Source organism: Weissella kandleri (assembly GCF_045504165.1).
GTDB classification, from domain to species: Bacteria; Bacillota; Bacilli; order Lactobacillales; family Lactobacillaceae; genus Weissella; species Weissella kandleri_A.
Genome location: NZ_JBJJNY010000002.1, coordinates 1 through 55,124, shown reverse-complemented (window position 1 = coordinate 55,124; position 55,124 = coordinate 1). Strand labels below are relative to the sequence as shown.

76 protein-coding genes and 2 tRNA genes (1 of these 78 running past the window's edge) are annotated in these 55,124 nt (G+C 35.2%); 11 read left to right on the top strand and 67 right to left on the bottom strand.

All coding sequences use genetic code 11. The features are described from left to right. Window positions 1-306 carry the start of a peptidoglycan bridge formation glycyltransferase FemA/FemB family protein gene (locus ACJQWY_RS01520; RefSeq protein ID WP_407075995.1) on the bottom strand. The gene continues 930 nt to the left of window position 1, outside the view, so only the first 306 of its 1,236 coding nucleotides appear in the window; it begins with the start codon at window positions 304-306; the stop codon falls past the left edge of the window. Window positions 307-515: 209 nt separating this feature from the next. Here ACJQWY_RS01520 and ACJQWY_RS01515 point away from each other — a divergent pair. After that, window positions 516-599: transfer RNA gene (locus ACJQWY_RS01515), tRNA-Leu, on the top strand. Window positions 600-799: 200 nt separating this feature from the next. On the opposite strand, the gene ACJQWY_RS01510 is transcribed toward ACJQWY_RS01515, so the two are convergent. Then, complete coding sequence (locus ACJQWY_RS01510) at window positions 800-1,099, bottom strand: DUF2316 family protein (RefSeq protein ID WP_407075994.1); 300 nt, start codon at window positions 1,097-1,099, stop codon at window positions 800-802. A 136-nt stretch (window positions 1,100-1,235) separates the two neighbouring features. On the opposite strand from ACJQWY_RS01510, the gene ACJQWY_RS01505 reads away from it, so the two are divergent. Further along, window positions 1,236-1,523, top strand: a complete 288-nt coding sequence (locus ACJQWY_RS01505) for a transposase (RefSeq protein ID WP_407076112.1) — start codon at window positions 1,236-1,238, stop codon at window positions 1,521-1,523. Between the two features lie 78 nt (window positions 1,524-1,601). Here ACJQWY_RS01505 and ACJQWY_RS01500 read toward each other — a convergent pair whose 3' ends face one another. The 14 genes from ACJQWY_RS01500 to trmB all read right to left on the bottom strand — a co-directional run bounded on the left by ACJQWY_RS01500 (window position 1,602) and on the right by trmB (window position 15,353). Next, a complete protein-coding gene (locus ACJQWY_RS01500) occupies window positions 1,602-2,870 on the bottom strand; it encodes a peptidoglycan bridge formation glycyltransferase FemA/FemB family protein (RefSeq protein WP_407075993.1) in 1,269 nt (422 codons plus the stop codon). A gap of 20 nt (window positions 2,871-2,890) precedes the next feature. Further along, window positions 2,891-4,234, bottom strand: a complete 1,344-nt coding sequence (locus tag ACJQWY_RS01495; RefSeq protein ID WP_407075992.1) for a DnaD domain protein — start codon at window positions 4,232-4,234, stop codon at window positions 2,891-2,893. Window positions 4,235-4,250: 16 nt separating this feature from the next. Next, window positions 4,251-4,853 (bottom strand): dephospho-CoA kinase, encoded by a 603-nt coding sequence (gene coaE, locus ACJQWY_RS01490; protein ID WP_407075991.1) that lies wholly within the window; start codon window positions 4,851-4,853, stop codon window positions 4,251-4,253. A gap of 12 nt (window positions 4,854-4,865) precedes the next feature. Continuing rightward, complete coding sequence (gene mutM, locus ACJQWY_RS01485) at window positions 4,866-5,690, bottom strand: bifunctional DNA-formamidopyrimidine glycosylase/DNA-(apurinic or apyrimidinic site) lyase (RefSeq protein WP_407075990.1); 825 nt, start codon at window positions 5,688-5,690, stop codon at window positions 4,866-4,868. A 147-nt stretch (window positions 5,691-5,837) separates the two neighbouring features. Continuing rightward, window positions 5,838-6,713: a tyrosine-type recombinase/integrase gene (locus ACJQWY_RS01480; RefSeq protein ID WP_407075989.1), complete on the bottom strand. Its 876-nt coding sequence runs from the start codon at window positions 6,711-6,713 to the stop codon at window positions 5,838-5,840. Between the two features lie 346 nt (window positions 6,714-7,059). Next, on the bottom strand, window positions 7,060-7,500 hold the full coding sequence (locus ACJQWY_RS01475; RefSeq protein ID WP_407075988.1) for a hypothetical protein: 441 nt from the start codon (window positions 7,498-7,500) through the stop codon (window positions 7,060-7,062). Between the two features lie 427 nt (window positions 7,501-7,927). Next, window positions 7,928-8,332, bottom strand: a complete 405-nt coding sequence (locus ACJQWY_RS01470) for a hypothetical protein (RefSeq protein ID WP_407075987.1) — start codon at window positions 8,330-8,332, stop codon at window positions 7,928-7,930. Window positions 8,333-8,353: 21 nt separating this feature from the next. Further along, window positions 8,354-8,656: a hypothetical protein gene (locus ACJQWY_RS01465; protein ID WP_407075986.1), complete on the bottom strand. Its 303-nt coding sequence runs from the start codon at window positions 8,654-8,656 to the stop codon at window positions 8,354-8,356. Window positions 8,657-8,923: 267 nt separating this feature from the next. After that, complete coding sequence (locus ACJQWY_RS01460) at window positions 8,924-9,490, bottom strand: cadmium resistance transporter (protein ID WP_407075985.1); 567 nt, start codon at window positions 9,488-9,490, stop codon at window positions 8,924-8,926. Between the two features lie 1,071 nt (window positions 9,491-10,561). Then, window positions 10,562-10,804: a GlsB/YeaQ/YmgE family stress response membrane protein gene (locus ACJQWY_RS01455; protein ID WP_407075984.1), complete on the bottom strand. Its 243-nt coding sequence runs from the start codon at window positions 10,802-10,804 to the stop codon at window positions 10,562-10,564. A gap of 24 nt (window positions 10,805-10,828) precedes the next feature. Next, entirely contained in the window at window positions 10,829-11,035 is a 207-nt protein-coding gene (locus ACJQWY_RS01450) for a CsbD family protein (protein ID WP_407075983.1), read from the bottom strand. Window positions 11,036-11,383: 348 nt separating this feature from the next. Next, window positions 11,384-12,259, bottom strand: coding sequence for an aldose 1-epimerase family protein (locus tag ACJQWY_RS01445; protein ID WP_407075982.1), 876 nt, complete (start codon window positions 12,257-12,259; stop codon window positions 11,384-11,386). Window positions 12,260-12,389: 130 nt separating this feature from the next. Further along, window positions 12,390-14,510, bottom strand: a complete 2,121-nt coding sequence (gene topA / locus ACJQWY_RS01440) for a type I DNA topoisomerase (RefSeq protein WP_407075981.1) — start codon at window positions 14,508-14,510, stop codon at window positions 12,390-12,392. 183 nt (window positions 14,511-14,693) lie between these two features. Beyond that, entirely contained in the window at window positions 14,694-15,353 is a 660-nt protein-coding gene (gene trmB, locus ACJQWY_RS01435; RefSeq protein WP_407075980.1) for a tRNA (guanosine(46)-N7)-methyltransferase TrmB, read from the bottom strand. Between the two features lie 287 nt (window positions 15,354-15,640). Between trmB and ACJQWY_RS01430 the strand changes: the two genes are divergently transcribed. Further along, window positions 15,641-16,066, top strand: a complete 426-nt coding sequence (locus tag ACJQWY_RS01430; protein WP_407075979.1) for an HIT family protein — start codon at window positions 15,641-15,643, stop codon at window positions 16,064-16,066. Window positions 16,067-16,069: 3 nt separating this feature from the next. Next, window positions 16,070-16,315, top strand: a complete 246-nt coding sequence (locus ACJQWY_RS01425) for a hypothetical protein (protein WP_407075978.1) — start codon at window positions 16,070-16,072, stop codon at window positions 16,313-16,315. A 208-nt stretch (window positions 16,316-16,523) separates the two neighbouring features. Here ACJQWY_RS01425 and ACJQWY_RS01420 read toward each other — a convergent pair whose 3' ends face one another. Then, window positions 16,524-18,293 carry a hypothetical protein gene (locus ACJQWY_RS01420; protein WP_407075977.1) on the bottom strand — a complete coding sequence of 590 codons (1,770 nt, stop codon included), beginning with the start codon at window positions 18,291-18,293 and terminating at the stop codon, window positions 16,524-16,526. A gap of 146 nt (window positions 18,294-18,439) precedes the next feature. On the opposite strand from ACJQWY_RS01420, the gene ACJQWY_RS01415 reads away from it, so the two are divergent. Next, window positions 18,440-18,528: transfer RNA gene (locus ACJQWY_RS01415), tRNA-Ser, on the top strand. Window positions 18,529-18,783: 255 nt separating this feature from the next. Here ACJQWY_RS01415 and ACJQWY_RS01410 read toward each other — a convergent pair. From ACJQWY_RS01410 to ACJQWY_RS01295, 24 genes are all read right to left on the bottom strand, one after another. Continuing rightward, window positions 18,784-18,927, bottom strand: coding sequence for a hypothetical protein (locus ACJQWY_RS01410; RefSeq protein ID WP_407075976.1), 144 nt, complete (start codon window positions 18,925-18,927; stop codon window positions 18,784-18,786). Continuing rightward, a complete protein-coding gene (locus ACJQWY_RS01405; protein WP_407075975.1) occupies window positions 18,920-19,663 on the bottom strand; it encodes a type II toxin-antitoxin system death-on-curing family toxin in 744 nt (247 codons plus the stop codon). Before ACJQWY_RS01405 ends, ACJQWY_RS01410 begins: the two co-directional genes overlap by 8 nt. A gap of 75 nt (window positions 19,664-19,738) precedes the next feature. After that, window positions 19,739-20,329 (bottom strand): hypothetical protein, encoded by a 591-nt coding sequence (locus ACJQWY_RS01400; protein WP_407075974.1) that lies wholly within the window; start codon window positions 20,327-20,329, stop codon window positions 19,739-19,741. Window positions 20,330-20,504: 175 nt separating this feature from the next. Beyond that, window positions 20,505-21,344 carry a peptidoglycan amidohydrolase family protein gene (locus ACJQWY_RS01395; protein WP_407075973.1) on the bottom strand — a complete coding sequence of 280 codons (840 nt, stop codon included), beginning with the start codon at window positions 21,342-21,344 and terminating at the stop codon, window positions 20,505-20,507. Between the two features lie 15 nt (window positions 21,345-21,359). Beyond that, complete coding sequence (locus ACJQWY_RS01390) at window positions 21,360-21,623, bottom strand: hypothetical protein (RefSeq protein ID WP_407075972.1); 264 nt, start codon at window positions 21,621-21,623, stop codon at window positions 21,360-21,362. A gap of 352 nt (window positions 21,624-21,975) precedes the next feature. Next, the gene (locus ACJQWY_RS01385) at window positions 21,976-23,457 is read right to left on the bottom strand and encodes a BppU family phage baseplate upper protein (protein WP_407075971.1); all 1,482 of its coding nucleotides are present in this window, start codon (window positions 23,455-23,457) and stop codon (window positions 21,976-21,978) included. Beyond that, on the bottom strand, window positions 23,432-25,735 hold the full coding sequence (locus ACJQWY_RS01380; protein ID WP_407075970.1) for a phage tail spike protein: 2,304 nt from the start codon (window positions 25,733-25,735) through the stop codon (window positions 23,432-23,434). Before ACJQWY_RS01380 ends, ACJQWY_RS01385 begins: the two co-directional genes overlap by 26 nt. Next, complete coding sequence (locus tag ACJQWY_RS01375) at window positions 25,732-26,466, bottom strand: hypothetical protein (RefSeq protein WP_407075969.1); 735 nt, start codon at window positions 26,464-26,466, stop codon at window positions 25,732-25,734. The genes ACJQWY_RS01380 and ACJQWY_RS01375 overlap by 4 nt, the downstream gene beginning before the upstream one ends. A 1-nt stretch (window position 26,467) precedes the next feature. Then, window positions 26,468-29,554, bottom strand: a complete 3,087-nt coding sequence (locus tag ACJQWY_RS01370) for a phage tail tape measure protein (RefSeq protein ID WP_407075968.1) — start codon at window positions 29,552-29,554, stop codon at window positions 26,468-26,470. 60 nt (window positions 29,555-29,614) lie between these two features. Continuing rightward, a complete protein-coding gene (locus ACJQWY_RS01365) occupies window positions 29,615-29,935 on the bottom strand; it encodes a hypothetical protein (RefSeq protein WP_407075967.1) in 321 nt (106 codons plus the stop codon). Window positions 29,936-29,960: 25 nt separating this feature from the next. After that, window positions 29,961-30,146, bottom strand: coding sequence for a hypothetical protein (locus ACJQWY_RS01360; RefSeq protein ID WP_407075966.1), 186 nt, complete (start codon window positions 30,144-30,146; stop codon window positions 29,961-29,963). Window positions 30,147-30,169: 23 nt separating this feature from the next. Further along, on the bottom strand, window positions 30,170-30,532 hold the full coding sequence (locus ACJQWY_RS01355; RefSeq protein ID WP_407075965.1) for a hypothetical protein: 363 nt from the start codon (window positions 30,530-30,532) through the stop codon (window positions 30,170-30,172). A 52-nt stretch (window positions 30,533-30,584) separates the two neighbouring features. Continuing rightward, window positions 30,585-31,214 carry a major tail protein gene (locus ACJQWY_RS01350; RefSeq protein WP_407075964.1) on the bottom strand — a complete coding sequence of 210 codons (630 nt, stop codon included), beginning with the start codon at window positions 31,212-31,214 and terminating at the stop codon, window positions 30,585-30,587. Between the two features lie 2 nt (window positions 31,215-31,216). Next, complete coding sequence (locus ACJQWY_RS01345; protein ID WP_407075963.1) at window positions 31,217-31,546, bottom strand: hypothetical protein; 330 nt, start codon at window positions 31,544-31,546, stop codon at window positions 31,217-31,219. Between the two features lie 2 nt (window positions 31,547-31,548). Then, a complete protein-coding gene (locus ACJQWY_RS01340) occupies window positions 31,549-31,908 on the bottom strand; it encodes an HK97 gp10 family phage protein (protein ID WP_407075962.1) in 360 nt (119 codons plus the stop codon). Then, window positions 31,895-32,206, bottom strand: coding sequence for a phage head closure protein (locus ACJQWY_RS01335; protein WP_407075961.1), 312 nt, complete (start codon window positions 32,204-32,206; stop codon window positions 31,895-31,897). The genes ACJQWY_RS01340 and ACJQWY_RS01335 overlap by 14 nt, the downstream gene beginning before the upstream one ends. Continuing rightward, on the bottom strand, window positions 32,196-32,507 hold the full coding sequence (locus ACJQWY_RS01330; protein ID WP_407075960.1) for a phage head-tail connector protein: 312 nt from the start codon (window positions 32,505-32,507) through the stop codon (window positions 32,196-32,198). The genes ACJQWY_RS01335 and ACJQWY_RS01330 overlap by 11 nt, the downstream gene beginning before the upstream one ends. 10 nt (window positions 32,508-32,517) lie before the next feature. Next, a complete protein-coding gene (locus ACJQWY_RS01325; RefSeq protein ID WP_407075959.1) occupies window positions 32,518-33,849 on the bottom strand; it encodes a phage major capsid protein in 1,332 nt (443 codons plus the stop codon). Beyond that, on the bottom strand, window positions 33,839-34,429 hold the full coding sequence (locus ACJQWY_RS01320; protein ID WP_407075958.1) for an HK97 family phage prohead protease: 591 nt from the start codon (window positions 34,427-34,429) through the stop codon (window positions 33,839-33,841). The genes ACJQWY_RS01325 and ACJQWY_RS01320 overlap by 11 nt, the downstream gene beginning before the upstream one ends. After that, window positions 34,395-35,552, bottom strand: coding sequence for a phage portal protein (locus tag ACJQWY_RS01315; protein WP_407075957.1), 1,158 nt, complete (start codon window positions 35,550-35,552; stop codon window positions 34,395-34,397). Before ACJQWY_RS01315 ends, ACJQWY_RS01320 begins: the two co-directional genes overlap by 35 nt. A gap of 149 nt (window positions 35,553-35,701) precedes the next feature. Beyond that, window positions 35,702-37,405 (bottom strand): terminase large subunit, encoded by a 1,704-nt coding sequence (locus ACJQWY_RS01310; protein WP_407075956.1) that lies wholly within the window; start codon window positions 37,403-37,405, stop codon window positions 35,702-35,704. A gap of 2 nt (window positions 37,406-37,407) precedes the next feature. Further along, complete coding sequence (locus ACJQWY_RS01305) at window positions 37,408-37,902, bottom strand: phage terminase small subunit P27 family (RefSeq protein WP_407075955.1); 495 nt, start codon at window positions 37,900-37,902, stop codon at window positions 37,408-37,410. 118 nt (window positions 37,903-38,020) lie between these two features. Next, the gene (locus tag ACJQWY_RS01300) at window positions 38,021-38,491 is read right to left on the bottom strand and encodes an HNH endonuclease (protein WP_407075954.1); all 471 of its coding nucleotides are present in this window, start codon (window positions 38,489-38,491) and stop codon (window positions 38,021-38,023) included. Window positions 38,492-38,547: 56 nt separating this feature from the next. Next, on the bottom strand, window positions 38,548-39,321 hold the full coding sequence (locus ACJQWY_RS01295; protein WP_407075953.1) for a hypothetical protein: 774 nt from the start codon (window positions 39,319-39,321) through the stop codon (window positions 38,548-38,550). A gap of 220 nt (window positions 39,322-39,541) precedes the next feature. Between ACJQWY_RS01295 and ACJQWY_RS01290 the strand changes: the two genes are divergently transcribed. Then, complete coding sequence (locus ACJQWY_RS01290; protein ID WP_407075952.1) at window positions 39,542-40,252, top strand: hypothetical protein; 711 nt, start codon at window positions 39,542-39,544, stop codon at window positions 40,250-40,252. Window positions 40,253-40,257: 5 nt separating this feature from the next. On the opposite strand, the gene ACJQWY_RS01285 is transcribed toward ACJQWY_RS01290, so the two are convergent. The 25 genes from ACJQWY_RS01285 to ACJQWY_RS01165 form a co-directional block, all read right to left on the bottom strand. Then, complete coding sequence (locus tag ACJQWY_RS01285; RefSeq protein WP_407075951.1) at window positions 40,258-41,073, bottom strand: hypothetical protein; 816 nt, start codon at window positions 41,071-41,073, stop codon at window positions 40,258-40,260. An 84-nt stretch (window positions 41,074-41,157) separates the two neighbouring features. Further along, window positions 41,158-41,340 carry a hypothetical protein gene (locus tag ACJQWY_RS01280; RefSeq protein ID WP_407075950.1) on the bottom strand — a complete coding sequence of 61 codons (183 nt, stop codon included), beginning with the start codon at window positions 41,338-41,340 and terminating at the stop codon, window positions 41,158-41,160. A 170-nt stretch (window positions 41,341-41,510) separates the two neighbouring features. After that, window positions 41,511-41,633: a hypothetical protein gene (locus ACJQWY_RS01275; RefSeq protein WP_407075949.1), complete on the bottom strand. Its 123-nt coding sequence runs from the start codon at window positions 41,631-41,633 to the stop codon at window positions 41,511-41,513. A 74-nt stretch (window positions 41,634-41,707) separates the two neighbouring features. Continuing rightward, the gene (locus tag ACJQWY_RS01270) at window positions 41,708-42,172 is read right to left on the bottom strand and encodes an ArpU family phage packaging/lysis transcriptional regulator (RefSeq protein WP_407075948.1); all 465 of its coding nucleotides are present in this window, start codon (window positions 42,170-42,172) and stop codon (window positions 41,708-41,710) included. 90 nt (window positions 42,173-42,262) lie between these two features. Then, complete coding sequence (locus ACJQWY_RS01265; protein ID WP_407075947.1) at window positions 42,263-42,493, bottom strand: hypothetical protein; 231 nt, start codon at window positions 42,491-42,493, stop codon at window positions 42,263-42,265. 1 nt (window position 42,494) lies between these two features. Continuing rightward, on the bottom strand, window positions 42,495-42,656 hold the full coding sequence (locus tag ACJQWY_RS01260) for a hypothetical protein (protein WP_407075946.1): 162 nt from the start codon (window positions 42,654-42,656) through the stop codon (window positions 42,495-42,497). 3 nt (window positions 42,657-42,659) lie between these two features. Next, a complete protein-coding gene (locus ACJQWY_RS01255) occupies window positions 42,660-42,830 on the bottom strand; it encodes a hypothetical protein (protein WP_407075945.1) in 171 nt (56 codons plus the stop codon). After that, window positions 42,827-43,015: a hypothetical protein gene (locus ACJQWY_RS01250; RefSeq protein ID WP_407075944.1), complete on the bottom strand. Its 189-nt coding sequence runs from the start codon at window positions 43,013-43,015 to the stop codon at window positions 42,827-42,829. Before ACJQWY_RS01250 ends, ACJQWY_RS01255 begins: the two co-directional genes overlap by 4 nt. A gap of 2 nt (window positions 43,016-43,017) precedes the next feature. Next, complete coding sequence (locus ACJQWY_RS01245; protein WP_407075943.1) at window positions 43,018-43,251, bottom strand: hypothetical protein; 234 nt, start codon at window positions 43,249-43,251, stop codon at window positions 43,018-43,020. Further along, window positions 43,251-43,397 (bottom strand): hypothetical protein, encoded by a 147-nt coding sequence (locus ACJQWY_RS01240; RefSeq protein WP_407075942.1) that lies wholly within the window; start codon window positions 43,395-43,397, stop codon window positions 43,251-43,253. Before ACJQWY_RS01240 ends, ACJQWY_RS01245 begins: the two co-directional genes overlap by 1 nt. Beyond that, window positions 43,384-43,572: a hypothetical protein gene (locus ACJQWY_RS01235; RefSeq protein ID WP_407075941.1), complete on the bottom strand. Its 189-nt coding sequence runs from the start codon at window positions 43,570-43,572 to the stop codon at window positions 43,384-43,386. The genes ACJQWY_RS01240 and ACJQWY_RS01235 overlap by 14 nt, the downstream gene beginning before the upstream one ends. 346 nt (window positions 43,573-43,918) lie before the next feature. After that, window positions 43,919-44,992 (bottom strand): VapE domain-containing protein, encoded by a 1,074-nt coding sequence (locus ACJQWY_RS01230; protein ID WP_407075940.1) that lies wholly within the window; start codon window positions 44,990-44,992, stop codon window positions 43,919-43,921. A gap of 100 nt (window positions 44,993-45,092) precedes the next feature. After that, window positions 45,093-45,812: a bifunctional DNA primase/polymerase gene (locus ACJQWY_RS01225; RefSeq protein WP_407075939.1), complete on the bottom strand. Its 720-nt coding sequence runs from the start codon at window positions 45,810-45,812 to the stop codon at window positions 45,093-45,095. Between the two features lie 5 nt (window positions 45,813-45,817). Next, on the bottom strand, window positions 45,818-46,300 hold the full coding sequence (locus ACJQWY_RS01220) for a hypothetical protein (RefSeq protein ID WP_407075938.1): 483 nt from the start codon (window positions 46,298-46,300) through the stop codon (window positions 45,818-45,820). Window positions 46,301-46,302: 2 nt separating this feature from the next. After that, window positions 46,303-47,013, bottom strand: a complete 711-nt coding sequence (locus ACJQWY_RS01215; protein ID WP_407075937.1) for an AAA family ATPase — start codon at window positions 47,011-47,013, stop codon at window positions 46,303-46,305. Continuing rightward, entirely contained in the window at window positions 47,010-47,777 is a 768-nt protein-coding gene (locus ACJQWY_RS01210; RefSeq protein ID WP_407075936.1) for a PD-(D/E)XK nuclease family protein, read from the bottom strand. Before ACJQWY_RS01210 ends, ACJQWY_RS01215 begins: the two co-directional genes overlap by 4 nt. Window positions 47,778-47,779: 2 nt before the next feature. Further along, complete coding sequence (locus ACJQWY_RS01205) at window positions 47,780-48,937, bottom strand: SNF2-related protein (protein ID WP_407075935.1); 1,158 nt, start codon at window positions 48,935-48,937, stop codon at window positions 47,780-47,782. Beyond that, a complete protein-coding gene (locus ACJQWY_RS01200; RefSeq protein WP_407075934.1) occupies window positions 48,918-49,220 on the bottom strand; it encodes a VRR-NUC domain-containing protein in 303 nt (100 codons plus the stop codon). The genes ACJQWY_RS01205 and ACJQWY_RS01200 overlap by 20 nt, the downstream gene beginning before the upstream one ends. Before the next feature lie 14 nt (window positions 49,221-49,234). Next, window positions 49,235-49,450 (bottom strand): hypothetical protein, encoded by a 216-nt coding sequence (locus ACJQWY_RS01195; protein WP_407075933.1) that lies wholly within the window; start codon window positions 49,448-49,450, stop codon window positions 49,235-49,237. Between the two features lie 49 nt (window positions 49,451-49,499). After that, a complete protein-coding gene (locus ACJQWY_RS01190) occupies window positions 49,500-49,697 on the bottom strand; it encodes a hypothetical protein (RefSeq protein ID WP_407075932.1) in 198 nt (65 codons plus the stop codon). Between the two features lie 3 nt (window positions 49,698-49,700). After that, window positions 49,701-50,033: a hypothetical protein gene (locus ACJQWY_RS01185; protein WP_407075931.1), complete on the bottom strand. Its 333-nt coding sequence runs from the start codon at window positions 50,031-50,033 to the stop codon at window positions 49,701-49,703. Further along, window positions 50,026-50,385: an antA/AntB antirepressor family protein gene (locus tag ACJQWY_RS01180; RefSeq protein WP_407075930.1), complete on the bottom strand. Its 360-nt coding sequence runs from the start codon at window positions 50,383-50,385 to the stop codon at window positions 50,026-50,028. Before ACJQWY_RS01180 ends, ACJQWY_RS01185 begins: the two co-directional genes overlap by 8 nt. Continuing rightward, window positions 50,385-50,552, bottom strand: coding sequence for a hypothetical protein (locus tag ACJQWY_RS01175; RefSeq protein WP_407075929.1), 168 nt, complete (start codon window positions 50,550-50,552; stop codon window positions 50,385-50,387). Before ACJQWY_RS01175 ends, ACJQWY_RS01180 begins: the two co-directional genes overlap by 1 nt. Before the next feature lies 1 nt (window position 50,553). Continuing rightward, entirely contained in the window at window positions 50,554-50,811 is a 258-nt protein-coding gene (locus ACJQWY_RS01170) for a hypothetical protein (protein ID WP_407075928.1), read from the bottom strand. 35 nt (window positions 50,812-50,846) lie between these two features. Beyond that, complete coding sequence (locus ACJQWY_RS01165; RefSeq protein ID WP_407075927.1) at window positions 50,847-51,092, bottom strand: hypothetical protein; 246 nt, start codon at window positions 51,090-51,092, stop codon at window positions 50,847-50,849. 90 nt (window positions 51,093-51,182) lie between these two features. Here ACJQWY_RS01165 and ACJQWY_RS01160 point away from each other — a divergent pair, with 90 nt between their 5' ends. Beyond that, complete coding sequence (locus ACJQWY_RS01160; protein WP_407075926.1) at window positions 51,183-51,428, top strand: hypothetical protein; 246 nt, start codon at window positions 51,183-51,185, stop codon at window positions 51,426-51,428. Here the strand turns inward: ACJQWY_RS01160 and ACJQWY_RS01155 are convergent. Then, entirely contained in the window at window positions 51,418-51,543 is a 126-nt protein-coding gene (locus ACJQWY_RS01155; protein WP_407075925.1) for a hypothetical protein, read from the bottom strand. The two genes, ACJQWY_RS01160 and ACJQWY_RS01155, sit on opposite strands and share 11 nt — an antisense overlap. A gap of 259 nt (window positions 51,544-51,802) precedes the next feature. Between ACJQWY_RS01155 and ACJQWY_RS01150 the strand changes: the two genes are divergently transcribed. From ACJQWY_RS01150 to ACJQWY_RS01135, 4 genes are all read left to right on the top strand, one after another. Continuing rightward, a complete protein-coding gene (locus tag ACJQWY_RS01150; protein ID WP_407075924.1) occupies window positions 51,803-52,165 on the top strand; it encodes a helix-turn-helix domain-containing protein in 363 nt (120 codons plus the stop codon). Between the two features lie 3 nt (window positions 52,166-52,168). Then, window positions 52,169-52,600, top strand: coding sequence for a hypothetical protein (locus ACJQWY_RS01145; protein ID WP_407075923.1), 432 nt, complete (start codon window positions 52,169-52,171; stop codon window positions 52,598-52,600). A gap of 66 nt (window positions 52,601-52,666) precedes the next feature. Continuing rightward, a complete protein-coding gene (locus ACJQWY_RS01140) occupies window positions 52,667-53,182 on the top strand; it encodes an Ltp family lipoprotein (RefSeq protein WP_407075922.1) in 516 nt (171 codons plus the stop codon). 213 nt (window positions 53,183-53,395) lie between these two features. Continuing rightward, the gene (locus ACJQWY_RS01135; RefSeq protein WP_407075921.1) at window positions 53,396-54,916 is read left to right on the top strand and encodes an ATP-binding protein; all 1,521 of its coding nucleotides are present in this window, start codon (window positions 53,396-53,398) and stop codon (window positions 54,914-54,916) included. Window positions 54,917-55,124: the final 208 nt, after the last annotated feature.

Genomic DNA, 55,124 nt, shown 5'->3' with positions numbered 1-55,124 from the left:
TCGTTGTTTTGCATAATCTAGCAGACCCTGTACGAAGAAATTCAATACATCAGGATTATAGTTAATCGCAACTGGCCCATAATCCATCAAAAAGGCTTGCCCCATTTTGACATGCGTCCAAGTAATAATTCCGCCCATCAAAATATCATTAGTGTCTTCATCTAAAACTGCTAAAATTTTAACATTGCGTTGGGCCTTTTCATGGATATGATATTGTCCAACAGATTGGGCAAAATTTCCGCGCGGGCTAGCATCCACGAACTGCTGCCATTCATCTGGACGATTACTTATATCTGCAAAAATCATTCTTATTCCCCCTGGGTTCCTATCGTTTCGTAACATATGTAGCAACAATTATAACAAATTAAGTACCTTGATAAGTAATTTAAATCCAATTTTAAATATTACTTACTAATTCGCGTTTAACTACTGACTCCCATTATATTCTTAATATTTCAATTTGATAACAATCTAGACGGTTAATTTTATTTATGCTAAACTTTACTTTGTATTTTGCCGTTGTGGCGGAATTGGTAGACGCGCATCGTTCAGGTCGATGTGAGAGCAATCTCGTGCAGGTTCGATTCCTGTCAGCGGCATATATAGATAAAATAAACGATTAACAAACGGCTTCATAAACGCATTTGTTGGTCGTTTGTTTTTATGTTGTAACACTTTTGTAGCACTTTTATCTTTTCAATAATATTTTATACACCGCCTTCTACTATTCGTTACTGTTCATTTGCTGTACATAACAAAAAAGCCTACCAACTAGAAATCTAGTCGATAGGCTTTTAGTTTATTCTATTTTCTTACCATTTATATAATCAATGTCTAAAAAGTAATAGTTTTCATGATTTCCTACTAATTTTGAATATTTAATTGGTTCCTTACCATTTTTTCTAATTTCAGTATCCATATAATTCTTTAAAATCCAAGGATCCTCCATCTTAGCGTTCTTTAAATTTAGAATATCATTAATTTTATCTTCATTTGTTCCTAATGCAACTGCGACTTCTTTTGAAGATTTACCTAACAACTCAAAATTACTTTTCAGTTCTTTGCTTGTTCGTTTCCTTTCTAAAAAATTTAATGACATAATATTCACCTCGCTTTGGATGAAGATTATAGTACAACTTGTACCATTATACAATTTATATTTATTACCATCTTGCTTAAAAAATTCAATAGTAATTACCAAACCAGTTAGTAGACCATTGCCTGAATAATCAACCATTCATACTGATCAAGGCTGGCAATACCGTCACAGAACATGGCGTAAGACTCTAAAACAAAACCGTATTTTCCAAAGTATGTCACGTCGCGCGACCGCTCTAGACAATGCGGTTATGGAAAGTTCCTTTAATAAACTGAAGGTCGAAATCGGCCCGTTGAACTATTTTTCATCAGCAAAAGAGTTGATTGTTGAAATTAATTCTTGGATACTGTATTACAACAACTCACGAATTCAATCAAAATTAAACGGCCACTCACCGGTAGAATACCGACAAATGGCCGCATAATCGGCTAAAATATATTACTTTAACTTTTTGGGTACACCGCATCGTCGACGACATTTTTTAAATTTATCTTCTATCTAATTAACCACGGAATTTTTTCAAAGCGTGATATAACTTCAGTTTCATGCCTTGAATAGGCATCTCAAACGTCCCAATCATTTGTTCTGCATGCCCGTTAAAGTCTTTTTTAAATTCAAAAACTCCATCGCTACCATCAAATGATCCATCAATTCCGAACATATTGTAACGTTTAATACCTAAAGCAATTGCATTTTGAATGACCGCATCTTGAATCTGATAAGGGCCATAGAACTCCATATATTTTTCATAAGTCCCCGAATACAAGTACAACATTTCTTGTGGCATCTTAATAAACATCCCACCTGCAATAATCACAGTATCATCAACAGCTTCAGAAGCTAACTTTTCAGCACGAGCAACTCGCTTCATGTGAGACTTCTTTTGATCATCAAATTCACTATACTGACGCTCAAACTTTTGATTATTTGGATATTTCTCAATTTTACCTTGAATTTTGGCCAACTTTTTATCTAAGTCGTCAATCTTACTCTGTTCTTCTGCAATATAATCCGAAAAAGTTAGTTCAGCAACCAAAAACATCACCCGATCACCATAACTATCATAACTAGCCTGATAGTAATCTAAGGTCTTCGTTCCAAAACCAATACGTTCCCCCGTCTCGTAAGTCAAATCGTAAAACTTATTCAATTCTTCATATGGTAATTGGCGGAGCTTCACACCAAATTGCTTATTCTTTTTCAAATAATAACTAATGTTTTTAGAAAAAGTTTTCTTAACCTCAGCGTAGTCACTATCGCCAAATTCTTTTACATACTGCCAAGAAACTTCATCTTTTAGTTTACCTTCTAGCGCTGAATTAACCAAACCACGCTTAAATGGCAGATGCTTAAGCCCATATGAACTGATTGTATTAATCATTGTTTGATCTGGTTGTATTATACCATTTCCATCATTATCAAATTTTTGATAAACCAAATTTGGCGACATTTTAACATACATTAAATGCCGCTCTTTAGCAAACTTCTTTAATCCCTGCATAAACGTTGAAAGTTGTTCTTGATTATTAAAATCCAACAGCGGTCCACGATCAAAGTTAATGCCTTTACCAAAACGAGTATGTTGGTAAGTCGCTTCCCCACCACCAATCACAACATCGTTATCATCAACAATTCCAACGACTTCAGTGTCGATGTCACGCCGGCGCAAAACTTCCAATTGTTGAGATGATTGAGCAAAGCTCCCTTGAGGATGCTGCATCACCATAGCATCAAATTCATCTAATCGATCTTTTAAATTTACAAATTTCATTAAATTATTCAGCCTCCACTTTAACTATTATTCTTTTCTTTTTCTTGCCGTTTTGCATCCATTTGACTCAAAGTTTGCTTCAAAGCCGCCTGCTCTTGATCTGAAACTTGAGTGACCTGTTGATGTTGCCAATCCGGTTGCGTCTCAGCCGTCTGCTTCTGATACGTTGCCGACTTCCGAGCTTGTTGCTTAGTCTTACGATTTCGTTCCCGCTTTTGCAAATGGGTCACGACATCTTGTGCTGTTTTTAACTTCGCCTGCGACCAATCTGAATACGTGCTCTCCAGCACTGCTCGCGGCAAAGTTGTCCTTTTTTCCAGAACACTCAAAACATAGATTTCCATATTAATTACTTCATCTGGCAAACGATTGTATTTAATTAATTGTTCAATACTATTACGCTCACTGCTAGAAATAATTCCACCTGTTTGATTCCGTATATCAGCTAAAAATTCTAATGGTTGCACAGATTGGGCTTGCTTAAACAGCTGTTCCGCAGCGCTCGTTGGCGCTTTTTGATCAGTTTTATTTTTGGGCACATTAACTTCAACTTCTATCTTTCTTTCAGCAGTCACCGATTGGCTTTGTTGATTTTGGAAATCATTTCTCAATTGTTGATCAATCGCTTTGACATTAATCTGGTGATTGACGCCAATATTTTTTTGAATCAAATGTACTAATTTCAATTCATCTAGTCCATACAATCGTTTCCATAACATTAAATCTGGACTAATTGCCTGTAAATCTTGTTTACTAATATTAAAACTCACTAATAATGATTGCATTAATTTCAAATCTAGGCTAGGTTCATTTTTAACCTCTGCTGTTTTTAAAGGAGAAGCTTGAAATGTCTGCGGGGTCGCGAGCTCTGGAATATGATCAAAATTATCTTCATGAATAATGTCAAAAAATCCCTTAGTAATATTTTTACCTTCAATTGTAGGAGGCTGCTCCAATAACTTATCTTTTAACCAATGAAACTGCGACTCGCCAACCTGATTAACCAAAACTTTCACCAACAATTTATCTGATAAAAATTCATCATTTTTAATTGGCGCATGCATTTCATAGACCCATTGTGATTCCAAAGTCAGGACTTGCTCAAATGTGCTCATCAATCCAAATCCTTCTAGCTTCTCACGGGCTCGAACAAAATTTGGTCCAGTAATTCCAATTTGGTCTAACAAAACTGTATGAACAATTTTATTATGGTTCATACGGGGTAAATGCATTAAAGCCAAATACAAAGTTAATGCATCCCCACTAATTAATGGTAGGTACAAGTTACTCAACGTTTGTAACTCGAAAGTTGAAAGTTGCTGCACCCCTTCAACAGAAAATTTATTATTCACATTAAAGCTCACTGCACCTCACCTCCTCTTAGGCCAAACTGTGACGAATTTGCATTAGAATCTGATTCAACTGTTCATTAACATGCTCATCGTTATCATTAATTAAAACATAATCCGAACGTGCTTCTTTTATTTCAAGCGGCATCTGTGCTATTATCCGTTGCTCTGCCTCTTTTTTAGATAAATGACTGCGTTTCAGCAAACGTTTTAGTTGTGTCTGCTTATTTTCAACTGTAACCATTAAAACCTGATCCATCTTAATTAAGTTATCTGTTTCAAAAAGCAAAGGAATCTCTACAAAAACTAACTGTTGCCCACTTTGGGCTAATGCTGATAATTGTTTTGTTAAAATTTGATTGATTAATGGATGCATAATTTGGTTTAATTGTGCTAATTTAGTTTGATCATTAAAAACTAATGTCCCTAGCTTAGATCGATTCAAACCATGTTGTTCGTCTACCATATCCAAACCAAATTGCCGCTCAATTTCAGGTAGAGCTTGCCCGCCTGGTGCAGTTAAATCATGGCTAGCTTGATCAGCATCTAAAACAACATAACCCAATGCCCGCAATTTATGCGCAATTGTGGATTTACCCGTTGCGATTCCACCTGTTATTCCAATCTTTAGCATTGCTTTTATCCCCTAATGTAGTACCTGGCAATGCGGGCAATACGTCGTTCCTCGTTGTGCAACCTTCATTTTTTCTAAAATCGTCCCACAGCGATAACAAGGCTCACCTGCTCGCCCATACACTTTCAATTCATTTTGGAATTCACCAGCTTCACCAAAAGCATTCGTAAATGAATGTACCGTAGTGCCATGATGTTCTGTCGCCACTTTTAATTCATCAATAATCGCACGTCTTAAAATTTTCATCTGTTCCAGCGGAATAGTATTAGCTGGTTGCAATGGATGTATTTGCGCCATCCATAAGGTCTCATCAACATAGATATTTCCTAACCCCGCAATATGACTTTGATCTAATAAGAAGGGCTTAACGGCTCCCTTACGCTGGAATTCTTTTTGCATATATTCCAAAGTTAAAGTTTTTTCCGTCGGCTCTGGCCCGATTTTTGCTAAGCCAGCCACCGTCATCGCCTTATCAGTATCAACCAAATTCATTCGACCAAATTTTCGTGTGTCACGATAAAATAGATCAACATTATCACTCAAATGGAAAGTAATTAAATCGTGCTTGCCCGGCTCAGTCCCTGCAGGCACAGTATAATACGCCCCCTCCATACGTAAATGAGATACTAAAGTCTTCTCTCCACTTAACCGAAATAGTAAATATTTTCCTCGTCGATCAACTCGTTCAATTTTACGTCCGGTTAATTCAGCATCAAACTCTTCTGAAGACATCCCCGGGATTTTTTCCCAACGAACTTCTGCACTCTGAATCGTTTTACCAACTACTAAATTTGTTAATCCTCGACGTACTGTCTCTACTTCTGGTAGCTCTGGCATATACCCTCCTAACTGTTGATGCAACAACAAAAATATATTTTGTGGTCAACTCTGTGGTCAACTTTAACTGTTTATATTAATTTTAAAAATATTTTTTAGCGTTGCAACCTTGTGAAATTTAAAGATGTTTCCTGAATCATCACTTACTCATTGTACCAAATTAATGATTAAAGTATTAACAAATATCAGTAAACTCCAAAAAAACCTGTTATGCCAACGCTTAAACACGCATAAAAAAATAATCCTTAAACTTTTTTGTGGTTCATTGAGTGGGCAATTTTCCAATATTTTACTAAACCGTTCAACAACTTCCTTCTTCGCTTTTGGTGTAACTTCCGCGTAAATGTTTGCCGTAATGGTTATATCTTTGTGCCCTAATCTATCGGCTACTTTTTTAAGGCTCATGCCGTCAGATATTAATAAAGTATCGTGAGTATACCTAAAACCACGTAAATTCAAACATGGTAAATATTCGTCATAATTTTTGTTATACCGTTTAATAAAGCACTCGTTAGCCATTTTTACCGTTACGATGTTCAAGCAAAATATAAAACTGTCATCATTAATCGGATGGCCATTCAATAAAGATGATTTTGATTGTTCTAATTGCCAACTTTTCAGCATCCCCAGTAAAACATTATCTATATCCAAAACTCTGCTTTTATCGTGATTTTTTAAACCTTCATAATACGCATTGATTTTACTTGACAAGCTATATATGTGTGCATCAAATCTTAACGTCATATCCTTAAAATTAACATCATTCCATTTAAGCACTGCAATCTCACCAATACGTGCGCCGGTCCTTAGTAAAATGATGAAGCGCGCAGGTATTTGATTAGATGTGCTCCAATACTCACGTATACCCATTTCAAATAACTTGGCTTGGTGTTCGTTATAAAAGCACACATCACGCTTTGCTGACTTTACAAGTCTAATATGTTCTAGCGGATTACTATCGCAGAGAATATGCTCACTGTCTACCGTATACTTAAATATCTGGCTTGCGTACTGCAATACCATGTTAGAAGTTACATATTTATGCAGAAATAGGCAGAAATTTATTCACCTTGTCTTAAATACCCTTTTATTGATATTATCCAAATAAAACCCGCCGAACAATTTTTTAATCAATATATGTCTTATGTATTGGATAAGGTTTTTTTATGTTGTCCATTATTGGACAATTTGAATATTAGATATTAAACAAAGACAGGTACAAGTCTAGCCATATATAAAGTTAAGGATTTGCGGAATTTTATGTAGATCCGAACAAGATAAGGGCTTAGTTACTGGCTAATCCCTTTTATGTCTGCGCAATATTGCGCCATCGTATATGCATACAAATTTGAAATTAAAAAAGGTAATTTTATTCTAAATTAATGCAATAATTTTTTAAAAATTTAAATGTAGTTATAAGCTCATTAAAACAAAACGCTAACATTATTGAATACATAATATTATCAAAATATGGTCTGACTTGAGTTACTTTTTTATTTTTCCTATCCCATAAAATGGAAATTTTATCCCCTTCATGGAAAAATGTATTTCCTTTCAAACGGACGCCATTTACTTGTTCTACTCCGTAACCATGCTTGAATGTAACACTTACTACTGTTGTATATTTATCAAGACCTTTTGAACTATTATCCTTATACTCATTTCTTATATAAATAACGGTAGCGTTTTTATGTTCGTTATTTATTTCTTTGTAGAAAAAATTAATACTCATAAATACCAAATAAATAAATAAAAATAATTTAAAAATATTAACCCATATTTCTTTAGTTGTAATTTTTTTCTTTAGCATTATTTATCACTACTTTCGTGTATGCAAGTACGTACCGTCTCATGTATTAGCTACCATGAATCACCGAATCAGCATCCCAGATAGTCTTTAGACGGCCACGATATGGTAATAAACAATATTAACCACCTTTTCTTGAGGCCGTGAACATCTTCAAATACCCTTAAGTGAGGCGGTAAAACACCGACCCCCTTTATATTAAGGGTGTAGATTATACCGATATTCCCTTTTTAGGGTGTCCATAATGTCCGATTAGAAATCATTCATATAGTTAGACACCCCTTTTAGAGACTCTAAAACCTCTAAATACCTTTTTGGGATCTACGTAATTTGCACATACTATAAAAAAATACCAAATCAGTACCATATATGCCCAACTCGGCAAAACACCGACACAGATACAAGGTAGCGAATAGTATTCACGCCCTTTTTAAAATGGATATTTTGGACACTTATTAAGTGCATTATTAGAATTATAATATTCCATCAATTTCAAATAATATTTATAGACATACTCATTATCATAACTTAATATCACTTCCATAATATATATTCTTAAAGCGCCGTTTTTAATATATTTAAAACATTTATTTTCAAAATTTTCGTCTCCACTCAAACCATCATTTAATTTAAATTTCAAATAATTTTCGAGATGAAATTTTTGATTGTACTCTCCATTATTATATATATCAGCTAGTATCAACCAATCCCTTCTACCACTCGTTAATTTCTGATCTTCCCTCCCCTCTTCAATATCAAATATTATTTTTGAATACTTAGTATCATCTAAAGTAGTTTTATTATTTATCACATTTAAAACATCGTTAATTTTCACTTAATAACCCTCCAATCATTTTTAATCTTCAATATCAATACGTAGATTGTACATATACGGGGTTCTAAATTGATTTTCTTTAATATAATTCAAATGTTCAATTAAAGAGAAATTTTCATTACCTACAAGTCGATTCAAGATCCTCTCTAACCCTACATAACTTGCCTGAGAAAAGTTAGGATAATATATGTTTGCCATTGACTCTTGCCCTTTAATGACATCTACAGAAATCATTTTTTTATTTTCAATGTCTAAGTTAAATATCAGTACCCTAATGTCGTTTGTTTTAAAAATTATTTTAATAATGAAATTCCACACTTCCATAAAATTGCACAAATAATTTAATGACACTCCAACTTTTAATAAAAATTAAATACAGTACATTTATAACCTATTACATGCCCATAAGTAGGTACATGCTATAACTACATAGCAGAATAACAAGCGCCTTTATAAAGAAATAACACAATTTGTGTTTTGATTGTAAGGACCCGTAAGTCGATATGTACTTACAAGTACACAACGATATTTAACATTTGCAATTGCGACTTAACTTGTTAATGGTAGTGCTCTAAGGTACGACCGTTGTACCTAATTGAATAGAGAAATAACCTTACTTATTAACCCGGTATCAACCATTACAAATATTCCAATACCGATATATATAAGTCTTATTAAACCATCCCCATATTTAAGGAATAACAACTCGACTATTTTAATCTTACCTGCATAATAAGCCAATGTTGTCGTTATTAACGCTAATAAGACTAAGAAAAATCCACTAATTATACATTGATATATCGTTAAATTAGCCAATACAGGCGTAAATAAAGCTAAGTTGTCAACACCACAGGCAGCCAGATATATTAACAATATTTTTAAACTAGATCTATCTGTCTTTTGCTTCTTTAATTCTTTTTCTTCTTTTCTAATACCAAAATAAATAGGTACAAATCCTAATAATCCAATTGACCACATAGGGAGAACTCTTTGGATAAATTGACCAGCCGTTGCACTAATCACAAACATAAGTACAACACCTAAAATATAACCGATTAGCGTATTTTTGAATTTATACTTTTTAATCATTGAGATTAATATAACGAAGAAATCTAAATCCCCACCAATAAATAAACTTGCCATTACAAATAAATACAAAATTTTCTCTTTTCTTTAATTACACAACCGTGGTTACATCCAACTTTGTTAACTGGACATACCTCAAAGTACACCCCATTTATACTGACCTTTTTGCGCCGGCGCCAATATCAACAAGCGTACCTTTAGTTACGTTTACTAAACCTTAGTTATAGCTTCGCTTATTCAGACTAAAAATCTGCCACTATAGACTTAAACATATTTATAACTGCATCATAGTACTCACAAGGAACTCCCAACGTTTCACAAAATTGCAACCAATCATTTACACCAACATAATCTGCCCCCTTATTAAAAGGGTAACTTAGAGACAAAGTATGTGCCTCTGATTCGTTGTTATTTAAAACATCGTAGTTATATTTTAATAGATAAAATCATAGTCGTTTTTTACTTGAGCTTTGCCTAATTTGGACCAGAAGCCTTTTTAGCCTCATCCCCCTATATAAAAAAGTATATATAACATAATTTCTGCAAATAAAGCCACATAAATTACTATTAGGTATTTTTCAATTGATTTTATTCATTATCTCTAAACATGAAATATTGTATATATGTTTGTTATTTAAACTAGTATTCCACTAATCTTCAGAACAACTAAACTTGCAGTAATCAAAGAGATAATCATAAGCCAAATATATACTTGATGTCCCTCCCATTTTATAATGCCAAAGGCTCCAACCAAATACCAGTACATATGTTATTATCATTAACCAATCTACATTAATAACCAAGTTCAAAACAGACGTTATAAGTAGTAATAAAATTACAATAAAATCAAATTTTTTCATTAATTATCTACAATATGATTTTATACAAAAAATAATTAATTACCTACATTGTATATTATATGATAATCAATATATTTTTCGAATCTTACCATCCTCTACCTTTCATCAAATATATTTATATTAAAATAATTTCAATGCGCTTACAAATAACATTTCATGACAAAAATGCATTAATGGTAATATTTTACCTTGCTTGAAATATTGGAACTTCATTATATTAATTTTTTCATATAAAAAAGACAACTAATTCCTTAGTTGCCTCTACAAAGTTAATTTGAATAGATTAACTTTTATTGCGTCCGAATAGCCATGTAACGATAATTACAACGACAACGGCCCCAATAATTGATGGGAAGATCGCCATTCCGGCCATATGTGGACCCCATGAACCTAATAATGTTTCACCAAGCCATGAACCAACCAATCCAGCTAAAATATTGGAAATCCATCCCATTGATGTCTTAGTAATCGCACCACCGATTGCTCCAATAATTGCTCCTACAATAAGTGTCCAAATCCATCCCATAATTTTTACCTCCTAAATTGTAAACTATTCTTTAAGTTTCTCTTTTACATCATCCACCATATCCGCAGCCGCATCTTTGACATCACCAAACTTTTCTTTAGCTTTGCCCATTACTCCTTCAGCTTTTCCCTCAGCTTCGGTTTGTTTGTCCCCAGTAACTTTACCTGAGACCTCCTTAGCTTTACCGAGTGCTTGATCCTTCATTCCATCTAACTTGTCATCTAAAGCCATAATAGATTCCTCCTATAGGTGTACTAATGAATTTTCATTCATCGCTGCCTCTTGTTAACATTTATATTATAACATAATAAGAATGTAGACGTAAATATTATCTTTTTATAATAAAAACTAATTATTCCTTTAGATATCTTAAATGGACATATTAATATTTATTTATTTAGTAACAAAAGGCACCCAAATGTGCTTAATAGCTGATAGCAAAAATGTTACATACTCTACCATCGATTTCAAAAAATTATAAATAAAAAGGTAAATACGAAATGTCATTAATTTTCAAATCATCTTATCTTAAAATGATGATCTCTTTAATCAAGTATCTACCAATAAATGAAACTGACACTAGAAGATTTTAATACTATAATTCCCAGTAACACTATCATGAGCGCCCAAATGAGTCATTCCAAACTTATCTACTAAATTACCAGTCGCATCGGTTGTATCAGCAATTCCCCACCAAGGTTCAATACATAAGAAAGGCGCCTCAACATCCGCTTTCGTCCAAATACCAGCATATTTAGCATTATCAATCTTCACCACCACTCCATGTTGATTTTGCGTATCATAAAGCTTAATTTCAAATGGTGTCTGTTGCAAATCCAAAATAATTGCATCATTTTGGTAATCTTCACGCCGGACTTGCAAAATTTGCCGACCATCAAAAGTAGTATCTTGTTGAAAATCAACAAATGGGCCAGCTAAAACTTTTCGATTAAAAGTTTTTTGCGGATTAAATTCTAACTGATAATCTTCGAAATGATGTTGAGCGTCCATTGGCAAGTTAAAGCCTGGATGACCTCCCATCCCGAAAATCAATGTTTCATCAGCGGGATTCATCACATGATATGTTATATTCAACTGGTCATCTACCAAACGGTAAGTTACCTCAAATCGAAAGGCAAATGGATACTTCGCCTTGGTTTCAGCATTATCAGTCAATTGCAGTTTGACCATTTCAGTTGTTTGCTCAACAACTTTAAAGGTCATATCACGCGCAAAACCATGCTGGGTCATTTGATATTTATGACCTTGATATTGATATTCATTATCATGTAAACGTCCCACAATTGGAAAAAGGTTAGGGGCATGCCGTCCCCAAATTTTTGCATCAGCTTGCCACAAATACTCATTTTTAGTTGCATTTAATTGAAGACTACTTAATTCGGCACCTAACTCGTTTACCTTAACCGTCAACAAATCATTTTCCAGCTTGATCATTTCTTTCTCCTTAAGAATCCGTATGACTTATAGTAAGTTAGCATGTAAAACGCTTACATTTAATTCTATCAAATCCTAAATTAATTGCCAAACAAAAAGAGACGCCCATCTAAGCGTCTCTTTGCTAACATTACTTTTTCGTCTTGGTTGTGCTAGTACGTTTTTTAGTTGTTTTAGACTTGTTTTTTTCATCTTTAGCTTTAGGGGTCGTTCCGTCAGCTAAAGTTTGCTCTGTAGGCTTATCCCAAGAAACAAAATCACAATCGGGGTAACGTGAACAACCATAGAATGTTCGGCCGCGCTTAGTCTTTCGTTCAATAATCTGTCCTTGATGACACTTCGGGCATGTTAAACCAATCTCTTTCACAATCGTCTTAGTGTTGCGGCAATCAGGGAAGCGCGAACAAGCGTAAAACTTACCATAACGTCCGAGTCGTTCTAACATCGGTGCACCACAAATTTCACAATTTTCACCGGCAAGCTTGTCCTTGACTACCATCTTATCCATTTCAACTTCAGCTTTATTCAACTCAACTTTAAATGGTTGGTAAAATTCATCGACAACCTTAACCCAATTTTCATCCCCCGCTTCAACATTATCCAATTCATGCTCAATTTGAGCCGTAAATTTCAAATCAGCCACATCAGGGAAATACTCGCGAACTGCCGCTTGAACCATTTTTCCAATTTCAGTGGGAATAAACTTTTTAGCATCCATCCGGACATACCCACGGGATTTCACAGTCTCAATCGTTGCGGCATACGTTGATGGCCGTCCTACCCCAGCTTCTTCTAACGCCTTAACCAGTGCAGCTTCAGTATAACGTGGCTTCGGCTGTGTGAACTTTTGCTCAGGATTAAGGCTTTCTAGTTGGACCTTATCGCCAACCTCCATCACAGGCAAAACATTATCCTTCGCCTTCGCTGCAGGATAAGCTTTAGTATAACCAGCAAACTTAGTCGTCGCTCCATTAGCTCGGAACATCACGCCGCCCTGGTCGATAGTAACCCGAACTCGATCAATAATTTCCGGTGTCATCTGTGAAGCAACGAACCGTGACCAAATTAACTGATAAAGCTTAAATTGATCATTCGTTAACTTATCTTTAATCGAAGCCGGCGTCCGGAAAACTGAGGTTGGTCGCACAGCCTCGTGCGCATCTTGGGCACCTTCTTGTTGCCTGGTCTTCAGCGGCTTTTTAGCAGCATATTCCGCTCCGTATTCATCATGTATGAATTGTGATGCATCATTTTTAGCAAGCGCTGAAATTCGCGTCGAATCGGTTCGCATATAAGTAATCAGTCCAACGGTTCCATTTTTACCACCTAGATTAATTCCTTCATATAATTGTTGCGCTGTTGACATCGTACGCCGAGTTTGGAAATTTAACTGCGTATTTGCAGCTTGTTGTAAAGTTGATGTTGTAAAAGCTGGACTCGGATTATTCTTACCCTCACTTTTAACCACTTCGGCTACATTGAAATCAGCTTTTTGATCTAATCGTGCAAGAATTTTTTGCACCATTTCATTATCAGGAATCCGCGCGACTTTTTTCCCATCTAATCCATAGAAACCCGCGTGGAACTTTTTCCGCGACTTTTTAAAAGTTGTTGGCAGCTCCCAATATTCTTCGGGTCTAAACGCCTGAATTTCATTTTCACGATCAATAATCAAGCCCAAGGCGACTGATTGAACACGCCCTGCGCTCAAGCCTTTTTTGATTTTTTTCCACAATAATGGCGAAATTGAGTATCCCACCAGCCGATCCAAAATTCGCCGAGCTTGTTGAGCATCAACGAGGTTCATATCCAATTTACGTGGATGTTTAAACGCATCTTTAACGGCATCTTTAGTAATCTCGTTAAATACCACCCGATTCTCATCTGAATCAACAGCTAAGTCTAGCGCATGTGATAAATGCCAGGCAATTGACTCACCTTCACGATCTGGGTCGGATGCGAGATAAACATGCTTGGCCGCTTTAGCCTCTTTTTTTAAGCTTTTAATTATATCGCCTTTTCCACGAATATTGATGTATTTCGGATCATAATTATGTTCTGTATCTACACCCATCTGTGACTTTGGTAAATCCCGGATATGCCCGATACTAGCAACCACCTTATACCCCGTTCCCAGATATTTTTCAATGGTTTTAGCCTTAGATGGTGACTCAACAATAACTAAATTCTTTTTTCGTTTCGAAGTAGCCCGTTTTGGGGTTGCTTTTTTGGTCTTTGTTTCTATTGCCAAGGACTTTCTCCTATTTCTGTTAATTTTATTTTCGTTTTTAACTGCTTACTATAACTTATCTTATCAGAAAATGCTAGTTTTAAAATAGTGGCACTAAAAAACGCACACCTTTTAATAAGGGTGCGTTCACTTAAAATCCGAACTATAACTTTTTAAAAGTTCACTGGACTATATTTCATCAGTTTAGAAATGTCCAATAAATTGATAAATTGGGAACCCAGCTTCTGAAAATTTCTGTTCATACTCTGTTTCTACATTGTCTAACATCTTATCAGCATCTTCATGCAAATTCAATGAAATTCCATTTGGGTTAAATTTCACCCCAAAGTCAGCAAAACTATATAATGAATATTCAAATAGCCCACGATTGTCTGTTTTAAAGGCTAACTCACCACCCGCTGGTAAAACAGCCTGATACCCTTCCAAAAAAGTTTTATACGTAAGGCGGCGTGATTCATGCCGAGTTTTAGGCCATGGATCAGAAAAATTCAAATAAATTTTAGTAACTTCACCCTTACTAAAATAAGTTTCCACTCCTGCTCCATCCCCATAAATAAAGCGTAAATTAGGTAAAGCTTGTTCATCTTCGTCTGCTTTACGTGCCGCTACGGCTACCGCTGATTCTTGCAATTCCATCCCAATGAAATTAATATCTGGGTATTTTTTTGCCATCCCAATTATGAATTGTCCTTTTCCGGTTCCAATTTCAACATGCAAGGGAGCATTATTTTCAAACAAAGATTGCCAATTACCCTGTAACCCAGTCGCCCGATCTTGCGTAATGACTAATTCATCATGCTCGTTCAACCATGTTGCGGCCCATTTTTTATTTCTCAAACGCATTTCTTCACCTCTATGGTATTTTCTTATATCTTATCAATCAGGTTATTAAAATCCTATCTAGCTTACCAAGCTTAACCTAAAATAATCAACCCTTTTACCCAACAAATAATTTTTTATTACAAAACCAGAAAATCAGTTCCATAGCAAAACAAAACTGCATCCGACTTTCCTTAATATCAAAAAGTCCTGAAAAACAGATTTACTAAACGACACTTCATTAATATATCTGCACGTAAGTTTCATGTTATAATAGCGATAAATAATATGTACGTTTAATGGAGGTTGTAATGGCAGATATTTTTGATCAAATTATTACTGGTGAAATTCCTGCGTATAAAATTTATGAAGATGATACAGTTTTAGCATTTTTAGATATTTCGCAAATCACACCTGGGCACACTCTTTTAATTCCTAAAAAGCATTTGCAAGACATCTTTGAATATAATGAAGATACCGCCGCGCAAGTGCTTTCAAAGTTACCTGTTATTGCACGCGCTGTTCGTAATTCCAATCCAGATATTATTGGCGTCAACATTTTTTCTAATAACGGCAAAGGTGCTGGTCAAGTCGTTCCACACTCTCATTTTCATATTGTCCCACGCTATGCCGACGATAATTTTTCCATCACCGAGTTTAGTAATGCTGACCAATATTCTGACGCACAATACCAAAAGATTGCCGACTCTATCACTTCTCACCTACAGGAGAATTAGCCTATGTCATTAAAAGACAAAATGACTGCTGAAGTTAATAGTTGGAAACATGTCATTAACTCTAGCCGTGTTGCTGGTCAACACTTTCAAGCAGCCAAAACAAATTTCATCGAACAATTACCATTAGCTGAACTGACAACACAAGATATACAAAAATCTGTTCAACATACTCTGGATAAAAACCAATTTCGTTTAAATCATTTACAGGACACGGTCCAGCATTTAAAAGAAAGTACCAAAAAATCATAATTTAAATTAATTTTTTTATAGACAACTATCTGGATAGTTGCCTATTTTTTATATCATTTCCATTTTTAAAGACAAAAACACTAAATATTTCAGGCTAGCGACCCTTCATATCTAGTATTTAATATCGCTTATTTAGTGTCAAAAGATTTACAATATCATTTTAAAATTCAGTGGCCAAATCAATTTTTAAAATTTCCTATCATTTTTGTTAACAAGTTTGTTTATTTTTTAAATTAATCAATTTGCCACTCATTAAAATACATGAAGCACCAATACAAACTAATAATGTTAGTATTCGGTCGCTCTTTTCTTTTACTGCCGTCTCTGGTAAAGTGGTGGGCATTGTAGCCAAGCTTTTCACTTGTTTCCCATTATTTTGAACTTCTTGAATAAGTGACTTTATTTCCTGCAACACGTTCACAGGAGCCTTTACTTCGACCTTATTCACCTCATTAGCTTCTTTAACTTCAATTCCTTTGACCAACAGATCTATTTTTCCGTTTATTGGGCTAGAGTCATTTGCCTTTATTTTGATACCAGAATCATCTTTAACAACAATTGGTTTAATTAATTCTTTGGGCATCTCATTTACAATAGGCGTACTCTGCTCAACAACATTTGTAGGCTTACTAATTAATGATTTTACTAGTTCTGGTTGATTAGATATCTCCGTTGACTTCTGTTTTTTGTCCTCCTTCACTATTCTTTCCATCTTATCGTGCACAATGTTAACGGATGTTACTTTATGATTTAAACTTTGTTTTGTATCACCCCCTCTATTAGTAGCTTCAGTTAAACTATTATTATGGAGCTTTTCATTATTTAAGGTATCTTGATTCTTTACATTAAAATTAACTTGCGGAGCTAAAGCCTCGTCAACTATCACACTGAGTTCATCAATTCCCTGGCTTAAAGTATTGCTCAAGTTCTTAACTAATTTGTTATTATTGTCGTTTAATGCTTGGCTAGCTTCTCCCAGAATATTCCAAATATCAGAAAAATTATTTAATAATGCATTAAATGAGTCATCATTATTTTCTTGTGATCCTAAATTTTGAATAGTAGTAATCGATGATTTACCATGATTTAACCCTTTTTCAACTGTATTTAATGTTTCATTATTAGAAGATTTAGACGTTGATTTATCCCTTTGCTTAAGATTATGACTGATTTTAACTTCATCATTAGTAGTATTCTCAGTTTGTTCCGTTGATTCATTTACTTCTTTTATATTCTCATCTGATGGTTGATCAGGCATCACCATATCGATTGAGGATTCGGGCTCTTCTACTTTAACTGGCTCAGTTTTAACTGTTTCATCTTTTAAAACTGCATTTATTTCAGCCACCAATTTAGCCTTAACATCTTCGGCATACCTAATGTTCTTTTCATGTTGCCAACGTTTATCTTGATAATCTTCATTAGTTTGCTTTATTATGGCTATAATTTCCTGCTCTTTTCGTTCAAATTTATTCACAACCTGAATTACTGTAAAATTTTTTATTTTATTCACTTCATCAATTTTTGACAAGAGTTCTGATTTAGCTAATGTTTTCTCCTGTTCCGATATACCAGGTCTTGCCATTAATTGCTTAAAATATTCATTGACATTTATGATACGTTGCTCGTTTTCACCTAATAACCTTAAAAATGTATTATCTAGCTCCTCTTTGAGATTGTCTAATTGTTCTTTTTGAACAATATTAAAAGCCTGATTTTCTTCAATTAAAATATTTAATTTAGTTTCTTCATTTGCTATAATTTCCTCTTGTTCTTTGATTGATTGTTGGAGCAAATCAGCTTTTTTAGTTAAAATAATTTTATTGTCTTTATCCTTTTTCAAGGGTTGAAATAAGATATTTTCCTTTTCAACAGGACTGCCATTACTATTCGCTTCTCCCACTACTGGTCCAAATATACTAACACTAAATATTGTTGACAAAATTGTAACCGATTTATACTTAATCACGTCCTTCATATCTCCACCTCTTTATTATTTGATAATCTAAATATACCAGGGATGAAATTGTTTTTTGTGAAAACAATGTGAAATTAGAACATATTTTTAACTTAGCGTAAACATTTGCTTTTTTCACCAAAATCATTTATATTTAATAAGTTGTTGGAGATATGGCAGAGTGGTAATGCAGCGGACTCGAAATCCGCCGAACCGGTGTAGAGCCGGCGCACGGGTTCGAATCCCGTTGTCTCCTTACTTAAGCGTTAAAAGCGTTGAGACATCAGCGTTAACCAATATTTTTAAAATTACAAGTACCCACTTAGGTACCCACCTAATTAATATTACCCCGGCTGGAGAAATAACTTTTTTCTACTATATAAATAAAAACCTTGGCTTATAGAATGCGTATATCTCTAAAAGTGCCAAAGTTTTTTTATTTATTCGTTACTGTTCAAAACAAAAAAGCCTACTAACTAGTTAATTCTAGTTAGTAGGCTTTTAATTTATATTATTGTTGTGATAACAAACTCATCGCTTCGAAAATTCCAGGTTTTTTAAGTAATTCTTCTGAAGTTTTTTTAACTTCTTTAGTATCAAAATAATTAATGTCTTTAAAATTATAGTTGTCTATATTAATATCAAAGTTATCCATTAACTTCCCCTTCCTTTCCTGTATTTACGTACTCATCATTATATATTCTCATCAAATTAACGTCAAGAGAAACATGTTTTTTAATAAACTCTTCCACTTCACTCACTCCAATTTCGTGCCTAGCTATCTTCATTGATACCATATATAAAATATTTTTCTCTGGTGGTATACCCTTAGGAACTTGCATAGTAAAATCGTAAAAATTACTTCTCAAGTATAATAAAGCTGCTAACATAGCAGTCCTTTTATTACCGTTATGAAAAACTTGATTTTGCGCTATTTCCACCCATAAACTAGCAGCTTTATTAATTATATTGGGATGTGGATCATATCCGAATAGACTCGATTTCGCAATACGATTATTAATCGATTCCAATTTTCCTATATCTTTTATACCGTACATGCCCAAAACCCCTGCTTCTTCAAAAATGCTTTGGGATTCATCATTTAAAGTTCTGTATCCTTCTATATCTAGCATGAAAATAACTTTTAATATTATTGCCGGAATGACAACGTCATAATCTTTCAAATCTAGGGTAAATTTTATCCGTATATTAATATATTTTACAAATTCATTTTCCCCTATAATATCTGATATAAGTATTTCGGCATTTTTCAATTCGGGATTATCTTTCTTAACGATATCAATAACATTATTTAACTCCGATTCGCTATCATAAGCAATAAATAATGGAACTTTATTTTTATATAGTTCACTAAAATAATTAAAAAACATATCAAACACCTTTCTTCAATTAATTATAACAAAAAATCCTACCAACTAGAATTTAGTCAGTAGAATTTTGATTTGTTATTTAGTAGCGTAATTATTTTTAAAAGCGATTTCAAGTTTATACGCAAAAGGTGGTAGGGCGCCTGCACCAATTATACTTCCATCATCTGAAAAACTTAAGTCGCCACTCATACAAGTCATAGTATAAAATGCATTATCTTTATTTTTTTCGAATTTTACATTCGCAGCACCATATTGTTTAGATTTCGCATATAAGCCATTATCAGTGGGGCCGTAAGGATTAGCTGCTTTATACCAAAGATATGCATCGTTTTGTAGCCAATAAATTCTATATAATTTACCAGTTTCCACAATTTTAACCGCATCTTCATTACCTGTCTCTTGAAGCATAAAATCATCATGTCGCCCCGTCTTGTCCAACCCTAACCAACTTGTGCCTGGATTCATCCAACCAGGTCTCATTCTAAAATCCCCCATAATGGCCAGACCGACTCCTCCCATATTCATCCTACTTTGCATTCCTACAAACATATTCGTATATACAGTACTTCCGTCGTTATAATTCTTGATAACGTCAGCCTTTACACTTGACGGAAATGATAATAATACTCCTAGGGAAATAATGAACATTATTAAATACTTTTTCATACTACTTTCTCCTCATAAATCGTATTGTGAAAACATTTACAAGAAACATTATACAATTTCATCTAATTTAATTCAACATTAATTTTAATATTTATTTAATAAAAACACATTAGATAAACAAAAAAGCTAACCAGCTAGGAATACCTACCCGATTAGCCTTTCAATTTATTCTATTTTAGTGATTCGTCAATGCGTAAGCCTTAACCCAAGTTCCACCATACGTGTTGTTCCAAACAATGAATACCCCATCGCTTGCTGCATCGTATTGGTCGATAGTTCCATAATTATAACCGTCGTCCATCTTAACCATAGCCCCAGGCTCGATATTCATATTGTCTCCGCCATCAACCCGGCTAACGAACGCTAGCGGAATACCTTGACCATACCAATTGGCATCTTCAATTCGAGTAATGCCAGCCATCTCAAAGCTAAGTCCTTGCCAAAAACCTTTATAAAATCGTACAGCATCAATTTTAAACGGCTTATAAAACGTAAATTGGTTCCCAGCTCGCTTAAAAGCTTTAATCGCATCACTATCATTATCTGTCGAAGGTTGTACCCCCGTATTACGCCAAATCTCATAATACATACCGGCGTTTGTCAGATAAGTATTGATGTTGTTAATTGATACCGCTGTTCCAACCTGTCCCTGCGTAGTCCAATCAGTTGAAATGAAGTTAATGTCATCCATCATTACACCAACGTGACCACTAGCTCCAGCTGATTCAGCCATTGACGCACCACCAGACATCATCACAATGTCGCCTTCTAGAGAGTCCCAAGTACCATTAACACAAATTCGTTCATAACCGTTCATCGCTAAATATCCGGGCAATGTCACAGTTGAATACAAATATCCATACTCTGACCCACCCGCCTCAAAAATGGCTTGTGTTACTGAACCTGAACAGTCTGCTGTTCCATCTGCTCCATTTCGAGAACCAGACATTGAGTACGTCAAAACTCCTTCATGATTGATAAACCATTGTACAACTTTTTCATTATTTACTGTCATTATTTAATCCTCCGCTTACTTAAATTGTTCATTGTCATTGCGGCTACCATATTTAGATGTTGTCTTATTTTGTTGTTTATCTTTCTTAGCTGAATTTGGTTCAGTTTCAATTTTTTCTAATTTAACGTGGTACTCATCTTCAATATACTTACCGACCCACGTCGGAGGATTATATCCCGCCAATTTAGCATTAGCGATAATGGACTTAATCCAATACCAACCAATTAATACAAATATAGCAAATGCGATAATATCGAAAATTGCTGGATTAAAGTTCATTTGTAGTCCAGCTNATTAGCGATAATGGACTTAATCCAATACCAACCAATTAATACAAATATAGCAAATGCGATAATATCGAAAATTGCTGGATTAAAGTTCATTTGTAGTCCAGCTATATGATCCGGTGCTAACGACAATGGTATTTCAAAACTCCAAATAATAACCGGCATTAGAGCCAACGGAATTGATTTAATCAATCCGCCTAATCCACCACCACTGGTAATTGCCACCCCTCGTTTCTTTCGCCACGAATTAGCGAATACTGTATCAATAATCATGAATAAAAAAAGGACCGACGTTTCAGTGGGTCCGTTTAGATTGAGATACATAAAATTTAAAAATTGTTCCATTATAATTGTTCCTTCTTGTCTACTTCTAACAAATCATCATTCATATCTGGCAATTGTCCGATGGCTGGCATAGTCTGAGAAGTTAACCAAGTTCCCGATATATAAATCAATGTCCCGACTGGCAATGAGGCACCAACAACAGCTAAGCTTCCAGATGCACCAAAAGCAAAAACTCCGACGTATTTTCCATCTGTTGAAACAAAAGGAAGGCGAGTGGCGATAATTGGCTTATAGCCATTTGGAATGACAACATCAGTCACTAAAGAACCTTCTGATTTCGCAGTTGTAATATGAAGTGCTCCCGTTACTTCAACAGCCTCTCCTTTTCTGTAAAAAACAAGTGGGTCAGATGACAATGGACCAGTTACCTTAATTGTTTTTGTCGGTGTAGTAATACTGTTGGCTGATAAACTATTTAACGCAACATTTTTGGTTTCATTTAAATGTGCAACTTTTGAATCTAGTGCCAATTGCTCCCAAGTAACGCTACCTGCAGCTACATATCCTCGCCAAACATCATTTCCGATTTCTAAAAATAATCCCCCAACATCAGCTACCTGCTCCCCGCTTTCATCAGCGTGCGGTGTAACTTCAAGTTGACCAGACCCAGTATTAACGGGCAAACCTTTAGTAGTTGAAGCGTTCACTGCCCAGTTTCCAACGTATTCAATCATATCCGCAGTAACTATTTTAATATCACTAAATTCGGCTAATCGTGTCTTCAGACCTCCACCTATCGGCTTATCAAAATTATTATCTCCAGTAAAATTATTGATCTCTCCGCGGACAGCAACATCTTTCTCGGCTAACGTCTTAGTAATTTCGTCAATTGATGCTTGAACATCCAACTTCATTTTATCTATTGCTTGTTGAACTTCACTTTGTATAGCTTTAATTTGTACAGCCACATCTTTTTTAGTTTCAGAAATACTTGTTGAAACTTCTTTTTCCATATCTTGGATTTGGCTAGTTACGCTATTTCGCAAATCGGTCATATCTTTTTTAACACTAGTTATCTCTTCTACCATTCCATCTATGTTAAATGAAACATACATATCTTTTAATTCTTGCAGCATCTTCTCATAGTCGGTTAAATAATCTTGTAAATTTTCTGCACTTAAATCAGCCGATGGTAAAATCAGCACCCCGAAATTATTAGTTGTTTCGCGAATATTTGATTTCGTTAATGAGATATATGCCGTTTGATATGCACCGGTATTTTGATTAGTTTTAATTGAGAATTGATAACTCAACAAACCTTTTTTAGCATCAACAACTTTAACGTTATCATCAACAATCACCGATCCCTTGGATGTTTTACCCTCAAATTTTGGTATATATCCTGTTAAATCAAACGTTGACCCATTCGACAAAATCGTAAATTCAACGGACGATGTTTCCCTATCACTACGTCGTTGTCTGATAATCGGTCCAACCATCGGTGTTTTGGCAATATCAAGCGTCATTTTTGTTTTTACCATTCTTTAACTCCTCCACTTCTTTCTTTAGTTTTTTAACAATTGGAATTAGCAACAAGGCTACTTTAGAATATTCAATTCCTTCAATTTCGCCGTCTTGACCACGCGTAACAAGGTACTCCAACCCTGCTTCAGCCAAATCTTCTGCAATCATTCCGAAATAACGTTTAGATTCACCATTTTCTTTAACTTCTGCTTTATCATCCCAAGTTGCTAACGGAACATTAAGCAGTTTTTCGGAATCATTAATTGATACATCTCGGACAATATTCTCTTTATATTTTGAAGCTGACGTAGAACGCTGTAATACTCCGTAAGAACTGATATACATGTTCGCAGAAGCTGATGTTGTACTATCATAAGCAGGCTTAGCATAAATATATGCTGCATTTAGCGCTATCCGGTCTCCCCCTCCCGACATTCCAAATTTATCAGTAGCTCCTACTGTTATCGATGGAGACGAACCTATATTTCCAATTCCAGTTGGTACTACTTTTCCTCCCGATATTTTCACACCAGCAGTTCCACCACCGACAACCGTTTGGTCTTCTTCAGAGTAATTTTTACCTGTTAATCCAAAACTAACCCCAAGTAACGTTTCAGCTCCTATTTGACTATTAACAACAGATGATTCATGGCCTTTAATATTTAATTCAAAAGAATCATTGGCCTGTATAATTGAAGATTCCGATATATCATTAATATCATGAGAAATTCTTAGATATGGATCTTTATAGGTTCCTAACCACTCTTGTCTAGTAAGTACGATTTCCCCATCATTTATTAATACATTCCGACCGGGCATATACGGATTAGAAACAAACAAATAGCCTTCGTCGATATTTAAATCGATAGTGTTACTGGTCGAATGCAACCGTCCTTGCTGAAACTCAACATTACCAGTATCTAAATTAATAAATAAATCATGACCTTTTACTATACCGGTGGTGATAGCCGTGGCGTTAATTCCTCGGCCTGTAATTGCATTGCCAAACGTTATACCGCCGTCTTGAGAAACGCCTAACCCAGCCGAATTAAAGATAACTAAAGCATTTGGATCTATTTTATCAGTCGCGACAATTCCGTCAGTTGAAAAATCTAATTCTGTTTCAGTATCCCATAACTTAGCAGCCGCATAAGTTGCTTCTTCGTTGATATCTTCAATTTTATTTTGCATATCATCAAATTGATCATGAGTATAGTCTGTGTAGCTCATTTTGGCTGTACCAACTGTCAATTTAGTTATCTGCTCTGCAATAGGATCATAATGCAATTCATTGACCACGGCCGTAACGTCAACATTAAATTCTGGGACAAAAACTGTAACTGTATCAGTTAATCCAATCGTTTCCAGTTCTTTGAATTTATCGTTAAATTCTGCCGAATCTCGTAAGCTTATGACATCAATATCAACTGTAACATCGGGCAAATCAACATCGGTATGTGCTGATTGAGTAAACCAATTTTTAGCATAAGCATTAATTTTAGATTTAATTTGTGCATCAGTATCATCCTGACCAATCGTAATATTTTGACTTACATCAATCCCTTGAATATACATATCAAAATAATTTTTCATATTTTTAGATTCAACTGGTGTTCCCTCAATAAAACGATCAATTTCATTAGTTGTTTGCTTAACATAGGGATAAATTTTGGTAACCAAGTTTGACGTATCAGTCGTATATTTTAAACTATTGATATTTTTACCAAGTCTAAATGTCATCACATTATCTTTCCCGCGACGACTATACATGGCAATGCGCTTATTTTGCCTGACCATTTCTCCACCCCAGTATTGCAAAATTGAGCCTTGAGTTCCGGCAATTGCTTCTAATGGATTAACATACGATAATTTAGATGAACTTCGAGTCTGAATATTTGAATAAAATTCAAAAATAGATTGATGAACCATTGCATTTTGCAGTGCATGCATTGCTTCCAATCCGTTTGCTTCTTTAATATCAACTGACTTAATTAGATTGTTTTTTAAGTCATAAGTAATTGAATTGGCGCTAATTTCAATGTTGCTGTTAGAAATATCCAAATCAATACTAGCAATTCTAAAAGCATGTTCTGGATCAGACGGCGAAGGCTTAGCCAAAATGATTCGACCAACTTGAATATCATTATATTTTTTACCATTTACCGGATAACTAGCAGCCAATTCAAAAATTCCATTTCGTTGTTCGATAACGTCGACATTATAAATTTCAGCAAGTAATCCTAATCCATTATTTTTAAAATCAACTTCACTGCTTTCATATAAAATTGGTGTCATAGAGTCCTCCATTTCGCGTTAATTATTGCTTTTCCATTACTAATACTAATTGTATTTAATCCACTTTCTAAAATAGGAAAACTTGACCGAGACATTTTCGAATTTTCATTAACCAACTTATTGTTTTTGTCATAACTCCAAGCATCTTGAAAATCGCTATCCAAATAAATGTTCCCAGTCAATCCAGTAAACGAAACGGATTGATTATTTATTTTCAACACAGTTGTGCCAGTTGCCACTATTTGAATAGAAGGTTTTGCTTCATAATTAAATGGATTTTGAACAACCAATGAAGTCCCTGAAGAAATTTCATAAATATGTTCTCCGGCCATATATTTATACGGCATGGCACTAATGTTCACTTTAATCTCCCGATATTTACTGATACGTGAAGGTCGTTCAACGCTAGTCACGCCAGTTCGAACAATCTTATAAATAAATTCTTGGTCAAAATAAAAACAAGCATCAACGTATCCTTTTCCGTCGATAGCTTGTATAAATTTAGTTATTTGAGTCGAAACATTATCCCACTTACCACGAAAGGCGATTGTTATTTCAAACTCTCGATTTTTGTATGCTTTGTTGTCTGTAATGATTGAGCGGTCAATTCCAATTGGACTATCATTCAATGTGATTTTTCTTTCCGGAATAGTTGTATCGAACCAATTCACAATGACTGCATCCAAATCAAGACTATCAACATCATTAATAATAAATGAACCCGGTCTCATATTAACGACCTCCTCGTGACATATTCTTATTCCGAGCTGCTCGTGCTAATCCTAATTGAACAGCACCCGTAATTTTCTTCATTCCTGCATCAGATAAATCAGTATAGACATTAATATTAATAATCGGTTGTCCACTTCCGGACAACTCCATATTCTCTACAATGCCTTTACCAATTCCACCCAAAGTTTTAGCATTCAACGGCAATGCCGCTTCTGGTCCTGCTTCTCCTACACCGTTATAACCACCGTTGCCAGCGAACAATGTTGGTTTATTGAAAATTCCACCTTTGGCATACCAATTGATTCCGACGTGTGGAATTTTACCCTTTAACGGATTAAAGTCTCCACTCAAGCTAAAATGAGGCAACGGAATATGTGGAATAGAAATTTTAGGAAATGATAAATGGAAATTAAATGCACCTTTAATCTTATCAACAATTCCCTTGATAAAATTCCAAACACCATTCAAGACATTACTAGCAGCATTTTTAATTCCATTAAATCCGCCTTTAGCAATATTCCCTAGTCCCCCAAAGACCTTTGAAATAGTACTCTTAATACCATTGACGACTTTACTTACAACGCCCTTAATCCCGTTCCAAACGTTTGATGTAGCACTTTTAACGCCATTCCAAACCTTGCTTACGACTGATTTAATTGCATTGAATACGTTCGAAATATTATTTTTAAGATTATTAACAGCAGTGCTGACAACCTTTTTAATAGCATTCCAAACATTACTAGTAACGCTTTTAATACCATTCCAAACTTTAGAAACGAATGATTTAACAGCGTTGAATACTCTGGATACAGTACTTTTAATTCCGTTAACAACATTACTAATTACATTTTTTATTCCATTCCAAACATTTGATGAAATTTGCTTAATTCCATTCCAGACGTTGGAAGCGACACTTTTCATTCCATTCCATGCACCACTTAAAAATTTACCAATTGCGTTTACGACATTGGTAAAAATTTGTTTAATCTGGTCCCAATTTTGAACAAAGAAATTAATCAAACCAGCAAAGGGATTGATGATGAACAAAATTGCTTGCCCGAATCCAGAATGAAGGAAATCTCCAATCCAATCGATAGTTACTTTGAAGATATTTTTAATCCCGTCCCATAATCCCTTAAAGAAATCAGGAATGGCATTCCAAACACCTTTTAACCAATCTGCAATTTTACCCCATGCATGCATTTTTGTAATAATTATCGCTATGATAGCTATTACTGCTGCAATGGCAATAGCAAATAACGTCAATGGATTCATGGCCATGACAGCATTAAAAGCAGCTTGAACTCCAGTCCAAACTTTAGTTGTTGCACTCGCAATTTTCGCTCCTAAATTTGCTTCTTTTAGCGCAGTAGACATTGTTTTAAATCCAGTTTTAACTCCACCAATAACGTCTTTTGAAGCTCCTAATACCCCGTTTAAAGTCTTTTGTCCTGCTGCCATTATTTTAGTCGCACCAGTTGCTAATTTAGTAGAGTTTTTTAATGCGCTAATAGCACCACCCATATCTTTGAAAACAGAAATGGTCGTTTTCATTGAGTATATTACGGGAGATATTGCGGCGAAACCAACAATAAGTCCACCTACTCCAGCTATTGCCCCCTTGATGGGCTGTCCTAATCCAGCGATTCCCTTCATTACTCCTGCTAATGCTTTGATAACTGGACCCAGCGAGTCCAACAAAGTAGAGAATGAGTCTTTTAAAGAATTTATTGCACTCTTCCACTCTTGACCAGGCGAAGTTTTATTCATCTTTTTAGCTGCGCCATCAGTCTTTACAATGCCATCTGTCGCCATTAAAAGAGCGGCTGACGAATCTTGGCCCAAATCTTCAAATTGAGTTCCTAATCCTTGGACTGCAGCTTTAGCTTGATCTGCAGGCATACTTTTTAAATCACGCCCAACAGATGACATGACATCGGTAGACGTAGCTTTACCATTCTTAAACTGCTGAAAAACATCTTGTGTTGCTGAACTAAATTGTTTCATAGGTTCATCTAATTGACCACTAGTTAGCCGTAAATTAAATTCCTTAACCGCATCAGCAGCTTTATCAGTATTGAACGACCCATTTTTCATCCCTTCATTCATCACATTAAGCATCTGTTGCGCATTCAGACCTGCATCTTTGAAAGTTGGTGAATATTCATTCATGGTATCTAAAAAATCATGGTTTTTATCAAGGCCCATCTGTAGACCTTTAGCAACAACATCTGTTGCTTCATCTCCAGAGATACCAAAACCTTTCATAGCTTGACTAGCAGCGTTAGCTGTATCTTCTATATCGTTTCCAGTTACTTGCGATATCTTCAACAAAGAATTAGTCATATTTGTAAGCTGAACACCGTCTAAATCTTGAAATGAGTTTTTAGTAGATATAACAGCATCAGTAGCTTCATCGGCTGAATCAACCAATCCGGAATCAAAAACGCCATGAACTGAATCCATAGCGCTTTTAGCTTGTTCATCTGTTAGTCCCAATGCTGATTGAATTTTTGCTTGTGAATCCTGAAAATCCATACTAGTACTCATCAGATCACCAGCTAATCCTCGTGATTTTTCAGAAAGTCCCATTAACATATCACCAGCTGCAGCACCCTTAGTAAAATTCATGCTAGAATCAGCGTCTTTTGCACTGGTACCCATGCTTTTAAAACCAGATTCAGATTTAGCTGCTGCCGAATCAACTCCATTCAGAGCATCATCTACACCTTTAGCCCCAGTTTTAAAACGATCCAATTGTCCTTCTGTCGCTTCAATTTCACGTTTGAAACTTCGGTATTGCTCTTCACCTAAATCACCACTCTTGAATTGAGCTTCAACTTGTGATTGAGCTGATTTTAACGACTTCAGTTTTTCCGAAGTTGACTCTACCGCGTTACTTAACAGCTTCTGCTTCTGTGCCAATAATTCTGTGTTACCAGGATCTAGTTTCAAGAGTTTGTTTACATCTCTAAGTTCGGTACTGGTTTTTGACGTCTGAGTATTTACATCTTTTAATGCCTTGCTAAGACCTGTTGTATTACCATCAATGTCGATCGTAATACCTTTAACTCGTCCACCTGCCATATTATCTCCTTTCTAAAAAAAATACATAATAAAAACGTCTTATCTAAAAGACAAGACGCTTTAATTTAAACTAGAACTTATTGTTAATATAATCATTCCTACATTTATTAATGTTATAAAAAAACCTATCAATTTACTTTGCGTCCAACCATATGCACTAAAAATTAATCCACCAATAACTAATAAAATATCCATAACAATCCACTGGGCAAACTCGGATACATGCAATGCATTCAAAATGAGTAGTATTGGAATGAGAATTATCAACATAGCGACAACTTCTGCAAATCCAATCGCAAGAAACACAATCATTTCTTCCCAACCACTTATTGCACCTTTAATTATTGAATTAGCTGTTTTTTCATAATTATTATTTTTCATACTTACATTATATAACTTATCAATATTAAAAGCTATCGAAATCAGATTGATTAGCTTTCTTTATTGGCGCCTTATTTTCTTTAGCCTTTTCTTCCGAATTGCTATATTCGACGATAAAATCCATTACTTGTCCAACGTCCATCATCGACAATTCATCAAATGATAAACCGACCTTTTTGGCCACATATAAAAACGAGTCCGTATCAAACACTTCGTCCGATTCGTACTCGTTCTCTAAACTTTTTTTGTTGTAATAGACGACATCATCAATTCCATTAAGTCAGCTAAGAAATCAAAAATTGGAAACTCGTCAAATTCATCAATCCACTCATCCATTGGCTTAATGTCATTGTTGGCATTTTTAGCGTATACCCAAACAAAATTATAAAGCTTAGTAATTTGACCTGATTTAAACATTGGTAAAATTGCTTGCATTTCTTTACCTTTTTTAGCATTGGATGCTGCTTCAGCAACTTCCATTACTCCAGCAAAATCTTCGAAAAAATCACTCTTAAATGCGTTCTTGTAAAAAATAGGTGTTGCTCCAGATGATACCAACCGTACTTCCTTATCGCCAATCATAACTTTACGTTCCATAATATAATTCTCCTTTTATTTAATTATGTATGCGGGAAAACCCGCTAATTTTTTAAACAACCTTCTTGGATTTAGCTACTTTTGCGCCTTCTCCCGAGCCGTCACCTTCTCCAGCTTCACCCGGAATATAAACCTTATCAAACCACGTTGCATATGGCGCAGCACCTTCAGGAACCTTGGCTTTGATATTATAATTATATGGATCAGGCATTGCACTAAATTCAAATTCAGACTTTTGTGCTTCTAACTTATCGGCTCGTGTTGAAGACCCATCAGATGAACGAGAGAACCCAACGTTATACAAAATATGACGTACATGATTCTGATCACCAGAAAACTCAAACATAAGCGCCACAATTGACGTCTTATTGTCCGCATTTTCAACTGTAACACCATCTTCACCCGGCTTATTTCCAAAAATTAATTCATCGATTTCAGGTTGAAGATACTCCATTGTCATCTTTCCGGTGTAGCCTTGGTTATTTTCAATCTTTGCGTATTGAATATCATCAGCGTATTCCTCTAACGCATCCCCATTTGGGTCTAACGTCAACTCCACGGCCCCACGCCAAGGAATCGGTGTTCCTTCATAAGTAAGAGCTGTTCCCGTATCAGTAGCTTTAATAACGTGCACATTTCGCACACCAAATTTAAGCTTATTTTTATCTGCTGCTGTAACCATTTCTAGTCCTCCATTAAATCAAATTCATAAGTTCTAAACATCATTTTTTCTTCCTCAATAGCTTCCTCATAAACGTTGTAAATTATTCCAACGTCATCAAAAAAAGACTCAAGTCTATTTTCTAAACTCAAATCCTTTTTATCGAAATATAATTCAACATTTACAGCACTATTTTTTGCAAACACTACATCATCAGCTCGCTCATCATCACGTTGAACAACATAGTAAACAATAAATGGGGTACTAGGAGATTTATCAACTTCAAATGATCGATAAGCAACTGGCAATCCTGTACTTTCCATAAGTTTGGATCGTAATTCTTCTAAAGTCATTGCTACCTCCCAATCCTGCTTTGCAATCGCTTAGGAAATTCTTGAGCTACCCATTCATCAACTGGTGCAATGTGTGTAAAAGCTCTAGTTCGTCCACCATTCCTTTTAGCATGACCATTCTCCAATAAATGAGTTAATTGGTACCGTGTTGCGTTATGCACAATAAATTTAGTGCCAACTTTTTTCACACGCCAACCTTTTCGATATCTACCAGAATTGTCAGTGAACGATCCTGCACGTTTTAATTTAGCCACTGCTTCATTTGCAACTGCTTCTTTTTCGTGCTCTAAGTCTTCTTCAACATCATTAGAAAATTCACTCAACGCTTGAGCAATTTCATTAGATAAATCAATTGAAGCCATCACCCACCGCCTTTTCTAAGTACAGCGTAACTTTTTCTCCAGTCTTATTTACCCGGTAGATATGAAAACGAACATCATCAACAATAACCACGTCTTCATTTTGATAATCAACTGCATTTATTTGAAATGACAAAGAAGGCCTCAACCCTTTTTCACCAGCAGCCGCAAATTCAGCCCGACTAATTGAAAATTCATTTGCATAAACTTTTCTTTTGGCGCCCAACACTTTATTTTGTTGACCTAAACCATCTTCAACAATTTCAACATGGGTTAAATAAATGATTGAATTAAACCTCATCATTGTCCTCCTTGTCGTATTGTGAATGGATGGAAAGTTGCGTTTTGATATTTTCATACGTCTCCATCTGGCGTTGCGCTTCTGGGTTATCATAACCCCATAAAGATTTGACGTATAAAATAATTGCGGTTGTAATCAGATAGGATTGCTTCTCCATGAAAGTTTTAGAAACTACTCCTAAAATTTCTAAATCAGCTAAACCCGAACTAATTAAACCCAAAATTTCTTTATCCAAACTTTCGTCTTCAACCGTAGTCCTCAACGCCGTTTTTACTTCAGGTAGTAAATCTTTAGCTTCCATGGCTTACCCCTTATTTAGCTGTTTTCGCCTTAGCGGACTTTGTTTCGCCACCATCTCCACCGTCTGTTGGCGCTGAAATCGAAGCAAATACTCCGGCATCTGGATCAGCTTTTTCAACATCAAACCGAACAACAGCTTGCAAAACTTGCCCATATACATCGTTATCTACCCATCGTACATTGGCATCCACACGATCAGCAAACAAGACAGCTCGCTTCAAATCACCCAACCAAACTTGCTTTGCTTCCCCAGTTGCACCGAACGCCTTATCTTCAACAACATTTACTGTCAATCCAAACAAAGTCTTTCCAGTATCTGTTCCAATTTGGTCTTGTAACAAGTAACGTCCGTCCCCATCCTTGACCTTATCCAATACATTAAACATCGATTGAGTCATTACCCAACCTAAGTTATAAGCAGGGTCGAATGTAACGTTCTTCAAATCCTTCAAATCGTCAACTAACTTCGTCTCGTCCAAAGTCTTGGCAGTAAATCCTGCCAAAACCTTAGCAATCTTTTCATTAGTAGTATTAATCTTAATTTGATTAATGTGATTAGAAACTAAGGACGTTAAATCTACTTGCGCGTCATCAATTGATTCTTGTGAAATTGGAACAACTCCACGATAAGTCACAATTTCCCAACGAACATCAATAAATTCAGGCTTCGCTAAATCAGGATTCTTAGCTAATTCTTCAACACTAGGCAAAGTAGTTGAAGCTCGCTTCAAAATTGGGTACTTACCAGAAGGTGTTGCGACCTTTTGCTTTGTCACTAATCCTGCCAAATCAGTGACAGAATCAATTGCCATTTCTGGATTGTAGATAATTGATTCAGGAATTAATACTCCTGCGTCAGTTGAGGTCAATCCGTCACGTTTTTCACCCTTTGAGTGCAAGTAATCATTCAAAAGTGAACGTACTTCAGTTTTTTTGTTAGTTGAATTTAATTGAATAGGCATATCTCGATTTTCCTTCTCTTTCTTTTTGTCGTCTTCGGGGTCTGTCGATGATTCTCCATCAATTGGATCATCAGTAGCTGTTGGTGTTGATTCCTTATCATCAGCTGGCTTAATTCCATCAGGTTTTGGATTACTTGGTTTATCAGAATTTGGCTCATCCATCTTTGTAGGTTCTGGTTCTTTCGGCGTACCTGTATCTCCTGGCATCGCCTTTTCCAATTCTTTTAATGTATCAATATCAGCCTGCAATTTTTTTACTAGGTCCATTGCTGCTTTAGCTTGTTCTGGATCAGAATTAACATCATCAATTAACGATTGCGCGTCATCGATAGCTTTTTGTAATTCAGTATTTTTTACTGAAATAGAATCTTTAATTGCCATTCATTTTCTCCTTGGCTCGTGCAAGTTCTAGACCCATTTTGAATCTAGAACGAAGTGACATTTGTTTACGCATTGCATCTCGTCTAGCGATGGCAACAGTTGTATCTTTGTATGCCGGAATTGGTGTCAGAGTAATTTCAAATAATTCATCAATTTGTTTTACTAGTCGAACATCTGGATTACCTTTCTCTCCATATTCCCAACTTTCATCGGCGACAGTGAACCCAAAACTCATTCCTTGAATATTACCCACACGAATATTTTCTAAAACATCGTTGGCCAAAGTTGTATTCGGTAAAGTCGCCTTAAATAACAACCCCGTTTTATCAATTGAAAGTTCCAATGTACCTGCGTCTTTACGAGCTAGTACATTATTAAATTCATGGCCATAAATAAGATAAACGTTCTCCATCGAGACATTTTTTAATGCTCCCGGATCTACGTACTCAATGAAACCACCTAAATTTTCGGACGGTTTATTAAAAACGATTGGATACCCTGTGATAACTCGACCATTTTCTTCATCTTCTCTAATTTCGATGTCATTAAGTTGTGTCCGAAATTCCTTCTTTTCCGTCATCATCACCTCCTTTCGATGTCAGACTATTAATTTCAACTGCAGTAATAATTTCTGGTGTTACCAAATCAGAGTGGCTTCGTTTTAGAATTTCTAATCCAACATCGGAACTAATTACTTTATCTTTTACTAATGCGATTGTTCGCGCCTCAATCTTTGAGCCATCTAAATCAATCGCTTCGCGCACATTCGTAATAATGGGTTGCCCTAGTTTCAAACTAAGTTCATCAACAACTGCCGCAATATAGCGCCCTAATGCTGTGTTATATTGGGCTTGCATTTGGTCGATGTTACTGTGTTGCGACTCCGATCCAAGCGAATCGGACGGAATCATAAACACTTTAGCAATTTGTTCCCTAGTCCAATCTGTTGATTGCAATAATTTAGCAACGTCAGACTTAACTTCCAATTGTTCAAATGTAGAATTGTTATCCATAATTAAAGCTCGTCCACTATTGTCGCCACTATTAGCTTCTTCAAAAGCTTCTCGCGCTTCATTTTTAGCAGCCGGTGACATTTTAGCAGCATACTTTAAAACAGATGTTGGATTAACAGCGCGCTTAAAAATATTAAGAGCTAAATTACGCGAACTCTTTTGTAAAGATAATTCCGTTTGAAGTGATTCCAACGGCGATCTACCCATAAGACCACCATCAATCCCAAGTAATCTAAAATGGATAACATCGCTTGCCTCAACATCTTTTTCATCACGTTCATCAACTGAATCAAAACTGAAATCGTATGATAATGATTGACCATCATCAGCCAAATTGACTACTACATGAGATGGACTTACATATTCCCAATATTCATGCCCCGCTTTATCCTCACGTCTCAATGCATAAGCGTTTCCGTCCAATAACATTTGAGCCATCATCGATTGCATAAATGCATAACGGCCTGTCATTTTAGACGGCGCAGCTAATAACTTATCCAACTTTTTATTTCCAGTTGAATACGTAACTCGTGCGATATCTGACGCTAAAATTGTAATAGCTGTCCTAATATCTGAATTACGCATGGCCACAGTCGCCGGAACATGACCGCTATCTGAAATCAACCAACTATGACTTCCTCTTGCGTATCCAGAACCCCTAATCGGAATGGATCGTTGTTCAAAAAACATAATTTACTCCTAACTTCTCAAAAAATAACTAAATACTAATAAAAATATTCCTAGCACTAAAAATCCCAGTGGTAACGACATTAAAAAAGCCGACGCAGTTATAAGGCCTGCACCGACTATTGAAAATAAATCTGATAAATTATTTCTCATTAGAAACTTATTTCCCCCGTTCCGTAATCTTCAAAATAATGTATTCCTTCGGTTAATCCATCAATAATAGCGTCAACTAAATCAATCTTCATTGTTGCTTTATTTTTATCAATCTTCAAACCATTGTTATCACTCGTAATAATTGCATTAATTAATGACTTTTGCATCATTGGATCATTAAAAGTTGTGACTCGTCCTTCCACAAAAGCATCTTGTAACCACTTTGTTGGCTCGTTCAAAGTCAATGATCCCTGCCTAACAGCGACAATTTCCCAATAAGTATTAGCATCTAAATTTTTAATAAAAGCGCTAGTATGAGCCCAATCATACATAAATTTAAGTACATTCAAATGATGCTTATCAACAAACTCAAGCAACCATTCATAAATATCGTCATTACTAATTAAACCTCGTTCATGAGGCGTTATTGTCGCATATCCTAGCTCTTCCATTTGACGATAATTAATGCCATCTTGACTTTCCTTCGCGTCAATTGACCCGGCTTTATGCCAGGGAATAAATGAATGCTGATATAAATGCCACTTCTGATTTCCATTCTCATCTTCATATGGGAACACAAATGCTAATGCAGCATCATCAGAGGTCATTGAATTATCAAACCCAATGTAAACGTCTCTATCATCAATATCAAAGTCATCAATTACCACTCGTTCAACGTCCTGCAAAACAAACGCTGCATCATCTTTAGCATTGACCCAAACATTCATATTTTTAACCAAGAAATCATTAGTCTTTCCTTGCGCAATCATTGAGTCACGCTCTGACTTCAAACCTGCGACCAATTTTTCACGTTGATCATCTAAGCCCAGCAAAGGATTTGATTTCATCCAAGTCGATTCGTCCCAAATTTCTTCGTTTGAGTCTTGTGACCAAACACCTAAGAAATTATCATCCATTTTTCGTTCGCCACTATCAATCGCTTCAGAGATAATTCTAATGTCTTCACGCAGTGGTGCATTTGGGTTTTGATAAGCTGTCGAAATCATGAAAAATAAGGCTTCTTCATTCTTAACCATTCCAGATGTAATTTTCGCGAATGCATCTCGATTCTTTTGATCACCCGCTTCATCAAAGATTGCCGTTGTTGAATGATAACCGTCAAATTTTCCACCTTCTGCAGACATTCGAACAATTTGATTTTTAGATGCCTTATTAACGATGTCATAACTTCGCGGTCTAACTGTCCGCCGTAGATTTTTGAATGTTGTTTGAAGCATTTTTTCAACTGTAGCTTTGGTGTAATTGAACAATTTAATAGTTTGTTGCGTTGTATTAGCGGCAACCAAAATATCTTGGTTATGCTTTCCGTAAGATTGAACAAAAAAGTCATAAGTGGCTAGGATAGAAGCTAAATATGTCTTTCCTTGTCCCCGAGCAATTGAAACGATGGCTCGCTTAAAACGTTTCCCATCAGTTCGATTATCACGCCAAGCTACTACTGACCCTAAAATAAATTTTTGCCATTGCATTAATGGTTGCGGTTCCCCTGAATCTGGGTCGGGAACTAGTTTTGCGAACTCTAGAAACCCTTCTAACAATTCTTCATCGAAAAAGTAAGGAAAATCATCAGTATTTTGAATTTTTAAATCGTTAATGTGTCTTTTAGCGGCTTTTTTTAACAGTTCCCCAGCTAAAATATTACCGTTCAAGACATCATTAGCGTATTTTGTAACTACATCCAAAACTATTTCCTCCCCTTAAATCTATTAATTTCTTCATCAGCTTCCCCATCATCATCTGGTTCTACATCAGAAAGCATAGCCGCTCGACTCATTGGATCCAATCCTAACGTCGACCCAATCGACTTAATATTTTTAGCTGCATTATTCTTAATATCAACGGCTGGATTTTTCTTTAAATTGCCTTTGTCGTCTTCAACTACCAAACCATGTTTCTTTAATAACTCATCAGCTTGAATACTTAAATAAACTTGAGTGACGTATTCTTCCAATAAGGATGCATCTAGAATTGTTAATAAATTTTTATCATCCAACTCTTCTACTACTGACTTCCAAAGCTTCTTTGAAAAAGAGCTCAGTCGACTGGGTGGCGAACCGATTTTTTTAATTCCATTATTATTATCTTGCGCACGCATCGCTCTATCTGCTCTGTCTAAATGTGGATTATCTGTATCTTTTAAATTAGGTTTTCTACCTGACTTACCTTTTATACCAGGCAATTTAATCGCCTCCCTTCTCAAAAGTTATTTTTTGGCAAAAACAAAAGAAATGACAACACTGCATCGTTTCTCTTTTCGAAGCCTACCGGGCCCCCTATCATTTGCATCATATTAACTTCTAATCACGTTTGAACACATCTTTGATAAAATGTATGTCTTTAATCAATAAAGCGTTAGAATCGATTTTATTACGATTTCCAGTACCATAATGCTTTTGTTCCCAATCTTGTTTCAATCGATGACAACCGTTACAAGATGATACTAAGTTATCAATATCAAGCTCTAATGACCTGTCTATCTCGCGAGGTACAATGTGGTCAACCATATCAGCGATTGTTACTCGACCATTCAACTTACAATACTGACAAAGATTTATATCTCTATCTAAGACTACCTTGCGCAATGATCTCCATGCCTTACCTTTATAAAACCTTAGCTGTTCACGTCTAGCATCATCACGCTTACGTTTCCAGTAGTATGTCTTATCAGTCTGCTTTCTATCATCATCAACTCTATGCTCATCGCAATAACGTTGACCAACGGGAATCATCTTACGGCAGTCGTGATAATAGCACCTATGCATTCTCATTACATTCCTCCTACAAAAAAACGCCCGACATTTGTCAGACGCTGTTCTCGTATTTTTTATTCCTCTATCACTTCGATTTTTGAAATTTTCAACGTATTATAATTGTAGTTATTTTTTTTACATATACTATCCGCGTAGTCACGGCCTTTCAGATGTTCTGTAAAACTATTTTCTTCGTCGTATATAAATCCATCTAATTCTTCATCCCATAAAAACCTTGAAAATATTCTTTCCCTTCTACTTGTTAATAAGAATATTTTTATACTATTTACTCCCATAGCCTCGTAATTTGCGTAAGAAGTACCTGTAAATAAAATAACATTCCTCTTTGATTCATCTAATCTATCTATGCCATATATACTTTGAAATCCACTTTTATATGTAACAATAATTTTCATTAGTACAGCTGGGTTTGCTAACAAGTTTGATATTTTAAAAATCAATACATCGCTTTTACTAAGAGAAGTAGTTTCTTTTTCACCGTTATTATCTAATCTTTCCACTGGTCGTAATGAAGATTCACCTACGTGTTCGAAACTGTGTCCAACATCTATCTTTATTTGTGGATGAACACTTCTATAATACTCATCTTTATCTCTTTCCATTATTACTTTATGTTGAAATAACGCAAACCCCACTGCACCTATTGTGCCTATTGCTCCAAACCAATCTGCCAAAGTTCCGAGTTTTTCAGAGTATTTAAAAATCACAAATATAATTACCAATAATATTAACAGAACAACAATTCCACTCGCTACTAAACCCGTCCAAATTAATATTAATGCCCATCTTGGTACCTTAATATTTAAAAAATTAACATCATCACTCATAACCTACCTCCAAAGATAGATTATAACAAAAAGCAACAACCTAAGTCATTGCTTTTAATATAGTAGGTAAGGATTTGCACCTTACAATATTTCTGCGTCCATCATTTTTGATGGCCGCAACTGCGTCTACCTATTCCGCCACTACTATACCATTTTTTATATTTAAAAAATAATAATTTCATTGTATGATAATACTAATTAAAATAAAAGGAGTACTATCATGCATTCATACGGCATTAGAAACGTACCTAATTTACCACAAAATGATTTTGACTTATACAACTCCGAAAAGGGTTACAAAGACCCCAATACCAATCCGTTAATTTCATGTAAGTTATCCAAAAAAACCACAACAATTAATAACAAATCTTATGTCATATATGATTGCACTATGAATAAACCAAAGACTCTAGAAATTAGCGTGGCAGGTACAATATACAATAATTACGAAGAAATCACTAATTTTAAAGTTCTTTACTGTCAGTCTACGAAGCTAACTATAGTGGAAGAAAATTCCCAATTATCAGCCAAATTTTTTGACCTTTTATCAAAAGAATACAACTTAAACCTAAACGTTAGAAATTACCAATATAATTTTAATACACTGAGAACTATGAATAGTGCTAATATAATGCAATTATGGTTCAAAAAGAATAGTACGATTGTTCAAAATAAATATTTTCAAGGAAACAGAATCGATCAAGATACTGAAGCCTTGTCAGCCTTACAAAACAATACTGCTACCTATATATCTAGTTTAATAGATATTAATTCTCACAATAAGAATGTTTCTAGAAAAATAGGATTAGCTAAAAAAGGATCTATCACAATTATTAATGCTAATGATCCTAACATCAATAATACCAACGAAAATAGAATATTTTTATTAGACGTTTTTAACACATTAAAACAAAATAATATAATTGTATAAATTAATTATTTTACATCAGAAACCGATAATAACCCTTTAACAATTTTATTGAATGTGGCCATATCTTTAGCATTGTCAATGCTTAGACAATGCTTTTTTATTATAATTATACAATTATCATTTTCAATCTCTAATCTAAAATCTTTTATCTCGGTTGAATCAATTCTTTTTAGCATAACTCCATAAAAAGGATTTCTATCTTTAAAGACCACATTTAAACTTCTAATAGGCTTTCCGTATTCAGTATAATCATCATTTTCATTAGACATTGATCGTAATGTATTTTTAATATCTGAATAAATTAATTCATTATTTTCTATCTCTATATTTGTATCATTATAACTGATTGTAGAATTTATATTTAAATTTACACGCATTGGATTATCGTCTAATGGTTCTTTTTCAATATCTAAAATAAATTTTCTATTCTCTGGTTGTGTCATTACTACAGTTAAGCTACTAGATCTTGGTTCCAATGTAAATGAAGAATCGTCACCATATATTTTTTTTATACTTTCAATCATTTTATGTTGAAATTCTTTAATACTTATATCATCTTGATCATCTGTATAAAACATATAATTAGTACTCCACGTTATTGTTGGACGTTTAACTTTCAAGATTATTTTATTAAGCCAAGAAAATATAAAAAGTATATTATTATACGAAAAAGAAATAATAAAAAAGAAAGTCGCAAAGATTCCAGAAATGGTCATCATATCGTATGATTTTCCTTGAATCATACAAAAGATTTGATAAGCTAGTACAAAAACACTTATTCCGATAACAGAGATTATTTTTATCTTTTGCCAATTATTCATTCTTCACCTGCCTAACGTATATTAATTATTCGATACTAACATAATAGCACCATTCGCGCCCTAGTGATGACCGCTAAAACACCGCTATTCTCCCGTTTTTAGAGATTCTTTGCGTCCATCAATTAATTCCAATAACTCGTCAATATCATCGATAGTTGCCATGTTTCGAATAAACGAACGAGCCCTTGAACGATAATTTAAGTATTTAGTATATTCTTTGTTTTGTTCCTGCCATTTTTTATTTGCTTTAGTTTGATTAGTAGCCATTTAAACCTACTCTCCTTAAATGTAAATATTTAATATGTGTAAAAGTGCTCCTAATGCTAATAGTCCGATAATACCCAAAAGATACTTTTTGATTTTTTCATTATCCATAATTAATTATTGATATGGTAAAATAGATACAACAAAGAAGGGTATTTCTACCCTTTCCTTTGTTACTTGAGAAGTTTTTCAACTAGTTTAATCAATTCACTTAATGGGCTCATAGCTGCGGTGGCTAACCCAAGTTTTGCGATTAAAACTAATTCTGAATGCTTCTCTTTTTTTCGTTTACTCATATCTCCCTCCTTTCTATATATTCATTATACTATGAATAGTAAAAAGATACAACACTTTTATACAAAAAAGACCACTATTTTTTAGCGGTCTCTTCTTCTTTTTCATAGAATACAAGCAAGTTCATATGATTAACAAAATTATAAGCAAACATTACCAGTGCTTCAATCAATATCTCTTCTGCTCTTGTTTTTTCAAAATGAGTCTCTCTACATATTTCTGCCCATTTCATACGTTTAAAGCATCTATATTCAAGGATAGTACGGTGATCATTTGGCATATTCCTAGAAGCTTTCAAAATAGCTTCTAACGCGTCCTGAGCTTGTACATGTAAAACAACCTTATCTTCTCTAGCGTTACCGTCAGGGCTCCCAGAGGGCATTCCGGATATGATTTGACCTTTAGCACTAGTAAAATCTTCACCCGCCATATACATAACACGTTGCATTCCATTTTCCATGAATCGTTTTGCTTTTTTATAAGTTTCATATTTGTTCAAGGTTCGTTCATCTTCATCAAATAAATCAAATAATTCGTCCACTAACCCACGCCTCCCATGGTAAAATAGAATTATCATTTACTCTACTTAACCGCTGGCGTGAGCTGGCTTTTTTATTACAATTTTTTACCCTTATGTTTTTTCAATAGTCACTTCATACTTATTTCCATTAGCGGAAACAATTTCGCCAGTCCATATATTCAAATACTGACTGTTATCGAGCTCGCTCATCGCTCCTTCTATCGCTTCATATTTATGGAGACTTTCCGTTAATTTGCGCTTTTCAATGCGTAAGCTTTTAATAGATTCTGTCTGTATTTCTAGTTGCTTCTTCGAACCACTACTAACAAACATCGAAGCCATTTCACCACTCCATTTCCTCAATCGTCATCTTAAAGTTATGACCGTTATACGAGAACGAAAAAGTACTCTCTTTAAAATATTGACTATTGCTGACATCAATCGCTTTTTCTGCTGCTTGCTTGCCTAACATTTTCTGTAATTCAATAAATTTTGTATCAGCCATTATCTATACCCTTTCAATCGTATATCCACTTTTTGTAGCATTCCTTCTTGAAACCGCACAGTAAACTGAATCAACTCTCATTCCTAAAAAATCAGAAACATCAAATACATCACCAAACGTTACAGGCAGTTCGTCTCGGTCATAAACTACATAATTTGCTCTTTTACCCCTCATAGCTCAACCTCCTCGACTTTATATCCATCAAACTTGCTTTTAACATGTCGCCCGTACTGCGGTGTTTTTATACTTTCTGTGTAGGCTTTGCGTAAATCATCAGTAAACTGCCAATCTCGCTTGCCGTTTTTCAGATAATGCTCCTTGAAATACAGCCCATCTTTATTTTTATATGCGTACTTCATTGTTATAATCTCCGAACGTCTTCGATTATCTTTTTAGCAATAAATCGAGTGTAAATTGCTAAAGCTATTAGTAACAACAATCCACCTGCCGTGTAGATATATCCAGCACCCATTAATTTAATAGCCATCGTAAGCGTTACTCCAACCCAGGCGACAGATAAGACAAAGACAACTATGAGCTCTGCGATTCTATACAATGTTTTAATTAATCTGTATGCTTTGTTTCTATATTCCATTAGTAAAACCTCAAAAGGGGATCATCTCCATAGATCACTTCAAAGTACATCTTGTGTGCTTTTTCTGGTTCCGCATTCTTAAATTCGTCCCAGCTTTCAAACCCCCAGGTCTGTGCTTCTTTCTCCAATCGTTCATCTAGTTCCATTTCCTGCTCCAATAAACTTTTGATAAATTTTAGATTCTTCAATTAATTGTTTGCCCAACTGTTTTAATCTATTCATATCTTCAAAATCTGCTTTGCCCAAATCAAATTGATATATTTTATTTTGCAAATTATCAATTCGGTTATAGCTTTCCCCGAGCTGTTCTTCCAGATTCATATTTCCACCTTTTTTAACCCGGTTACAAGTTACAGGTTACAAGTCCCCTTATACTAATAAATAATATATATATATATTATTTTTAATTATATTGGAACCAAGAGGTCCCTAGCCTATGTCTACCAACCGACTAAGGCGGTTACAAAATGGTTACAACTTCAATCGGTTTTGTAACCGGTCGCTACATAGCAACGTTTATAAGCTTTTGTGGTTACAAACAACTACAAGAAGTTTCGATGTTTTTAGACAATTTCGTCAAAATATATAAAATCACTGAAAAGTTTTGTAACCTTTTACCCGTTTTTGAGAATATTTTCTAGTTTTGTAACCCGTTTTGTAACCGATATTAATTTCCATCATCTTGTAGCATTAGTCGTTTAGTTTTACCTTTATACTTAACAACTTTTTCTCGATAACCCATCGCACTTAATACATCCACGATTTTTTGCTTTAAGTAGCGGGCACTTGCTTCGTTCAATAAACTTGCATCTTGTTCGGTAATATAATTGAAAACGTCGTTTTTGCTGAAAGATTCACCATCGCGCATCTCAATATATTTTTCAACTTTATCTGAAAAGTCTCCATCGCTTGAAAGCTCGTTAATTGTTTCTTTCATAACTTCACCAATTGTTTTATCAAATTCACGCGACTCTAATTGCAACTTATTCCAATCAAATTCTCGTACGGCTTCTCCGATAATTTGAGACGCTTCCTCCGGTGTAATAGTTGCTGGATGACGATCTCTATTATTTTCATAAACAATCACGGGAATAATACGACGATTACCTGTTAAATCTTTGATATAACTAAAATTATTAGTTGTTCGTGCAATTACGAAATGTCTTTTATGTGTTTCACTTACATATCCATAACTAGCACGAAACGTTAATTTGACAGATGATATGAATTTTTTAAACTCAATAGATGATTTTCCGCTTGAAACCAGCATTTCATCATCATTAACTAATAAACTCCCGGCCATTACTTCTAAACTATCTTTATCTCGGAACGATGTAATTTGATCTGTATAATATTCGCCACCTAATCTTTTAAGAAATTGTGTTTTACCAGTCCCTTGTCTTCCGATTAGGTCAATCGTGTATTGCCAATCTACAATATGACCATAAGCACCGGCTACCATATACAAAATCATTAATCGCAACGCTTCGTTAGCTTTAGGATTTCCGAAAAATGTTTGTCCTAAATTATTTAATCTACTTTTCCCATCCCATTCTTTATCGTACCTATCAAAACGTGCTGCCGGTTCTCTAAATTGATTTTCAACAGCAACAATTTTAATAGCGTCTTTGATTTTGCTCGTAGGATATTGACCATCAAAATTACGTTCTAAATAAACTTGTAAAATCGGGATAATATTATCGGTAATTTCACCAACTTCTACCCAACTGTGTTCCAGCATTTTCGCTTTCGATTAAAAGTTTTCTTCGTAAATGTGTCTTGCACTAATTCGAGGCCCGATTTTCTAATCAACTCCGCAACTCCTGCGGTTTTCATAGCCATTAGTTACCACCCCATTTCTTCCACGCGTTATCAACCTTGCGCATCAACTCCTCTGGTCTATAAGTAGATGTTGAGGTAGCTCCATCTGCTAATGCGACCATATATTTTACAGCTTCGACACTTGCACCGTATGCAAATAACATCCAAATGAAATCCGTGATAGTAACATCATGTGTTCCAACATCACCCCATCCATCTCTAATCACATTAAAAAGTGGTTGGGACATAAATCCGGTATCGCCAATTTGAACGATGCTTGATGCCGAACTTTTTTGAACCGGTTCGGTGTTTCTAATAAAGTCAATTAGTTCTTCACTAGCTTCTGGAAGTTCGTCAATATCAGGTAAATTACCATGCGTAACTACATAATTATTTTTGCTACCTTTAATATCCATTCCCGCTACCAGCGGTAATATTTGAGTAAACGGCTCATCTTCTGGCTGCATAAAATAAACATGATAACCACGTTTTGTTTTTTCGATAAATCCATTAGAAACCAACGGCGCAAATCTTTCGAAAACTTGTTCGTTATCAAAATCAACACAAAACCAATCCGTTCCGCTAGAAACTACCGCAATATCAAAATCATTTTTCCAATTACTCAGTACCCAACGTTTATCGATTTCACCATTTTTAAATCCTACAACTGGTTTTTTATTTAAAACCGGTACAACGCTGTACCCTTGTTTTATAAAACCTAATGCATCTATCTTTTTCATGGCCTTTAGTCTTCCTCTGGTCGCTCCTTTTCATGAGTGAATTGATTTCTAGAGCGCTTTTCATTCTTCTTGTTGACATATTCATATACCGTCACCTTTGACCAGAACGTTAAGTCAACCATTGGTAATAACATTTCGACTACATGTGCATCACCTTTTTCAAAATCATCAGCTGATAAGATACCAGCCATTTGCACTGAAATCATAAGTGCAACTAGTCGATTAACATTATTCTCTAGGCGGGATTGTTTAACATCTGCACCATTAGCATCACGGGTTTCAATACTGAATGTTTCAGAAGCGCGCTGACCGTTTTCCGTCTCATAATCAAATGCGAATGATTGTCCGTCATGGAATGGATCAAATCGAACATCAACAATTTTCAAATTATATACGCCTTCTGGCAATGGATTAAATCCACCTTCTGAAACCACATCTTCATTAGTCTTTGCTGCTGCGTTCTTAAAAATATCTGTATAGTTTGCCATTATTATTTATCTCCCTTATTCTTCAAAAGTTCTGCTTTACGTGCCATTGCGTTTGCTTTACGTTCTTGTGCTTCTCGGTCTGGATCAATTACCCGTGCCAAGTAATCTGGTAGGTCTTCTGGCTTCCAGTAACCACGATGTTTCGTCCACTGTGCTGTATGATCTTCCAATTTAATATGGATAATCCCGTCAAGATGTCCGTTTAACCAAGACATACTTTTCTTTCGTGCATCACTTACATTTTCACCGTCTTCAACGGTAGTTCTAGTAATGAATACACCTATCAAGTCGCTTTTTTGAACAGCACTGATAACCTCTTTAAAATTTTTATTAAAGTTACCCCAACCTGAAAATTTATTGCCACTCATATCTTCGATAGGACCACCACCAGTTATTTCAGCCGTAAACGCATCGATCATATCTTCAACCGTATCAATTACAATTGTTTTATAACCGGCTCTTTCAATGTCTTTAATCGCGTCGACAATATCTTTATGGGTGTATTTTTTATCAATCCAATCTTGTGTTTCATGCAAGTCCTCACCTTGTCGCCCTTCTTTTACCGCATTTCCATCAAACGACAAAAAGTATGGTAGCGGGAAATCTCCAACAAAAGTAGTTTTACCCGCCATAGCTTCCCCGGTAACCAAAATATTATTTGGTAACGGACTGATAATTTTTACTTCTTCAATTGGCTTGCTTACTGTAATCATATTGTTCCCCCAAAATATTTAAATGCCCATTGACTACCATCATTGATTGCCTTTGGCGCTTCTTCACCATTAATAATCTTTAACGCATTTTCCATCTCGTCCATAACATCGTATTGAGCTTCGCTTAGTTCTGCTTTACTCAATGCATATTCATGAATGAACGGCGTTTTATCTGATTTCTTAACAAACAATAACTTGGCATCTTGGGTTCCTAGCACCATTGCGTAAAAGGCAATCTGCTTTTTATAGGTGCTTAAGCTATCTGGTTCATAACCTCGATTAATCCACTTATCGAACTCCATTCCAGCCATAGTTTTAATATCAAAGACGGTTACACTTCCATTACTTCGCTCTAAAATAGCATCCGCATATCCGTGATATTTCACTCCATCCGATTTGTCTAACGTCAATTCTTGTTCAAAGGTATATGATCCATCACCTAGCAATTTATCAAAGTAACTATTAACTGCCTTTCCAACAGTCATCGCTTCATTAGTCCAAGCAAATGGTTTACCGGTTCGAGATGAAACAATTCTTTCCTTTAATTTTTCAGGGAACTTATCCACGTCAATACCTTCAGCCAAATTATGCACAATTGAACCATAATCTAACGCTTTGCTATCGCCCGTCCACCATGGAAATTCATCCGTCGTATCATATAAAGCACGCATTGGGTTTTCTTGGAATTTGCGTGCTCGTGTTGGTGACATTCGATTAAAACCCATCTGCTTCGCAATTTCTAAAACTTCTTTAAAATCTTTCATCTTTAATCCTCTAACATTTCCATATTGAAATTCTCTTTTCGCGATAGCGATAACCACATCGGCAAGTCAATTGTTCCGTGCACAATTAGGTAATCTCGCGTGATTTTCGCTTCTTGACCGATTCGATAATTTCGATATTTTGACTGATCAAAATCAATAAAACTATCAGGCAACGACCACCAAATAGCATGTTTATATTCGTTCAATGTAAGCCCTGAACCACTCGCTAATTGAATTAAGATAAAGTCGCCTTTTGGGTTAAATTCATCCCCGTTGACGTGACCAACATTGAAGTCTTTTAAACGTTCATCGAGTAAGTCTCGTTCAGTGTTGTACGTGTAAAAGATGATGGTTTTGTCTTGTCCGTACTCTTCTTTTACGCTATCTAACCAATCGCATTTTGCTTTGTTGTTTTGGTTCTGACGTTGATAAATTCGGCGTGCTGTCGGATTATCAAAGATAACTTTGTCATCCTTTTTGTATGACATTTTTGTTTTCTTATAATTACTGTCAGCATTAAAATCAATCGTCCGTTCGGTAACAGTCGGCAACTCTGCAATATCATCTAAAGTCACAACATCGCTTGTAATCGACTTAAACCATTCTGTTAATTTTTCAGTCTGCTTACCAACATGCCAGATTGGGTATTTGCTCCAGTGTGGTGTTTCGGCTACTTTGTACATATCCTTGAACTCTTTTTTAGTTCGAACATGGCCAAAGTACAAAGCATACATTTCTAAGTCGTCTAGCTTTCCATTGGTTGGTGTTCCAGATAGAAATACAAATGAGTTGACTGAATGTAATAACTTAAGCAAATGTTCAGATCGCGCTGACTTGTTTTTAAACTTGTGAGCCTCATCGACAATAATTAATTTATTTGCAACGTCAGCCTTTGATAGCTTTTTAATTCCATCAGTCGTAACTACTTGCAAATCATTTTTAAAGCCGACTAATTCAGCATCCTTTTGCCAACTCTTTGCCTTTACAACTTGCCTTGGCGCTACAACCAATACATCTTTATCGGGCACCCACTTCATCGCGTGACTTAACCCAACAACGGTCTTACCAGTTCCCATTTTCATAATGTAGTAATAAGTAGGCTTCGACTTATCCAATTGAGCCTGTTGGGCGTCATATAACTTAAACTGAGGTTGAACCAATGTCCCACACCTCCTCGAACGCTTCCCAACTGTCAATAACAAACCACAACGCTCGATTATCTCTAATCTTTGCGCCCATAGCCTTTTGTTCAGGACTTACTATCCCTTTACCGTCTGGTCGCTTAAATTCGAGCCCTAACAGCTTTCCCTGCCGGTTAATAGTAATTACATCAGGCGTACCGTTCGGCGTGCCCGGTGTGCCTCCCTGCGTCTTAATAACAAACCGTTCGTTATCCTTTAAAAATCTGATAACTTTGGTTTGTAGTTTTGCTTCTGATTTCATTTGAATACACCTACTTATTCAGGCTTAGAACCATCTTCGGATTCTTCAACAGCCATATTTTCAATACCAAAATCAATAAATGTTCTAACGATGTCACGCATTGATATTCCAGTCGCCTCGCTTAAACTTTTAACTTTTTGGTGTGATTTATAATCAAGAAAAACAGGATTATATTGCCGATGTTGTCTTTCATCATTTCTATCTTTTGCTTTAAAAATTAATTTTTCCATGTTAAAATTCTCCTGTATTTGTACATTGACTAGCTATGCTTGCAGGCGGCTAGTCTTTTTTTATTAGTGTTTTTGGAACGATGATAGCTACGAATTCATCAGGCATCTTCGGGTGCCTTTTTTCTTGACCATTTTCAAACCTTTTTGTGATCTCAATGTCGTAACCAGAGGTGTATTGTTTCCGTTGTTCAAACATCTGAACGCCTTCTTTAAAAATTAACTCATCAATCAAATCATTTGTTTTCATTGGTCAACTCCTAATCGATAAAAATAAAATTGTGATTACCAATAATAAATCAATAAAACGAGCAATCTTTAACTTTCGCTGCATATCTAAAATAGCTAGCCTATTCTTACGAACTTCTGACGTTTCCTTTTTTTGAGCGTCTAAAATTCGATTTATGTTGCTATCAGTTTCAGCAATTTCTTTAGCCACTGACTCAAAATTAGTGTTAGTTCGCTCAACGATATTATCGATACGTACATTTGTATCGCTGTTCATTTCCATATTGAGAGATGATATGTTCTGCAAATCTTCTACCTGACTAGATAACTTTTGCTTCTTACTTTGCCGTTTATTCATTGGTTAGCTCCTTGCTTTGATCCATTTTGTGTATCTTAGTAACTACTGCAACTTGCCATAATAAATCAGCCTTCTCCCGTAGTTTGTTATCCGAACAGGAACCAGTGGCCAACATATTTGCGATTTCAATCGCTGTATCAATGGGTACAACATAGTCATAGTTGTTACCGATAGGTGTTAGTTTAGGAACTTCCATTGCCATAAAATCATAATCAAACATCCGGTTAACTTGATCCACCCATACCTTAAAATCCTTCTTTACTTGTAAGAATTCATGCAAGTCGCGAGCGCTAACCCATTGATTAAAATCGTCTTCTGTATTGATATCTATTACTGGACTAATAGTCTTCATTATTTCTCTCCTAAAATGTGATTGTGCCATTGTTCAGCCACTTGCCACGGCTCTAAGTTATGCTGTTCTGCACGCTTATTAGCGGGCGTTTCAATCAACCGTTCTGCAATCAACATTGAAAATAGAATCGCTATAGCTCCTAAAAGAAAAAATACTAATTCCGTCATGTTATTTACCTCCTATTTTCGATGAATAACTTTCCAGCCATTTATCTAGTTCTCTTTTATCATAAAAATCAATTGCTATTCCTTGATCTACCAAAGTCCTATATGGAATTTCGGCATTCTTTTTTAGTTCATAAAAAACCGTTTTACCGAATGGCAGATACGCAATAGCTTTTTTATCACTGTCAATCCAAGGCGAATCGCTATTTTTTTCGCGAATAGCATCAGCTAAATCGCGAATTACTTCAACCATACTGTTCATATTATTTCTCCAAGCCGGGATGACTTTTTGTTTTTTTAAACTAGTACCCAGTTTTCACCGGAATAACCTACGTAGTTAAAAATTTCGTTCAATTTATCGAATGCTGCTCGACCGTGCGTTTTACCGTTAACTAACGCTGAAAATCGTTGATCATTCATTCCAACGTCATTTGTTAATCTTTTACGCGCATCACTTCGTAATCGATAACCATTTTTGTTTAGAAACGAACTAAAATTATCAATTGCTTGATACATCGTTCCTTTTGCTTCTGTCATTGGCATATGAAATACCCCCTTTTACTATAATTTTTGCTATAATTTACTTTGTGAATGTTTAATCATTCCCCTACATTTACGAAAGGAGAAAATATTATGAAATCAACAACCATTTTCACTAAAGATGGTAATAAATTCGTCATCGAAAATTTAACTAAAATTATTGCTCGTAACTCAGGAACCACTAAATTTGAGTACACAGATGAAAATTTCGAAATGTTTTCGTCTCAATATGATCGAACTTTTAGTTTTATTTCTGAAAACGAAATTATTATTATTGAAAGCCCTGATATTAAATACGTTATTTTTAATAACGCAGAACCTACACCTATTAGTTTTTAATACTATTCACTAGTGATGCAATTGCTTCAGCTCTTGCATCACTTTTTAATTGCATTTCTTTGTCAATTAAAAAATCAATGTATCGTTCAACCTTGCAAATCGTTTTTACATCCATCGTCTCTCTCCTTTCTTTCGTGTAATTTTTCAAGTAATTATTGCAATAAATTCATAGTTACTGTAAAATGAAATCATACTAAAAATTACAAAATAAACCCGCTATATTAACGTTCCCAACCAAAGTTACATTAATTATTGCTTGTTTTTTTGTTGCAATTATTACTCGATGAACTAACTATAACAGTTACTGTAAATTTGCGCAAGTGTTTTTTATGATTACTGTAAAAATAGTCTGTCATCTTTTCGGAGACTAAAAAATGACGTTATATGAAAAAATAAAAGAAACCGCTAAGCTTAGGGGTTTATCACTCCAAACTGTCGCTGAGAGATCAGGATTAAGTACAAATATGATCTACCAATACAAAACTGTAAAGCCAAAATTAGGTACATTAAAATTAATCGCTGACACACTCAACGTTTCCGTCGATTACCTATTGGGAAATACTGATGAGATGACGCCAAATAAAAAGGGACCATCCGCTGAGCCTGAGAGAATTGATTTAGACGCTGCTTTAGAGGATAAAGGTGTTGTTATGCGTTTCCAAGGTAAAGATCTCTCTGACAAAGCTAAACGAGGAATATTAGACATTATTAAATTAGTAGATGGCGACGAGGATTAATGCATGGAATTTGAACTGTTGGAAGAAGAAGTTGATAAGATTATCTGTTCTCAAAATATAGAATTATATTTTGATGAATTTGAAGTTGATGATCCAGACACGGTTATTATTCGTGAAAACAAACCTGCTATTATCATCATTAATACAAATTTCAATATTGATGTACCTGTCGTCGCTAGAAAGGCGCACGAGCTGTCTCATGTCCTGTATGGAAGTTCTGAGCCTTCTCTTTACAACTTCTCTATTGGATTAAGAAATGAAGCTGAGGTCATCGCTAACACCGGAATGGTTAACATCTTAGCTCACCTTTCTTTTAAACACACACCACTGGAATATCGTAACCCATACAATTTTATGGAAGCTTTTCATCTCCCAGTTTTAACCTATGAAAATACAGTTATCGACGCCATTACAGACGTTCAATACGAGTATTAATTTATTCATCATTGTGAAACTATGTGCTAAGCATCCACATTAAAAGGCTCAAGGAGTATATGTATTATGAGTAAAAAGATTACTGATGAGAACGGAAATACTTACGTTCAAAAGAAACCTTTCTACAAACGTGTTTGGTTCTGGCTACTGGCAATTATTGTTGTAGCTATTATTGGTGGTAATATGGGTTCTAATTCTGATGATAATTCATCACAGTCAGCAACTAGTTCAAAATCCAATACTAACGAAAGTTCAAGTTCAGAAGATTCATCTGTCCCAGCTGAGTATAAATCAGCGCTAAGTAGCGCAAAAACATATTCTGATATGATGAATATGTCTAAAGCTGGTATCTACGACCAATTAACTTCTGATGCTGGTGATAAGTTCAGTGCCGAGGCAGCCCAATATGCAGTAGATAATTTAAAGGCTGATTACAATAAAAACGCTGTTAAGTCAGCCAAAACATACCAGGATGATATGTCTATGTCCCCAGCGGCCATTCAAGACCAGCTATCTTCTGATGCTGGTGATAAATTCACACCAGATGAGGCTGCCTATGCAGTGCAACATTTAAACGATTAATCTTAATCCCCCGCTCTTGCGGGATACATATGTGCTAAGCATCCACATTAAACTGCTATATCTACGAATTATTTCGAAGATAATTTTCTTTTTTCGAAGATAATCATTTTTAATATATTAAAACAATCTAAAAATGCTTATATATAGGCATTCCTTTGCAAATAGTAAATTGAAATTAATTGGTAGTTTTTAGTTATATATAGGAGATAATCCATGAAAGAATTAAAATTTGAACCAGAAGGTATCAATATTGAATATAAAAAAGCTTCCGGAGGAATACCAAAAAGCTTGTGGGAAACTGTTAGCGCATTTTCCAATACTTCTGGAGGAACAATTATTCTTGGTGTTGATGAAAATACATCAACTAAAGAACTAATACCTTTAGGGCTTGATGACGTTGAGCAAACAAAACGTAATTTACTAAACACTCAAAACGCTAAAGTAAAAGCATTTGAAAATCCAAAAGCTTCTGAGACCCCCCTTTCAAAGAAGGTTATTTTCGAAAAGAATATTCAAGAAATTAAAAATGAAGATAAGAATTTCCTTTCAATCTACATTCCAAAACAAATCCATGCTCGTCCAATTTTCATAGGACGGGATATGTTTAAAGGAACTTATATTCGTGAAAATGAAGGTGATATTACAGCTAAGCATGCTGAAGTTATTAAGATGTTAAAATCATTTAGCAACAACGTCGATAGCGAGTTATTACCTCAATTAAAACTTACTGATTTATCATTACCAGATGTTATTAAATTCAAAAGTAAAATCGCAGATATAGAGAATGATGATTCAATTTTAGAGATGGATACAATGGCATTTTTGCAAAAAGTTGGTCTTGCAACATTTGACTATGATTCTCCCGAAAGAGAAACATATCTGAACAAGGCAGCTCTTTTGATGTTTGGTAAATTTGATACCATAACATATTTTTTTCCGAATTTTTTTCTTGATTATACTGTTAGAAAATATCCGAATGAGCCTGATTACACAGACCGTATAACAACTGGAGAAGATGTCAATAACATATATTCTTTTTTTGAAATGGTATGGTCTAAAACAACTAGTAGAATTACCAATCAATTTGAATTAGATAATCAAGCTGTTAGAAAAGATACTGGAACTCATATACTTAGTTCCATTCGTGAAGCATTAGTTAATTCATTAGTTCATGCTGACTATCAATCAACTTTACCTGTGAAAATCACAGTATTCCCGGAATATATTTCATTCAGCAATCCTGGCGAAATGCTTATTCCAATTGATCAGTTCGCTATTGGAGGAGACTCCGAACCAAGAAACCCCACTCTCTTCCGCGCCTTTCAAAAGGCAAAGTTAGGCGAACGAACGGGTAGTGGCGGCCCAAGAATTTATTCTGTTTCTCGCAAACTTCAATTAAAAAATCCAGATATACACACCAATCTTGATAAAACAGAAATTCAAATTTGGAGTATTCCCGACGAATTATCTACTCTTAAAAATCTACCTGAAAACTGGCAACCTGCATATGCAGTGTTAAATGAAAAACCTGTCATAAAATTAGGTGATATAAAATCAAAATATGAAAATGATTATCAAGCCAGAAAAGCTTTAAATGAAATGATCGAGGCAGGCATTATTTTAAGAGATGGACGCAAATATTTAATCGCACCAAATGCGCCCATCATGCAAAAAATGCAAGCCAAATTTTTAGAAGCGCTTCATGAAGAAATAACTAAAACTCAATTAAAATAAAGGGGCGCATATACCTCGCTATTTTTCTAAAAATATGGACATAAAATAGTAATCCCCCGCTTCTGCGGGGATACATACCAGACCTGAGCAAGTCGTTAAACTACTTACTCATTAATTTCTCCAAGCCGGGACGCAGGAAGAAATTAAAATGAGTTATAAAAAACAATCTGACGGAACATATTCTGTTCGCGTCCGTTATACCGATTCT

Excerpts from the sequence above, each read along its gene's own strand:
- ACJQWY_RS01510 (WP_407075994.1), bottom strand. The coding sequence starts at position 1,099 with ATGTCATTAAATTTTTTAGAAAGGAAACGAACAAGCAAAGAACTGAAA.
- ACJQWY_RS01500 (WP_407075993.1), bottom strand. The coding sequence starts at position 2,870 with ATGAAATTTGTAAATTTAAAAGATCGATTAGATGAATTTGATGCTATG.
- coaE (WP_407075991.1), bottom strand. The coding sequence starts at position 4,853 with ATGCTAAAGATTGGAATAACAGGTGGAATCGCAACGGGTAAATCCACA.
- mutM (WP_407075990.1), bottom strand. The coding sequence starts at position 5,690 with ATGCCAGAGCTACCAGAAGTAGAGACAGTACGTCGAGGATTAACAAAT.
- ACJQWY_RS01480 (WP_407075989.1), bottom strand. The coding sequence starts at position 6,713 with ATGGTATTGCAGTACGCAAGCCAGATATTTAAGTATACGGTAGACAGT.
- ACJQWY_RS01475 (WP_407075988.1), bottom strand. The coding sequence starts at position 7,500 with ATGCTAAAGAAAAAAATTACAACTAAAGAAATATGGGTTAATATTTTT.
- ACJQWY_RS01465 (WP_407075986.1), bottom strand. The coding sequence starts at position 8,656 with ATGGAAGTGTGGAATTTCATTATTAAAATAATTTTTAAAACAAACGAC.
- ACJQWY_RS01455 (WP_407075984.1), bottom strand. The coding sequence starts at position 10,804 with ATGGGATGGATTTGGACACTTATTGTAGGAGCAATTATTGGAGCAATC.
- ACJQWY_RS01450 (WP_407075983.1), bottom strand. The coding sequence starts at position 11,035 with ATGGCTTTAGATGACAAGTTAGATGGAATGAAGGATCAAGCACTCGGT.
- ACJQWY_RS01445 (WP_407075982.1), bottom strand. The coding sequence starts at position 12,259 with ATGATCAAGCTGGAAAATGATTTGTTGACGGTTAAGGTAAACGAGTTA.
- trmB (WP_407075980.1), bottom strand. The coding sequence starts at position 15,353 with ATGCGTTTGAGAAATAAAAAATGGGCCGCAACATGGTTGAACGAGCAT.
- ACJQWY_RS01430 (WP_407075979.1), top strand. The coding sequence starts at position 15,641 with ATGGCAGATATTTTTGATCAAATTATTACTGGTGAAATTCCTGCGTAT.
- ACJQWY_RS01425 (WP_407075978.1), top strand. The coding sequence starts at position 16,070 with ATGTCATTAAAAGACAAAATGACTGCTGAAGTTAATAGTTGGAAACAT.
- ACJQWY_RS01420 (WP_407075977.1), bottom strand. The coding sequence starts at position 18,293 with ATGAAGGACGTGATTAAGTATAAATCGGTTACAATTTTGTCAACAATA.
- ACJQWY_RS01410 (WP_407075976.1), bottom strand. The coding sequence starts at position 18,927 with ATGGATAACTTTGATATTAATATAGACAACTATAATTTTAAAGACATT.
- ACJQWY_RS01405 (WP_407075975.1), bottom strand. The coding sequence starts at position 19,663 with ATGTTTTTTAATTATTTTAGTGAACTATATAAAAATAAAGTTCCATTA.
- ACJQWY_RS01400 (WP_407075974.1), bottom strand. The coding sequence starts at position 20,329 with ATGAAAAAGTATTTAATAATGTTCATTATTTCCCTAGGAGTATTATTA.
- ACJQWY_RS01395 (WP_407075973.1), bottom strand. The coding sequence starts at position 21,344 with ATGACAGTAAATAATGAAAAAGTTGTACAATGGTTTATCAATCATGAA.
- ACJQWY_RS01390 (WP_407075972.1), bottom strand. The coding sequence starts at position 21,623 with ATGAACTTTAATCCAGCAATTTTCGATATTATCGCATTTGCTATATTT.
- ACJQWY_RS01385 (WP_407075971.1), bottom strand. The coding sequence starts at position 23,457 with ATGGTAAAAACAAAAATGACGCTTGATATTGCCAAAACACCGATGGTT.
- ACJQWY_RS01380 (WP_407075970.1), bottom strand. The coding sequence starts at position 25,735 with ATGACACCAATTTTATATGAAAGCAGTGAAGTTGATTTTAAAAATAAT.
- ACJQWY_RS01375 (WP_407075969.1), bottom strand. The coding sequence starts at position 26,466 with ATGAGACCGGGTTCATTTATTATTAATGATGTTGATAGTCTTGATTTG.
- ACJQWY_RS01370 (WP_407075968.1), bottom strand. The coding sequence starts at position 29,554 with ATGGCAGGTGGACGAGTTAAAGGTATTACGATCGACATTGATGGTAAT.
- ACJQWY_RS01365 (WP_407075967.1), bottom strand. The coding sequence starts at position 29,935 with ATGAAAAATAATAATTATGAAAAAACAGCTAATTCAATAATTAAAGGT.
- ACJQWY_RS01355 (WP_407075965.1), bottom strand. The coding sequence starts at position 30,532 with ATGGAACGTAAAGTTATGATTGGCGATAAGGAAGTACGGTTGGTATCA.
- ACJQWY_RS01350 (WP_407075964.1), bottom strand. The coding sequence starts at position 31,214 with ATGGTTACAGCAGCAGATAAAAATAAGCTTAAATTTGGTGTGCGAAAT.
- ACJQWY_RS01345 (WP_407075963.1), bottom strand. The coding sequence starts at position 31,546 with ATGACTTTAGAAGAATTACGATCCAAACTTATGGAAAGTACAGGATTG.
- ACJQWY_RS01340 (WP_407075962.1), bottom strand. The coding sequence starts at position 31,908 with ATGGCTTCAATTGATTTATCTAATGAAATTGCTCAAGCGTTGAGTGAA.
- ACJQWY_RS01335 (WP_407075961.1), bottom strand. The coding sequence starts at position 32,206 with ATGAGGTTTAATTCAATCATTTATTTAACCCATGTTGAAATTGTTGAA.
- ACJQWY_RS01330 (WP_407075960.1), bottom strand. The coding sequence starts at position 32,507 with ATGGAAGCTAAAGATTTACTACCTGAAGTAAAAACGGCGTTGAGGACT.
- ACJQWY_RS01325 (WP_407075959.1), bottom strand. The coding sequence starts at position 33,849 with ATGGCAATTAAAGATTCTATTTCAGTAAAAAATACTGAATTACAAAAA.
- ACJQWY_RS01320 (WP_407075958.1), bottom strand. The coding sequence starts at position 34,429 with ATGACGGAAAAGAAGGAATTTCGGACACAACTTAATGACATCGAAATT.
- ACJQWY_RS01315 (WP_407075957.1), bottom strand. The coding sequence starts at position 35,552 with ATGTTTTTTGAACAACGATCCATTCCGATTAGGGGTTCTGGATACGCA.
- ACJQWY_RS01300 (WP_407075954.1), bottom strand. The coding sequence starts at position 38,491 with ATGAGAATGCATAGGTGCTATTATCACGACTGCCGTAAGATGATTCCC.
- ACJQWY_RS01295 (WP_407075953.1), bottom strand. The coding sequence starts at position 39,321 with ATGAGTGATGATGTTAATTTTTTAAATATTAAGGTACCAAGATGGGCA.
- ACJQWY_RS01290 (WP_407075952.1), top strand. The coding sequence starts at position 39,542 with ATGCATTCATACGGCATTAGAAACGTACCTAATTTACCACAAAATGAT.
- ACJQWY_RS01285 (WP_407075951.1), bottom strand. The coding sequence starts at position 41,073 with ATGAATAATTGGCAAAAGATAAAAATAATCTCTGTTATCGGAATAAGT.
- ACJQWY_RS01280 (WP_407075950.1), bottom strand. The coding sequence starts at position 41,340 with ATGGCTACTAATCAAACTAAAGCAAATAAAAAATGGCAGGAACAAAAC.
- ACJQWY_RS01275 (WP_407075949.1), bottom strand. The coding sequence starts at position 41,633 with ATGAGTAAACGAAAAAAAGAGAAGCATTCAGAATTAGTTTTAATCGCA.
- ACJQWY_RS01265 (WP_407075947.1), bottom strand. The coding sequence starts at position 42,493 with ATGGCTTCGATGTTTGTTAGTAGTGGTTCGAAGAAGCAACTAGAAATA.
- ACJQWY_RS01260 (WP_407075946.1), bottom strand. The coding sequence starts at position 42,656 with ATGGCTGATACAAAATTTATTGAATTACAGAAAATGTTAGGCAAGCAA.
- ACJQWY_RS01255 (WP_407075945.1), bottom strand. The coding sequence starts at position 42,830 with ATGAGGGGTAAAAGAGCAAATTATGTAGTTTATGACCGAGACGAACTG.
- ACJQWY_RS01250 (WP_407075944.1), bottom strand. The coding sequence starts at position 43,015 with ATGAAGTACGCATATAAAAATAAAGATGGGCTGTATTTCAAGGAGCAT.
- ACJQWY_RS01245 (WP_407075943.1), bottom strand. The coding sequence starts at position 43,251 with ATGGAATATAGAAACAAAGCATACAGATTAATTAAAACATTGTATAGA.
- ACJQWY_RS01240 (WP_407075942.1), bottom strand. The coding sequence starts at position 43,397 with ATGGAACTAGATGAACGATTGGAGAAAGAAGCACAGACCTGGGGGTTT.
- ACJQWY_RS01235 (WP_407075941.1), bottom strand. The coding sequence starts at position 43,572 with ATGAATCTGGAAGAACAGCTCGGGGAAAGCTATAACCGAATTGATAAT.
- ACJQWY_RS01230 (WP_407075940.1), bottom strand. The coding sequence starts at position 44,992 with ATGCTGGAACACAGTTGGGTAGAAGTTGGTGAAATTACCGATAATATT.
- ACJQWY_RS01225 (WP_407075939.1), bottom strand. The coding sequence starts at position 45,812 with ATGAAAAAGATAGATGCATTAGGTTTTATAAAACAAGGGTACAGCGTT.
- ACJQWY_RS01220 (WP_407075938.1), bottom strand. The coding sequence starts at position 46,300 with ATGGCAAACTATACAGATATTTTTAAGAACGCAGCAGCAAAGACTAAT.
- ACJQWY_RS01215 (WP_407075937.1), bottom strand. The coding sequence starts at position 47,013 with ATGATTACAGTAAGCAAGCCAATTGAAGAAGTAAAAATTATCAGTCCG.
- ACJQWY_RS01210 (WP_407075936.1), bottom strand. The coding sequence starts at position 47,777 with ATGAAAGATTTTAAAGAAGTTTTAGAAATTGCGAAGCAGATGGGTTTT.
- ACJQWY_RS01200 (WP_407075934.1), bottom strand. The coding sequence starts at position 49,220 with ATGAAATCAGAAGCAAAACTACAAACCAAAGTTATCAGATTTTTAAAG.
- ACJQWY_RS01195 (WP_407075933.1), bottom strand. The coding sequence starts at position 49,450 with ATGGAAAAATTAATTTTTAAAGCAAAAGATAGAAATGATGAAAGACAA.
- ACJQWY_RS01190 (WP_407075932.1), bottom strand. The coding sequence starts at position 49,697 with ATGAAAACAAATGATTTGATTGATGAGTTAATTTTTAAAGAAGGCGTT.
- ACJQWY_RS01185 (WP_407075931.1), bottom strand. The coding sequence starts at position 50,033 with ATGAATAAACGGCAAAGTAAGAAGCAAAAGTTATCTAGTCAGGTAGAA.
- ACJQWY_RS01180 (WP_407075930.1), bottom strand. The coding sequence starts at position 50,385 with ATGAAGACTATTAGTCCAGTAATAGATATCAATACAGAAGACGATTTT.
- ACJQWY_RS01175 (WP_407075929.1), bottom strand. The coding sequence starts at position 50,552 with ATGACGGAATTAGTATTTTTTCTTTTAGGAGCTATAGCGATTCTATTT.
- ACJQWY_RS01170 (WP_407075928.1), bottom strand. The coding sequence starts at position 50,811 with ATGAACAGTATGGTTGAAGTAATTCGCGATTTAGCTGATGCTATTCGC.
- ACJQWY_RS01165 (WP_407075927.1), bottom strand. The coding sequence starts at position 51,092 with ATGCCAATGACAGAAGCAAAAGGAACGATGTATCAAGCAATTGATAAT.
- ACJQWY_RS01160 (WP_407075926.1), top strand. The coding sequence starts at position 51,183 with ATGAAATCAACAACCATTTTCACTAAAGATGGTAATAAATTCGTCATC.
- ACJQWY_RS01155 (WP_407075925.1), bottom strand. The coding sequence starts at position 51,543 with ATGGATGTAAAAACGATTTGCAAGGTTGAACGATACATTGATTTTTTA.
- ACJQWY_RS01150 (WP_407075924.1), top strand. The coding sequence starts at position 51,803 with ATGACGTTATATGAAAAAATAAAAGAAACCGCTAAGCTTAGGGGTTTA.
- ACJQWY_RS01145 (WP_407075923.1), top strand. The coding sequence starts at position 52,169 with ATGGAATTTGAACTGTTGGAAGAAGAAGTTGATAAGATTATCTGTTCT.
- ACJQWY_RS01140 (WP_407075922.1), top strand. The coding sequence starts at position 52,667 with ATGAGTAAAAAGATTACTGATGAGAACGGAAATACTTACGTTCAAAAG.
- ACJQWY_RS01135 (WP_407075921.1), top strand. The coding sequence starts at position 53,396 with ATGAAAGAATTAAAATTTGAACCAGAAGGTATCAATATTGAATATAAA.